We start from the raw sequence: 56,407 nt of genomic DNA, 5'->3' as shown, positions 1-56,407 counted from the left end.
ACACCCACCGCGGGTGCTGGCCCAGGGCCAGCCGTCGAAGGGGCGTCCGGAGCGATCCGGGCGCCCCTTCGCTTATGCCGGGCGCCCCTGGGCGTGCAGGCGTGGGGCACGCGCGCGTGGGGTCAGGCCTGGCCGGTCAGGCGGGCCGCTGAGGCGATGGTGGAGCGGGCCTCCCGGAGGGTGAGGCCGACGCGCAGGGCCGCTTCGGTGAGGGGGGCGGTGAGGGCTTCGCCGAGGCCGTTCTCGTAGGCGCGGCAAGCGGCCCAGAACAGGCGGGTGTTGCGCTGGCCCTCGTGCGCGGCGAGGACGAACTGGACCAGGCCCTGGCCCTGTTGGGCGTCCGCGCGCGGGGGTGCCGTCGCCGGGCGTCGGCGCAGCGGGGGCACGAGCAGCCGCAGGAGGGCCTCGGGGCACGCGGCCGGGGGCAGATGGGCGGTGCCGGGCACGGTGCTGTACACGCCCTGCTCGGTGCGCGAGCCGGGGCCGACCAGATAGCCGCCCGCGCCGCGGATGTCGATCCCTGGGGCCAGGCGGCCCGCCGAGTTGGGCACGACGACGTCCGGCGGCCCGGACAGCCAGACGTGGCGCCCCCCGCTGGGGGTGGTGACGACGACTGTCTCCGGGATGGTGAACAGGTGCCTCAGCGCCAGCTCGCGCAGCGCGGCCGGGGCGTCGGTGCCGGTCTTGGTGTCCAGGTCGATGCCGATCAGGTGGTACGGCGGCAGTCCGCAGGCGATGCCGTAGCCCGAGGCCCAGGGCGCGGCGGCGAACAGCTCGCGGATGCGCACCGGGTCGGTGGACGCGTCGTACACGCCGTGCCCCAGGCGCCCGCACTCGCCGTGGCACGGCGGCGGGTGCCGTTCGTCGTGGTGCGGCGAGCGCAGCGCGGGGAGCTTGCCGCGGGACAGGGGGATGACGGCGAGCCCCCGCTCGGCGGCGGACAGGGCGTGGGCCAGGGCCAAGGTGGCGGTGTGGCGCTCGGCGGCGTGGCGCCCGCGCGCGGGGGGTGTCTGGTCGTGGGCGGCCGGGTGCTCGGCGGCCGGTTCGTGGGGGCCGTCGTGCAGGGGGCGGTCTTCGGCATGGCGGTCGCTGGGGGCCATGACTTCATTTTCGTACTGACGTTCGATGAAGGGAAGAGGGGGAGGCGCAGATGGCGGTCGAATGGGAGCAGCGCCCCCTTTTGCCGGGGTTTTGCCGGAACGCTTCAGCCCGTGCGGCGTCTGGGATCGGCTGGGGCGGGAGTGCTGAGCTGGGGCTTTGATGGAGCGAAGCGGGTTTATCGACTTGTCCTCACGCTTGCGGGGGAATAGTGACTTCCGGGGTGGTTCGGCGGGGATTCGGTGGGCAATTCTTGATGCGCGACGTCGTGCAGATGTCCAAGGCGGTCGGCCAACTGCCTTGGAACAAGCCGTATTTGAGGTGGGCCCGGCCGGGCCGGCGCCCACCACCCCTTCTGGAGGAAATAGACATGGCAAGCATCCGTACCGCCCGTGCCCTCGCCGCCGTCGCCGCCCTGCCGCTGGCCGCCGCCCTCTTCTCGGGTGTCGCGATGGCCGACAACGGCTCGTTCGCGGACAACGGATCGAACGCGGGTGTTGCGGTCGTCGACGGCAGCGGTGTCGGCGATGACAACAACGGCAACTCCTCGACCACCCAGCAGCAGGCGGTCGGAAACGGCGCCTCCAACCAGAGCAACACCGCTCAGGTGAACGGCTCCGCGTTCACGGAGATCGACCAGTCGAACGCCAACGTCGCCGTCAACTTCAGCGAACTGTGGTGATCCGGGGCCTCGTTGGGGAGTGATCCTCGGGGCCTGCTCTGTGGGGTGATGTGACAGTTTGCGCGGCGGTGCCTGGGGCGCCGCCGCGCAGCTGTGTTCGCGGGCACCCCGGTGACCTGTCCCGGCTCCACGCCTCGGCTCCACGCCTCGGCTCCACGCCTCGGCTCCACGCCTCGGCTCCACGCCTCGGCTCCGCGTCCGCGCCGTCTCCGCGCCGTGTCTCCGACCCACGTCTCCGCGCCGCGTCTCCGCTCCGTGTCTTGACACCCGTACGAGAACTGACGGACAGTCAGAAATCAGTGCGTGGCGGCGGAGCATCGGTGGGAACCGATGCGGCGGCTGCGGTGTACCGAATATGTCAGGAGCTCGCGGGGGCGGTTGATCGGGGCGGCGGAGGGGACGACGGTGACGGGCAGCGCGCGGAGCAGGGCGGAGAGCAGGGCGGAGACAGGGCCGTACGGGCCCGATGAGGTGTATGGACGGCTGAAGGCGTACGAGGGCCGGTCCGCGGCCGAGTCCGGCCGCGGCAGGGATCCGGTCAACGCGCCGATGATCCGGCACTGGTGCGAGGCCCTGGGCGACACCAGTCCGGCGTACGAGGGACCCGACGCGATCGCCCCGCCGACCATGCTCCAGGCCTGGACGATGGGCGGCCTCTCGGGCCACGCGGCCCGCTCGGACGCGTACGACGAGCTGCTGGCCCTGCTCGACGACGCCGGGTGCACCTCGGTGGTCGCCACCGACTGCGAGCAGGAGTATCTGCGCCCGCTGCGGCCGGGTGCCGAGATCACGTTCGACGCGGTGATCGAGTCGGTGTCGGACCGTAAGACGACCAAGCTCGGCGCGGGGTATTTCGTGACGACCCGGATGGACGTCCGCGCGGACGGGGAGCTCGCGGGCACGCACCGCTTCCGGATCCTCAAGTACCGCCCCGCGAAGCGGAGACCGCCGGTCACGGCCACCACCCGGACCCGCGGAGCGGACGCGCCCATCCGCCCCCGCCCGGTGGTCAACAGGGACAACGCCGGTTTCTGGGAGGGCGTGGCCCTGCACCGGCTCCTCATCCAGCGCTGCGGGGGCTGCGGCACGCTCCGCTTCCCCTGGCTGCCGGGGTGCGGTGCCTGCGGCTCCCCCGAGTGGGACACGGTCGAGGCGAGCGGCGAGGGCACGGTCTATTCGTATGTGGTGATGCACCACCCTTCCTTCCCGGCCTTCACGGCGTCGGGCGGGCCAGGTCCGTACGCGGTGGTGCTCGTCGAGCTCGCGGAGGGCGTGCGGATCATCAGCAATGTGGTGGGCGTGCCGCCCCGGGCCGTACGGATCGGGATGCCGGTGCGGCTGGAGTTCCAGCGGGTGGACGAGGACCTGGAGCTGCCGGTGTTCCGGGCCCTGGAGGAGGCTGCCGTGGCCGCTCTGGAAGGGGGTGTGGACCGATGAGCCGCACGGAGACGGGCCGCTCGGCCAAGGACCATGCGGAGACGGGGCATGCGGAGATGGGCCATGCGGAGGCGGGCCGGCCTTCGAAGGGCGCGGCCGCCGTGAAAGCCGGTGACGCGCTGCCGCCGCTGGAGATCCCGGTCACGCGCACGCTGATCGTCGCGGGAGCGATCGCCTCCAGGGACTACCAGGACGTGCACCACGACGTGGAGCTCGCGAAGGAGAAGGGTTCCCCCGACATCTTCATGAACATCCTCACCACCAACGGCCTGGTGGGGCGGTACATCACCGACCACTTCGGGCCGAGCGCCGTCCTCCGCTCGGTGAAGATCAGGCTGGGCGCGCCCAACTATCCGGGGGACACGATGGTGTTGACGGGCTCTGTCGAGGAGATCGCCCGGACCCCGGAGGGCACCACGGCGACGGTCAGGGTCCTCGGGGCCAACGCCATAGGCAGACACGTCACCGGCACGGTGAAGGTGACCGTGCCCGACGCCGCGGCGGGAGGCGCGGCATGAGCGGGCGGGCGAGGGACGGCCTCGGCGGCAGGGCGGCGGTCGTCGGGATCGGTGCCACCGAGTTCTCCAAGGACTCCGGGCGCAGCGAGCTGACGCTGGCCGTGGAGGCGGTGCGGGCGGCGCTCGCCGACGCGGGCCTCGCTCCCGCCGACGTCGACGGCCTGGTCACCTTCACGATGGACACGAGCCCGGAGATCACGGTCGCCCAGGCGGCGGGCATGGGCGAGCTCTCCTTCTTCTCCCGCGTGCACTACGGCGGTGGCGCGGCCTGCGCCACCGTGCAGCAAGCGGCACTCGCGATAGCGGCGGGAGTGGCCGAAGTGGTCGTCTGCTACCGGGCGTTCAACGAGCGGTCGGGCCGCCGCTTCGGCGCCGGAGTCAGCCGTCGGGAGCCCTCGGCGGAGGGCGTGGCGCTCGGCTGGGCGCTGCCGTTCGGGCTGCTCACCCCCGCCTCCTGGGTCGCGATGGCCGCTCAGCGCTATCTCCACACCCATGGCCTGACCCCGGAGGTCTTCGGCCACGTCGCGGTCACCGACCGGAGGTACGCGGCGACCAACCCGGCCGCGTACTTCCACGGCAGACCCATCACGCTGGAGGAGCACGCCGCCTCCCGGTGGATCGTGGAGCCGCTGCGTCTTCTGGACTGCTGCCAGGAGACGGACGGCGGGCAGGCCATCGTCGTCACCAGCGTGGAGCGGGCCAGGGATCTGCCGAGGCCGCCCGCGGTGATCGCCGCGGCCGCGCAGGGTGCGGGCCGCGCCCAGGAGCAGATGACCAGCTACTACCGCGACGATCTCACCGGCCTGCCCGAAATGGGCGTCGTGGCGCGGCAGTTGTGGCGCACCTCGGGGCTCGCCCCCGGCGAGATCGACGTCGGGATCCTCTATGACCACTTCACGCCGTTCGTGCTGATGCAGCTGGAGGAGTTCGGGTTCTGCGCGCCGGGTGAGGCCGCGGAGTTCGTCGCCAAGGAGCGGCTGCCGCTGAACACCCATGGCGGACAGCTCGGCGAGGCCTATCTCCACGGGATGAACGGCATCGCGGAAGCCGTGCGCCAGCTGCGCGGCACGGCGGTGAACCAGATACCCGGCGCCGGGCGCGCCCTGGTCACGGCGGGCACCGGCGTCCCCACATCGGGGCTGATTCTGACGGCGGACGGCTGAACGCGCGCGTGTCCCGGGTCCGGCGACCGCCCCGGCCCGTTCACTCGCCGTATGCGCCACCGGAAGACGATCACTGGACTTGTCCTCGCCCTCTCCCTCGCGACGCTGGCCCTGGACACCTCGGCTCCCCCCGAGGGGTCGGGACCCGCGCGCCGGGCGGCCCTCGGGCAGCCGACGGGGCAGGGCGGCCCGGCCCGGCCCGGAGCGGCGGCGGAGCCCGGTGTGTTCAGCGGCCGGGCCTTCGACACCTGTCTGACACCCCCGGCCGACACCATGCGGCGCTGGCTCGACTCCCCGTACCGCGCGGTGGGGGTCTACTACGCCGGGCGCGGACGGGCCTGTCAGGACCAGCCGCAGCTGAGCCGGGCCTGGCTGACGGAGGTCGACGGGATGGGCTGGGGCGTGCTGCCGGTGTACGTCGGCTCGCAGTCCCCGTGCGTACGGGCCAGGAACAAGCAGCACGTCCGCATCGGAAGCGAGCCCGGGCCCCAGGGTGCCCGGGAGGGACACGACGCGGTCCTCAGGGCCGAGGCGCTCGGCATGGGGCCGGACAGTCCGCTCTACCTCGACATGGAGGCGTATACGTACCAGAACGAGAAATGCGCCACGGCCACGCTCAGTTTCGTACGGGCCTGGAGCCGCGAAGTGCGCAGCCATGGCTACGTACCGGGCTTCTACAGCAGTGCCGACTCCGGCGTAGCGCACCTGGAGGCGGCGCGGCGGGCGGGGGCCGACGACCTGCCCTCGATCCTGTGGTTCGCCCGGTGGAACAACCGGCCGGACCTGTACGGCGAGCAGGCGCTGCCCTGGTACGCCTGGCATCCGGAGCGGCGGATCCATCAGTACGCGGGCAACGTCACGGAGCGGTACGGCGGGCGCACTTTGCAGATCGACCGCAACCTGATGCACGCGCCGGTTGCGCGGCTCGGCTGAGCCGTGCCGAGAGCCGCGCGGGCAAGCGGTTTCCGGGACCTCAGGGTCAAACCCTCAGGAGTACGCTCCCCCTCCTCCACCTTCAGGAGGTGGGAGTACGTCCCCTCGTACAACCTGAGGCGGACACCGCTTCGGGACCTGCGGCCGATCCGCTGATGTAGGGGGCGCTTCTAGCGTGGAGCCATGACCGCATCCATGGTGTCCGTGTGCACCAGCGCATCGAAGGCCGCGACGCGGGGCGCGGGTCCTTCCGCTTACCCGTCGTTCGCCTCGTACGTCCGGGCCCGACAGCCCGTGCTGCTGCGCACCGCCCGCTCGCTGACGGCGAATCCGAGCGACGCCGAGGACCTGCTGCAGACGGCCCTGACCAAGACCTATGTGGCCTGGGACCGGATCGAGGACCACCGGGCGCTCGACGGGTATGTGCGCCGGGCCCTGTTGAACACGCGCACGTCGCAGTGGCGCAAGCGCAAGGTCGACGAGTTCGCCTGCGACGAGCTGCCCGAGCCGGAGGCCGTGCCGGCCGGTGACCCGGCCGAGCAGCAGGCGCTGCACGACGCGATGTGGCGCGCGATCATGAAGCTGCCCGCGCGGCAGCGGGCCATGGTCGTCCTGCGCTACTACGAGGACCTGAGCGAGGCCCAGACGGCCGAGGTGCTCGGGGTGTCCATCGGCACGGTCAAGAGCGCGGTGTCGCGTGCGCTCGGCAAGCTCCGCGAGGACCCGGAGCTCACGCCGGTCCGTTGAGCGGCGGTCGGCCGAGCGGTCGGCTCCGCCGCGCGGGCGCGACCAGCCACGACGAACCGCAGGCGCCCGCTGGCGTGGTGCGGCACAGCCAGCGGAGCGCTGAGCAGCCGACCGCCGCGCCCGGCGGCGGCGCACCGGCGGCAGCACGCCCGAGGGCGGCGTGCGGGGCCGGGCCGGGGCGTGCCGGGTGGATGGCCGTCGTAGCTGAATTTGCCTTCTTGTGCGCTCGCGGTAGTGACATACCGATCGGTATGCGGCGAGAATCTGGGGCTACCGCCAGGTAGAGCGCCGGGACCGCCCGGCCGCCTGCCGCCCGCCGACCGGGAGGACGCCGTGCTGAGCACCATGCAGGACGTACCGCTGACAGTGACCCGCATCCTCAACCACGGCGCGACCGTGCACGGGACCTCCCAGGTCACCACCTGGACCGGCGAGAGCGAGCCACAGCGCCGCAGTTTCCGGGAGATCGGTGCCCGCGCCGCCCAGCTCGCCCACGCCCTGCGCGAGGACCTCGGGGTCGGCGAGGACGAACGCGTGGCGACGTTCATGTGGAACAACGCCGAGCACGTCGAGGCCTACTTCGCCGTTCCCTGCATGGGCGCCGTTCTGCACACCCTCAATCTGCGGCTGCCCGCCGAGCAGCTCACCTGGATCGTGGGCCACGCGGCGGACCGCGTCATCATCGTCAACGGCTCCCTGCTCGGCCTGATCGCGCCGCTGCTCGACCGGATGCCGTCCGTCGAGCACCTCGTCGTCTCCGGCCCCGGCGACCGCTCCCTCCTCGACGGCGCCCGCGCCCGCGTCCACGAGTACGAGGACCTGATCGCGGCCAAGCCGACCGACTACGACTGGCCCGAGCTCGACGAACGCCGGGCCGCCGCCATGTGCTACACCTCCGGCACGACCGGCGACCCCAAGGGCGTCGTCTACTCCCACCGCTCCATCTACCTGCACTCCATGCAGGTCAACATGTCCCAGTCCATGGGCCTCACGGACGCCGACACCAGCCTCGTCGTCGTACCGCAGTTCCACGTCAACGCCTGGGGACTGCCGCACGCGACGTTCATGACGGGTGTCGGCATGCTGATGCCGGACCGCTTCCTGCAGCCCGCGCCGCTCGCCGAGATGATCGAGGCCGAGCGCCCCTCGCACGCCGCGGCCGTGCCCACCATCTGGCAGGGACTGCTCGCCGAACTCACCGCGAAGCCCCGCGACGTGAGCTGTATGCACCAGGTCACCATCGGCGGCGCGGCGTGTCCGCCCTCCCTGATGGAGGCCTTCGACCGGCTCGGGGTCCGGGTCTGCCACGCCTGGGGCATGACGGAGACCTCCCCGCTCGGCACGGTCTCGCGGCCGCCCGCGCACACCATCGGCACCGATGAGGAGTTCGCCTACCGCCTCACCCAGGGCCGCTTCCCGGCCGGGGTCGAGGGCCGTCTCATCGGCCCCGACGGCAGCCGGCTCCCCTGGGACGGCGAGTCCGCGGGCGAGCTGGAGGTCCGCGGCCCCTGGATCGCGGGCTCGTACTACGGAGGCGCGGGCGGCGAGGACATCAGGCCCGAGGACAAGTTCAGCGCGGACGGCTGGCTCAAGACCGGGGACGTCGGCGTCATCTCAGCGGACGGCTTCCTGACCCTCACCGACCGGGCGAAGGACGTCATCAAGTCCGGCGGCGAGTGGATCTCCTCCGTCGACCTGGAGAACGCCCTGATGTCCCACCCCGACGTCGCCGAGGCGGCCGTCGTGGCCGTCCCCGACGAGAAGTGGGGCGAGCGGCCCCTCGCGACCGTCGTCCTCAAGGAGGAGGCCACCGCCGACTACGCCGCCCTGCGCGACTTCCTCGCCACCCGCGTCGCCAAGTGGCAGCTCCCCGAGCGCTGGGCCTTCGTCGCCGCCGTCCCCAAGACGAGCGTGGGCAAGTTCGACAAGAAGGTGCTGCGCAGGCAGTACGCGCACGGAGAGCTGGACGTGACGCGGATCTGAGACCGCCGCCGCCCTCCGCCCCTGGAGCACCGCCCCTGGAACACCGCCCTCCGCCCCTGGCCCCACCGGTCAGGGGCGGACCGCACGGGTCAGTTCGTGCCGATCTTCGCCAGCAGGTCCACGATCCGGGTCTGCACCTCGCCGCTCGTGGACCGCTCGGCCAGGAACAGCACGGTCTCGCCCGCCGCGAGCTTCGGCAGGTCGGTCTCGTCGACGGCGGCGGTGTACACGACCAACGGCGTGCGGTTCAGCTGACCGTTGGCGCGCAGCCAGTCGATGATTCCGGCGCGGCGGCGGCGTACCTGATGGAGGTCCATCACCACCAGGTTCGGCCGGGTCTGGGCGGCGAGCGTCACCGCGTCGGCGTCGCTCTCGGCCCGCGCGACCTGCATGCCGCGCCGCTCGAGCGTCGCCGTCAGGGCGAGGGCGATCTCCTCGTGCTCCTCGATGAGCAGGACCCGCGGCGGGTGCTGCTCGCTGTCGCGCGGCGCGAGGGCCTTCAGGAGCACGGCGGGGTCGGCGCCGTACGCCGCCTCGCGCGAGGCCTGGCCGAGCCCGGCCGTGACGAGCACCGGCACCTCCGCGGCGACCGCGGCCTGGCGCAGCGACTGCAGCGCGGTACGGGTGATCGGGCCGGTCAGCGGGTCCACGAAGAGGGCCGCGGGGAACGCGGCGATCTGCGCGTCGACCTCCTCGCGCGAGTGCACGATGACGGGCCGGTAGCCGCGGTCGCTCAGCGCCTGCTGCGTGGTGACGTCGGGCGCGGGCCACACGAGCAGCCGGCGCGGGTTGTCCAGCGGCTCCGGCGGCAACTCGTCGTCCATGGGCTGCGGCTGGGGCCGGTTCGTCACCTCGACGGCGCCACCGGGGCCGTCCAGCGGCTCGGGGCCCTCGGCGGCGTTCTCGTCCGGGGCGCCGATCGCGTACGAGCGTCCGGTGCCCTCGGTGCCCGGCGAGAGCCGGGGCTGCTGCGGCTTGGCCTGCGGCGCCTGCGGGTGCGGCCGTGCCGCGCTCTCCGGGCGCTCGTCGGCGCCGGGCTCGGGCGGCGTCCCCAGCTTGCGGCGGCGCCCGGACCCGCCCTGCGCGGGCTGTGCGGCCTGTGCGGCCTGAGCGGGGGAGTGCGGCGGCTGGGCCTGCGGCTGCACGGGCGGCTGGGCCTTGCGCCCGAACGGCACGCCCTGGCCGAGGGTGCGCACGCTGATCGCGCGCCCCTGGGTCGAGTTCGGGTCGACGGGCGCGGCCTCGGCGGGCAGCGGCTGCGCGGCACGCGCGCGTGGATCACGTTCCGGCGGCAGGGCGGCCGAGGGCGTGCCGCCCGCGGGGGTGCCGTCGGCGGGCGTACCGGCCGTGGCGACGCCCCCTGCCGGGGTGCCCGCGACGGGCACGGCCCGGGGCGGAGTCGCTCCGACCGCGGGGTCGGCCGCGGGCGGAGCCTGCCGCGCACGTCGGCGTCCGGTCGGGGCCTGCGGCTGCGCCTGGGCGGGCAGCGCGGGGGACTGCGCCGGGTGCGGCTGCGGCGGGGTGTGGTCGTCGATGGGGTCCTGCGGCGCCGCGGCGTGCTGGCCGGGGTCGTCCTGCCCGGTGTCGTCCTGCCCCGCGGGGAGGCCGCCCGACGCGGGGGCGGGCCTGCCGCCCTGCGCCCCTGCGCCACGTCCCTGGGTGGGCACTCCGCCGCGCGCGGCGGCCTGCAACCCCGCCTGTACGCCCGCCGGAACGTTCACCGAGGCGCCGACCTGCGCGTGCCCCGCTTCCGTGGCGACCGCGCCGCGCGGGGCCTGCTCGGCACCGGCCGACCGCACGCCGGCGAGCTGCCGCGCACCACCCTGCGCGGCCTGTCCAGCGGCTTGCCCAGTGGTCTGTCCAGCGGCCTGCCCAGTCGTCTGTCCAGCGACGTGGCCCGCGTCCGGCCCGTCGGCCTGACCCGTGACCTGCTCGGCGCCGACCAGCGCCCCGCTGCCCGCCTCACGGTCCGCCTCGGCCGGAGGCAGCGCGAACACACGGCTGTTGGACGCCTCTTCCGCCGCCGCCCGCTCCTGGGCCGCGGCAAGGGCGCGCCGGGCACGACGGCCGCCGGGACGCGGTGCGTCAGGGCCCTCGCCCTGCCCGTCCCCGTACTCCGGAGCGGCCCCGGTCCCCGACGGCAGCGCCAACGCCTGCGGCTCGCCCGTCCGTCGGGCACGCCGCCCTGAAGGCATCGCGTCGCCCTGGGGCGGCACCGCCTGGGACGGCACTCCCTGAGGAGGCACGGTCTCGCCGAGCGCCGCCGAACCGGCGGCGTGCTCGGCCGCCGTCATCACGGCGCCCTCGGCGGGGCTCGGCCGTCCACGACGCCGCCCGGTGCCTCCCGACGTATCGCCGGAGGACGCACCGAAACCCGTACCCGTACCCGTACTCGCACCTGTACCCGTGCCCGTGTCGGCGGGAGCGACCTGGGCGGGCTCTGCCGGGCCGTGCGCGACGGCACGCCGCCTGCGCCGCCCGGTGCCGCCACCGGGACCGGCCTCGGCGGCGGGTCCGGCGGGACCCGGGCCGGAGTCGGCGGCCTCCACGCCTCTGGTGTCACCGGAACCCGCCGCACCGGGAACACCGCTGTCCAGGAAGGAGTCCACCGAGGAGCGCCGCGCCCGCCTGCGACCGCCCCCGGAGGGTGCGCCCACCTGTTCGGGCACCACGGCACCGGCGCCCGCGGCGCCGCCGTTCCGCACCGCCGGGGCCTCGGCGACGACCTCGGGAGCCATCCGTGAGGACACCTCGACGGACGTCCCGGGAACGGCCCCGGAGCCGTCCCCGACCGGTACTTCGAGCACGTACGCGCTGCCGCTCGTGCCCGGCACCTCGTGCGTCTGGAGCACGCCGCCGTGGGCCCGCACGATGCCCTGGACGACGGGCTCGTGGACGGGGTCGCCGCCGGTGTAGGGCCCGCGCACCTCGATGCGGACGACCTCGCCGCGCTGGGCCGCGGCGACGACGATCGTCGAGTCGACGTACCCGGCCGCGGCCTCGGGGCCGCCCGAAACCACGGCTCCCGCGCGCGTGTTGCCGGTAGCGTCGATTCCGGCCACGTCGGCGATCAGATGCGCGAGGGCCGTCGAGAGCCGGTGCGCGTCCACCTGGACCGCGACCGGCGGCGCGTGCACGGCGAACTGGGCGCGGCCGGGCCCGATCAGCTCGACGGCCCCGTCGACGCCCGCCGCGACGACGGCGTCCAGCGGTACGACCGTACGGGTCAGCTCCTCGTCGCCCGCCTCCAGGCGCTGGAAGCCCAGGACGTTGTCCACGAGGGTCGTCATGCGGGCGTACCCGGCCGACAGGTGGTGCAGGACCTGGTTGGCCTCGGGCCAGAGCTGGCCCGCGTCGTCGGCGGCGAGCGCGGCCAGTTCGCGGCGCATCTCGTCGAGCGGCCCGCGCAAGGACCGGTCGAGGACGGCGATGAGCTGGGTGTGCCGGGCGGCGAGGGCGTCGTAGCGCTCCTGCTCCTGCTCGGCGAAGGCCTCGTAGCGGTCCTTCTCGCGCTCGGCGAGCGCCGCGTACCGCTCCTGCTCGGCCGCGAGTTCCTCCTCGCGGCGCTCCGCCGCCTCGCGCAGCTCCTCGGCGTGCTGGGCGAGCGCGGTCTCGTGCTTCTCGGCGAGCGTGTCGTACGGCCGCCGGTCGGTGAAGGTCATGACCGCGCCGACGAGCTGGTCGCCGTCGCGCACGGGTGCCGTCGTCAGGTCGACCGAGACCTTCTCGCCGCTCTTGGCCCACAGGACCTGGCCGCGCACGCGGTGCTTGCGCCCGGAGCGCAGCGTGTCCGCGAGCGGCGACTCGTCGTACGGGAAGGGCTCGCCGTCGGCGCGCGAGTGCAGGACCAGCGGGTGCAGTTCCTGCCCGCCGAGGTCGCTCGCGCGAAAGCCGAGTATCTGGGCGGCGGCGGGGTTGACCAGGACGACCCGGCCGTCGGTGTCCGTGCCGACGACGCCTTCGGCGGCGGCCCGCAGGATCATCTCGGTCTGCCGCTGCGAACGCGCCAGTTCGGCTTCCGTGTTGAGCGCACCGGACAGGTCGCGGACGACGATCATCAGCATCTCGTCGCCGCTGTAGCCGCCATAGCCGCTGTGACCGCTGTGGCCGTAGCGCTCGTCGTAGGCGTTCCTGCTGTCCTCGAGGCTGGAGCTGGTGACCTCGACGGGGAACTCGTAGCCGTCCGTTCGGCGGGCGATCATCCGTTTCGGCTTGGTCCGTCCGCGTTCGTCCGTACTGTCCGGACGGCGCATGGAGCCGGGAATGAGCCGGGAGTCGAACTCCGGCAGCAGATCGAGCAGTCCGCGCCCCACGAGCGCGGTGCCGGGCGCCTCGAAGGCCTCGAGCGCGATGGCGTTCGCGTTCACGACGGTCCCGTTGGCGTTGACCAGCACCAGCGCGTCCGGGAGCGCGTCGAGTATGGCTGCGAGGCGAGCAGCGCCTCGGGATGGCCTGCTGCTCACGACGACGCTTCCTCCCTGGTTACCGCACCTTGCCGACCGCCCAGGCCATCTTGCCCCGCGGCCCGCGGCATGTCACGGGAGGGAAGTCTACGGGGAGCGGTTGCGGGCGCGACGCCGGATGAGAGGGAGGTCGCACGCAGAAGCTGTGAGGTTTCGGTCGTGCCTGGTCACGGGGCGGGCGCGAGGGCGTACTTCACCAGGGGCGGGTCGGGGACGGCATCCGCGCGCGGGGAAGCGAGCCTCCACGCGCGCGTGCAGTGCTCTACGCGCCGGCGGACGGAAGCACCGGAACCAGGGTGTTCCACCGCGAAATCTCGCATCCGTTGGTGCGCTTGAAGGATGCCTCCACGGGCTGCCCCTGCCAGGTGCCCGTCACATGGGCGGTCTGCTCGCCGCCGTACTGCTGGGTGCACATGACGCCGCGCTCCACCGGCTTGAAGGGGTCGCGACCTTCGCTCGCGAGCCCGTCCAGGTGCTCGCACGCTTCGGCGGGCGCGGGGTGGGTGCCGCCGTCCTCCAGACCGCACGTCAGCTCGTACGTGCGGGCCGTCGTCCCGCCGTTCTCGGAGTACGTGACCTCCAGCCGGTCCTGGGTGACCAGGTCCAGGTGGTCCCGCGCGATCAGGTCGGCGGGGGCGGCGGCGGCCGGGGCGGCCAGCGCGCCGAGGGCGGCGGCGACGGAGGTGACGGTGGACGCGACGGCGGTGAGGAAGAGGCGGCGTTCGCTGACGGGCTTCACGGGGGCTCTCCTGGGGTGTGCGGTTTCCAGCTCGCGCCGGCCCCGGGGGCAGGCGCCTACCGTCCCCTCTAACGCCCCCGGCCGTGCCGCGTTGCGGTGCCCTTTAGCGCTTTGCCCTCCAGGCCGGGTGACTAGTACCGTGGAGGCCGCGATTGGTGGCGTAGCCCCTGGCTGTGTCATCATCTGCACGCACACCCGCGCTCGCGGGGGTGTGAGGTTGGAGGCGTCGCCTAGTCCGGTCTATGGCGCCGCACTGCTAATGCGGTTTCGGGGTAACCCCCTGATCGAGGGTTCAAATCCCTCCGCCTCCGCACTGAGTACTGAAGCCCCGGTCCACTGGACCGGGGCTTCAGTGCTTCCCGTCGGCTCCGGCCGCGCCCCCGCATCGCCCGCTGGAACGTTTTCGCAGGTCACAAGGGGTGAGGCCAATGGATTTCACATGGCGGCGGCAGTCATGTAATGTTCTTCCTGTCGCCGCGAGCGGGCCGAAAGGACCGGGAAGCGAAGACGAAAACAGAACAAGCACTCGTAGCTTAACGGATAGAGCATCTGACTACGGATCAGAAGGTTGCAGGTTCGAATCCTGCCGAGTGCACATTGAAGCGAGAGGCCCCGGGCGATGAGTCCGGGGCCTCTCGCGTTGTGTGGGTCAGACGGTCTTCACGGTGCCGCCGTCGATCACGTAGTCCGCGCCGGTGATGTTGCCCGCCACGTCCGAGAGCAGGAACGTGATCAGGGCCGCGACCTCGGTGGGCTCGGTGATGCGGTCCGAGGCCATGCCGAACGCCTGGGGGAGCTGGGCCAGGTACTGGGCGTGGTCGGCGCCGGCCGCCGCGGCCACCGCGCCTCCGAAGCCGTCGGGGTCCTCCCAGATCGCGGTGCGTACGACGCCGGGCGAGACAGTGTTGACGCGGACGCCCTGGGGGCCGAACTGCTCCGAGAGGGCCTTGCCGAAGGCGGTGAGGGCGGCCTTGGCGGTGCTGTAGGCGATCGGGCCCGCGCCGGGCAGCCGGGAGGTGATCGAGGAGACGTTCACGATGGCGCCCCGGCGTTCGACGAGGCCGGGCAGTGCGGCGCGGGCGGCGCGGACGGCGCTGAGGAGGTTGATGTCCAGGGCGGCCTGCCAGCGGGCGTCGTCCACGTCGAGGAAGCCGTCGACGCCTATGTCGTCGCCCGCGCCGACGTTGTTGACGAGGAGGTCGAGGCCGCCCAGTTCGCGCACGGCGTGCTCGACGAGTTCGGCCGGGCCCCGCGCGGTGCCGAGGTCCACGGCGTACGGCAGGGCGCCGGACTCCTTCAGCTCCGGGGTGATCGTGCGGGCGGCGCCGACCACGCGGACGCCCTCGGCGACGAGGGCGCGCACGGTGGCGAGGCCGATGCCGCGGCTGGCTCCGGTGACGACGGCGGTCTTTCCGGTGAGGTGCAGGTCCATGGGGTGTCTTCCTTAAGGGTTTGGAATTTTTTTGACCTTTAGGTACAGAATTTGGGTGTGCGAGGGCCCGTCCGGGGCTGGGCTCGGTGCCGCCGGGGGATGGGGCGGCGCGGGTCAGAGGAGGTCGAGGACCGCTCGGATCGTGCGGCGCATGCCGTCGGGGCCGTCCGCGACCCGTGCCGTCAGGCGCAGTCCGACGACCGTGTTCATGAGCAGGCTGCCGACGCACGCTGCGTCGCGGTCCGGGGCGATCTCGCCCGCGCGCTTGCCCTCCTCGACCAGGGCCTGGAGCGTGGACTCGGTGCGGGCGAACATGTCCCGGACCAGTTCGGTCGTGGTCCGGTCGGAGCCCGCGAGTTCGGCCGCCGCGTTCACGGCCATGCAGCCGCGCCGGTCCGGGTCCGCGAGGTCCAGGGTCACCAGGAGTTCGAGGGCGGCGCGGAGCCGCTCCTTGACCGGGCCCTCGCTCTCGAAGAGTTCGATGAGGCGGCTGGCCTGGGTGTCGCGGTAGCGGCGCAGGGCCCGCTCGAAGACGGCGTGCTTGCTGCCGAAGGCGTTGTACAGGCTGCCCTTTCCGATGCCGAGCGCGTCGACGAGGTCCTGCGGTGTCGTGCCCGCGTACCCCTTGCGCCAGAAGACCTCCATCGCCTGCTCCACGGCGGTCTCCGGATCGAACTGCCTCGGCCTTCCCATGCGGAGCAGCGTAGCAGTGTTTTGTACTTTGAGGTCAAGAATTGAGTGCGGCGGTGTTGTCAGTGGCGTGCGTCATGCTCGTTCGTATGACGTGGTGGTGCACGGGGGTGCGGTGGCACCCGGAGGGCGGGCCCGCCCTCGGCTGGTACGCGGCGGGGCGGGAGCCGCGCGAGAGCGCGCTGGCGTACGGCGCCGCGCTGGCGTTCCGTGCCCGGGGCGGGCGCGTGTGCCTCGGGGTGTGGCGCGGCGGGCGCCGGACGCCGTGCCCGGCGGGGGCGGGCGTGGCGGGGCGGGGCACGCGCGGGCAGTGCGAGGAGTGCGCGCGCGTCGACCGGGCGCACTCGGTCGCGGCGGACACCTTCGCCGACGACCCGCGGCCGTACCACGTGTACGTGGCGTGGTTCGGCCCCGGCGTGGTGAAGGTCGGCATCACGGGGGTCGCGCGGGGCGGCACGCGACTCCTCGAGCAGGGAGCGCTGGCGTACAGCTGGCTGGGGCGCGGCCCGCTGATGGCCGCGCGCCGCACCGAGGAGCTGCTGCGCACCGCGCTCGGCGTGCCGGACCGGATTCCGTACGCGCGCAAGCGGGCCCTGCGGGCGCGGCTGCCGTCCCCGGCCGAGCGCGCCCGGGAGCTCGCGGAGCTGCACCGGACGGCGAGCGGGCTCGGCGGCTGGCCCGACTCCCTCGACCGGCTGCCGTACGCGTGCGTCGACCACGCGGGGGCGTTCGGGCTCGCCGGGGAGCCCGCGGAGGTGACGGGCGTGGTGAGCGAGCTCGTGGACGGCGGAGTGGTCGCGGGCACGCTGGTCGGGGCCGCGGGGCCGGACCTCCATCTGGAGGTCCGGCGGGGGCAGGGGAGCGGGGGAGTGGTGGTCGTCGACGGGCGGGTGCTGAGCGGGTGGCGGCTCGAAGCGGTGGAGGGGGCCGCGGAGGTGACGGTTCCGGTCCGGGGGATACCTGCGGTGCAGGGCGGGTTGTTCTGAACCCGGGCCCGGGCTCGGAACAACCCACCTCACGCCCCCTTCGCTGACCGGAAGGTCAAGACTGGCTGCCCGTTCGGCAAGGTGGGGCCGTGGAGGTGGACAGGAGGTTCGGCCGCCGGTGACGGTGGGTGCCATGACTGATCACCAGCTGGCCGACTGTGGAACACGCGATGTGACCGAGCCCGTCGGACCTTTCGAACCGCCCTACTACTCCGTCGTGTTCACCGCCCGGCGCGCCGAGGAGGACCACGGGTACGCGGAGACGTCGCAGCGCATGGACGAGCTGGTGGAGACGCTCCCCGGCTTCCTCGGGGCCGACTCGGCGGGGACGCCCGGCGGGCTCGCGATCACCGTCGCGTACTTCCGGGACCTGGACGCGATCAAGGCGTGGCGGGACGACCCGGAGCACCGGGTGGCACGCAAGCGGGGCCGCGAGGAGTGGTTCGAGCGGTACGTGGTGCACGTGGGCAAGGTGGAGCGGAGTTACGGCGGGCAGCGGCGAGCGGGGGTGGCAGGCGGTGGTGAGTGAGGCCGCGGAGCGGCGGCACGGTCGGGAGGAACGCGGTCAGGAGGAGCGCGGTCAGAAGGCAGACGGCGGGGCGGGGCCGGGTGAGGCCGAGGCCGTGGTGGCGTTCTGGCGGCGGCTCGGCCTGCCCGGACTCGTCGACGTGCACACGCACTTCATGCCGGAGCGCGTCCTGGCGAAGGTGTGGGCGTACTTCGACGGGGCCGGCCCGCTGACGAACCGGACGTGGCCCATCAGGTACCGGCACGACGAGGAGCGACGGCTCGCCGTGCTGCGGGAGTTCGGGGTGCGGGCCTTCACAGCGATGCTCTATCCGCACAAGCCGGGCATGGCGCCCTGGCTCAACGGCTGGGCGGCGGACTTCGCGGCCCGCACGCCGGACTGTCTGCACACGGCGACGCTGTTCCCGGAGCCCGGCGTCGACGGCTATGTGCGGGAGGCGGTCGAGGCCGGGGCCCGGGTGTTCAAGGCGCACGTACAGGTGGGGGCGTACGACCCGAACGACGCGCTGCTCGACCCCGTGTGGGGGCTGCTCGCCGAGGCCGGGACGCCGGTGGTGATGCACTGCGGCTCCGGGCCCGTGCCCGGCAAGCACACCGGACCCGAGCCGGTGGGGCGGCTGCTCGCGCGCCACCCCCGGCTTCGGCTCGTCGTGGCGCACATGGGGATGCCGGAGTACGCGGACTTCCTGGACCTGGCGGAGCGGTACGAGGAGGTGCGGCTCGACACGACGATGGCGTTCACGGACTTCAGCGAGCGGGACGCGCCGTTCCCGCGCGCGGAGCGGGGGCGGCTCGCGGCGCTCGGCGACCGGGTGCTCCTCGGCACGGACTTCCCCAACATCCCGTACGGGTACGGGCATCAGCTGGAGGCCCTGGAGCGGCTCGGCCTCGGCGACGAGTGGCTCAGGGGGGTGTGTCACGGGAACGGGGCGCGGTTGTTCGGGCTGACGTGAGGCCCTCTCGCGAGCCCGAGCAACCGCGCCCCCGCCCAGGGCGTTCTCAGGGAATTCACAGGTTGCCGCAAGCCCCCTCTCACGCCCCGTGCCGAAGCTGAGCGCATGACCACGACCTCGCCCCAGGGGCGTACCGAACTGCGCAGGCCGGACGGGAGCCCCGTCCGCGTGCTCGTCGTGGACGACGAGGCGTCGCTCACCGAGCTGCTGTCCATGGCCCTGCGCTACGAGGGCTGGGAGATCCGCAGTGCCACTGACGGCCTCGGGGCCGTGCGGGCCGCGCGGGCGTTCAGGCCGGACGTCGTCGTGCTCGACATGATGCTGGCGGACATGGACGGCCTGTCCGTGCTCGGGCGCGTGCGACGGGAACTGCCGGACGTGCCGGTCCTCTTCCTGACCGCCAAGGACGCCGTCGAGGACCGGATCGCCGGGCTCACGGCGGGCGGTGACGACTACGTCACCAAGCCGTTCGGCCTGGAGGAGGTCGTCGCCCGGCTGCGCGGACTGATCCGGCGGGCGGGCGCGGGGGCGGGGCGGCGCGGCGAGTCCGTGCTCGCCGTCGGCGACCTCACCCTCGACGAGGACAGCCACGAGGTGACGCGCGGCGGGCAGTCCATCCACCTCACCGCCACCGAGTTCGAGCTGCTGCGGTATCTGATGCGCAACCCGCGGCGCGTGCTCAGCAAGGCGCAGATCCTCGACCGGGTGTGGAGCTACGACTTCGGCGGCCAGGCCAACGTGGTCGAGCTGTACATCTCGTATCTGCGCCGGAAGATCGACGCCGGGCGCGAGCCGATGATCCACACCCGGCGGGGCGCCGGCTATCTGATCAAGCCCGCGCCGATAGCGGCGTGACCGCCTCGGGCGCCGGGGGCAGCGGGGCGCGGCCTCCCCCCCCCCGCACTCCGGCGCCCGGGCCCGGCTCCCGGCCGGGGCAGGGGCGCGCCGCGCGCTCGTCCTCAAACGCCGGACGGGCTTGAACGTGCGCCGGGCACGCCCGAATCGGCGGCGGATGCGCGGTGACGCGCGGCCGCCCGGCGCGCAGAGCGCGGCGAGCCGCCAACTCGCCGTCGGCCAGCCCGTGCTGACCGTCGGCGGCTCCGGTGGCAGCGACCCGTACCCGAGGCTCGCGCGGTTCGAGAGCCTACCGGCGGCACCGACCCCGCCTCGTCCCTCACGTCCTGGTCCACCGCCGCCTTCCCGAAGGCCAGGGCCCCGAGCTCCCCGTTCTACGACCCGACTCGGCCGAATGAGTGAGCGCCTCAGGAAACTTCTTGTACACCGTAAGGCGACTCCTCTACGGTGTATGACGCATTCGGCCTCATACACCGTAGAAGAGGAGCCGCCATGACGGCGACCACCGCCGAGCCCCCCGAGGCGGCCGCCGCGCCCCGGGACCGGCACCCGCAGCGCTGGCTGATCCTGGGCGTCATCTGCCTCGCCCAGCTCACGGTGCTGCTCGACAACACCGTCCTGAGCGTTGCCATCCCGTCGCTCACCCGCGAGCTCGACGCCACGTCGTCCGACATCCAGTGGATGATCAACGCGTACTCGCTGGTCCAGTCGGGGCTGCTGCTCACGGCGGGCAGCGCGGCGGACCGCTACGGCCGCAAGAAGATGCTGACCACGGGCCTGGTCCTGTTCGGCGTCGGCTCGCTCGCGGCGGGCCTCGCGCAGTCCTCGACGCAGCTCATCGCGGCCCGTGCCGGGATGGGCATCGGCGGCGCGCTCCTGATGACCACCACCCTCGCCGTCGTCGTGCAGATCTTCGACGAGGACGAGCGGGTGCGGGCCATCGGCCTGTGGGCGACCGTGAACTCCCTGGGCTTCGCGGCCGGACCGCTGCTCGGCGGCTTCATGCTGAACCACTTCTGGTGGGGCTCGATCTTCCTGATCAACCTCCCGGTGGCGCTGCTCGGCGTCATCGCGGTGGTCCGCCTGGTCCCCGAGTCCAAGAACCCGCAGGGCGACCGGCCCGACCTGGTCGGCGCGGCGCTCTCGACCGTCGGCATGGCCTCGGTCGTGTACGCGATCATCTCCGGACCCGAGCACGGCTGGACGTCGGCGCACGTCCTGGTCGCGGCGGGCGTCGGCCTGAGCGTCCTCGCCGCGTTCACGGTCTACGAGCTGCGGATCCCGTACCCGATGCTGGACATGCACTTCTTCCGGAACAAGCAGTTCGTGGGCGCGGTGACCGGCGCGATCCTGGTCGCCTTCGGCATGGGCGGCTCGCTCTACCTGCTCACCCAGCACCTCCAGTTCGTCCTCGGCTACGAGCCGCTCGAGGCCGGTCTGCGCACCGCGCCGCTCGCGGTCGCCGTGGTCGTCCTGAACACGGTGGGCCTCGGCGCGCGCCTGCACGCCAAGCTGGGCACGCCCGGCACGATCCTGGCGGGCATGAGCATGATGGCGGGCGGGCTCGCGGTGATCGCGGTGTTCGGCGGCCACGCCTACTCGGGCATGTTCACCGGGCTCGTCCTGATGGGCGCGGGCATCTCGTTCTCCATGCCCGCGATGGCCAACGCGATCATGAGCGCGATCCCGCCGGAGAAGGCGGGCGTGGGCGCGGGCATCAACGGCACGCTCGCGGAGTTCGGCAACGGCCTCGGCGTGGCGGTCCTCGGCGCCGTCCTCAACGCCCGCTTCGCGGCGCTCGTCGCGGTCTCCGCCACCTCCTTCCCCGCGGCCATGGCGGCGGCGGGCTCGGCGGGCGAGCGGCAGCGCATCTCCGACGCGTTCGCCTCGGGCCTGGAGACCAGCCAGCTGGTGGGCGCGGCCGCGGTGCTCCTCGGCGGCGCCATCGCGGCGGCGCTGCTGTGGCGGGCCGAGCGGGCGGACTCGGGAAAGCCCGCACCGGCGGCCGCGGACCCGACCGCCACGGACCCGGCCTCCGCATAGCTCCGTGGCCGAGGCGTCCGCATAGCATCGAAGGCGGGCGGACCGAAGCGTTTCGGCCCGCCCGCCCGGACCCGCCGGGAACAGGACCCGTACCAGGGAAGGTGCGCCATGGTGAAGGCAGCCGACCGCACGCAGCGACCGGCGCGCACGAGTGTCTGGCTGGCGGACAAGGCGCCCCGCGGCTCGGGCCGCAAGGGCGTCCAGCCGTCCGGCCTCGACCGGGACCGCATCACCGAGGCCACGGTCCGGCTCCTGGACGCGGAGGGGCTCGCCAAGTTCTCCATGCGCCGCCTCGCCGCGGAGCTCGAGGTGACCGCGATGTCCGTGTACTGGTACGTGGACACCAAGGACGACCTGCTCGAACTCGCCCTGGACTCGGTCTGCTCCGAGGTGCGCCTGCCCGACACCGAGACCGACCCGAGCGCGTGGCGCACGCAGCTGTGCGAACTGGCGCGCTCCTACCGGGCGTTGCTGATCCGCCACCCGTGGGTGTCGCCGCTGGTCGGCCAGTTCCTGAACATCGGCCCGAACTGGCTGCGGTACTCCCTCGCCGTGCAGCGCGCGGTCGGGAACACCGGCCTCGCGCCCCAGCAGCGCAACGGCGCGATCGCCGCGGTCTTCCAGTTCGTGTACGGCTACGGCACGATGGAGGGCCACTTCATCGCCCGCTGCAACGAGGCCGGGATGACGCTGGAGGAGTACTTCCGCGACGCGGTCGGCACGGTGAACGAGGAGATGCCGGGCAACGAGACGATCCGCAGCGCCCGGGAGCTGATGAACTCCCGCACCGAGGCCACGGTCGTCGAGATGTGGGAGCGGGACTTCGAGACCGCCCTCGACCTCCTGATCGCGGGCATCGAGGGCCTCCTGTCCCGCTCCTGAGGGCCTAGGCCCCCGGCAGCTCCTCGCCGCGCACCGCCTGGATGTCGAGCTCCACCCGCAGCGTCGTGCCGATCGCGGCGATTCCGGCCCGTACGACCTGGTTGTAGTTCATGGCGAAGTCCTCGCGCCGCAGCTCGGCGGTGGCGCGGAAGGCTGCGCGGGTGCCGCCCCACGGGTCGGCGCCGGTGCCGAGGTAGATCAGATCGAGGTCCACGGGCCGGACCACGCCGCGCATCGCGAGCTCGCCGCGCACGGTCCACCGGTCGGCACCGGCGGGCTCCAGGTCCATGGACCGGTAGGTGATCTCCGGGTACGCCGCCACGTCGAGGAAGTCGGCGCCCTTCAGGTGCTCGTCGCGCAGGCCGTTGCCGGTGTCGATGGAGTCGGCCCTGATCACGGCCTCCACACGGGACTTCGCCAGGTCGTCGGCGACCTCCACGCGCCCGGAGAACTCGGTGAACCGCCCGTGCACGCTGGAGATCCCCAGGTGCTGGGCGACCGCGCCGACGGAGGAGTGGGCGGGGTCGACCGTCCACGGCCCCGCCGGAGGCAGCTCGGCGCCGCCCGCGCGGGCGAGCACCACCTCGCCCACGTCGGCGCGGCCGCTGGCGGTGACCAGGGCGGTCGCCGCGGCGGGCGCGTACCCGACGGCCGTCACGATGACCGTGTACGGTCCGGCGGCGAGCGCGGTGGCGTCCCGCACCGCGCCCTCCGCGTCCGCGTCCACGCGCAGTACCTGCGCCCCCGTCATGTCCGTGACCGTCACGACGGCGTGCGGTACGGCCCATCCGTCCCGTGTCCGGACGCGCGCGCTGATCCCCATCCCACAACTCCCGTTTGCTCTGTCGCTGTTCGCGTCGGGGGCAGGGCCCCCGTGAAGCCGGTCCGGTCCGGGGCGGTGCCGGCCGGCCGTCCCCTGCCGTGGAAATCGCCGGCACCGCCCCGGACCGGGGTCGGTCACTCGCCCGGGTGGGCGAGTTCGATCTCGTGCCCGTCGACGCCGTCCCCGGCGACGACGAGGGCGGTGGCCACCGGTGGGTACCCGGCGGCGATCACGGTGTACTCGCCGACGTCCAGGTCGCTGAAGGCGTACGCCCCGTCCGCTCCCGTGGTCGCTCCGGCGACGACGTTGCCCGCCGCGTCGACGAGGGTGACGCGCGCGTCGGCGAGCGGTCCGCCGGCGGCCCGCACGGTGCCGAGCACCCGCGCGCCGGGCCGCAGTTCGGCCTCGACCCGGGTGACGCCCACCGCGGCGACCTCGACGGGCAGTGCCACCGGCCGGTGCCCCGTCGCGTTCACGGCGACGGTGACGGCACCCGGCACGAGCTCGCCGAAGGCGAACGCGCCCTGCTCGTCACAGGCCCCGGTGGCGAGCACGTCACCGCGCACGTCGGTCACGACGACCATCGCGCCGGGCAGCGGCTGCTTGCCCCCGGCGGTCCGCACGACCCCGGCGAGCCCGCTGGTCCCGCTCAGGAGCACGTCGTACGCGAGCGGCTCGTCGCCGACCACGACGGTCGAGGCCTGCGGCTGGAACCCGTCGGCGGCCGCGATGAGCACGTACGACCCGGCGCCGGGCGCGTCCACGGCGTACGAGCCGTCGGCCCGCGCCACCGAGCGCCCGAGCTGCTGCCCGCCGAGCGAGATCAGCGTGACCGCGGAACCGGGCACGGGCGCGCTCTCGACGCCGCGCACGAAGCCGCGTACCGGAATCCCTCCGGTCGCCGGGACGGCGAGCACGGGCTCCTCGACGGCGGCCTGAGTGACGGCAGGTGCAGCGGCGACCGGAGCGGACTCCGCGGCCTGCACCGCCGCCCCGGCGGACCGCAGCGGCACCTCCTTGATGAACAGGGTGATCACGAAGGCGACGAAGGCGATGGGCGCCGCGATCAGGAAGACGTCGGCGATGCCGTGCCCGTACGCGCTCTCCATGACGACGCGGAACGGCTCGGGCAGCTTGTCCAGGTCGGGGATGCCGCCACCGGCGGTCCCGCCGTGGCCGAACGCGGCGCCCTGCGGACCGAGATCGGCGATCCCGTCCTTCACGTAGTCAGTGATCCGAGTGGACATCACAGCACCCAGAGCGGACACGCCCATGGCTCCACCCAGTGACCGGAAGAAGGTCACCACGGAACTCGCGGCACCGATGTCCTGCGGATCCACCTGGTTCTGCGTGCACAGCACCAGGTTCTGCATCATCATGCCGATGCCGAGACCCATCAGGGCCATGTAGACGGCGATGTGCCAGTACGGGGTGTCGTACCGCATGGTGCCGAGGAGCCCGAGCCCGGCGGTGAGCAGCACGCCACCACTCACCAGCCAGGCCTTCCACTTCCCGGTCTTGGTGATGAGCTGCCCGGAAACGGTCGACGAGACGAACAGCCCACCGATCATGGGAATGGTCAGCACACCCGACATGGTCGGCGACTCGCCCCGCGCCAGCTGGAAGTACTGACTGAAGAACACGGTGCCGGTGAACATCGCGACACCCACGAACAGCGAGGCCGCCGAGGCGAGCGTGATGGTCCGGTTCCGGAAGAGCCGCAGCGGGATGATCGGCTCGCTGGCCCTGGACTCCACGAGCAGGAACAGCAGCCCGAGCAGGATCGCGCCGCCGACCATCGTGTACGTCTGCCACGACAGCCACTCGTACTTCTTGCCGGAGCCGCTGCCCGCGAAGGTGATCCAGACGAGCAGCAGCGACACGGCGGCCGAGATGAGCAGGGCACCGCCCCAGTCGACCTTCACGTCCCGCTTGACCACGGGCAGCTTCAGGGTCTTCTGCAGCACCACCAGGGCGATGACCGCGAACGGCACGCCCACGTAGAAGCACCAGCGCCAGCCGAGCCAGGAGGTGTCGGTGATGACGCCGCCGAGCAGCGGCCCGCCGACGGTGGCGACGGCGAAGGTGGCACCCAGGTAGCCGGAGTAGCGCCCCCGCTCACGCGGGGCGATCATCGCGGCCATGACGATCTGCGCGAGCGCGGACAGACCGCCGACGCCGATGCCCTGCACGACACGGCAGGCGATGAGCATGCCCGCGTTCTGCGAAAGCCCGGCGACGACGGACCCCAGCACATAGATGACAAGCGCGATCTGGACGAGCGCCTTCTTACTGAAGAGATCGGACAGCTTGCCCCACAGGGGAGTACTGGCCGTCATCGACAGCAGAGCGGCGGTGACGACCCACGTGTACGCGGACTGGCCGCCGCCGAGGTCGCCGATGATCTCGGGCAGGGCGTTGGAGACGATCGTCGACGACAGGATCGCGACGAACATGCCGAGCAGAAGGCCGGAGAGCGCCTCCATGATCTGGCGGTGAGTCATCGGCGCGCTGTCGTGCGGATGCCCTCCGTGCTTGGCATGGCTGCCCCGCACACCGGACGGTGTGGATGTTGCCATGGGGTTCCTTTTCCTGGTTCTTACGCGGGTGTACGGGTGGGTGCCGGGACGCGCGGCGCGGCGGACCTGCAGTCCCCGAAGCTGTCGCGGAGCCGGGCCATCAACGCGGTGAGCAGGCCGACTTCGTCGTCGGACCAGTCGCTGAGCCGCTCGGCGAGCAGCCGGGTCGTGCACGCGGACAGCACTTCCATCTGCCGCTCACCGGCGGGGGTGAGGCGCAGGATGCGCGAGCGCTTGTCGGCGGGGTCGGGGGACCGGTCGATCCAGCCGCGCTCCGCGACGTGCGCCACGTGCCGGCTGGTCACCGACATGTCGACGGCGAGCAGCTCCGCGAGCCGCCCCATCCGCATCTCGCCGTAGCGGCTGAGCAGGGTCAGGACGGCCGCGGAGCCCGCCGGGCAGTCGTGCGGCAGGATCCGGGCGAGGTCGCGTTTGACGGCGCCGATGGCGCTGAGCTGGCGGGCCAGCTCCTCGTACTGACGCTGAGCGGCCACGACACCCTCGCTTTCGTTGCTTAGGGCAACGATAAAAGCAGTTGGTTGCCACAGGCAAACTAAATCGGCCCGACCCCTCTAAAACCCTGGCAAAGCTCAGTACCCCCCTCTGTAAAGTCCCCGGTCAGAGGGGGGTTGGGCGGAACACCCCGGATTCGCTAGGGTCCTGCCCCATGGCACACAACCCCCATGCCCCGCAGGGCCCCGAGGGCCAGCACGACCCCGCAGGCTCCACGCAGATGTTCCGCGCGTTCGTCGACGAGACCCCACAGGGCCGCTCCCGGCCCCAGCAGGCGCCCGCGGGCCCGCGCATCGGCCTGATCGTGGGCGTGGTGGCGGCGATCGCCCTCGTCGCGGCCGTGGCCTGGCTGGCCCTGAAGTAGCTACCGCCAGTCCACGTCCACGTCGCGCGTCTCCACGTGCATCCCCCAGGGAACACGCCACGCGTCGACACAAACCGGCCAAGTCTTCCTGACGCTCTGCCCGCCCCGAATGGGCGCGGGCAGCTTCACCGTCGACTCCACGCTCCCCCAGTCGACCCCGAGCGCCCCGATGATGTGCGTCCCGAACTCCACGGTCCCCGACCGCACGGCCGCCCCACCCCGGTTCCGCAGCACCAGCGTCACGTCCTCACACCACCGCCGCGCCCCTGCCTCCCGCAAGGGCGCCCCCACCTCCAACACGGCGGGCCCTGCCGGGCCCGGCGAACCGTGAGAGGCCTCGGGCCCTCCAGAGCGGGAGGGCCGACGCGCGGACGACGTAGAAGCGGGAGCAGGAGCAGCCGACTCATCCCCACGCGGCGAACGGCTAGCGGATGGGGATGGGGATGAGGATGAGGACTCAGAGGCGCTGGGCCGGCCCCCCAAAGGCTCACGGGACGGCTTCTCGGGGGAAGAGGGAAGCGGAGTGAAGGAAACGCCCCCACGGGGCGCGACGGCCCTGACGGGTGCCCCGTCCTCGGAGGCGACGTACGCGTCCCGCTCACCCCCGCCGCACGAGGCGATGAAGCCGACGCTCAGCACCACAACAACCGGGAGGCTCGCGAGTCTCCGACGCATCGCGCAAGTGTGCCTGATGCACCGTCAATAAGGAACCACCGAGCCGCAGTCGCCGACGAGACGAGAGGGGACGTGCCGGTATGTCCGCCCGCAGCCACTGCAACGGCACTGCCCCGCACGGGAGTCCGACCCGCGCACATGACGGGCGAGGACGGACATACCGGCGCGGCCCCGCCGCACACCGACGCGAGGCGTCAGTCAACGGCGGGAACGCGGAACGAACACCTCAGTCGGAGATGAGCCCTTCCCGAAGCTGCGCAAGGGTCCGGGTGAGCAGCCGGGACACATGCATCTGCGAGATCCCGACCTCCTCGCCGATCTGCGACTGCGTCATGTTCGCGAAGAACCGGAGCATGATGATCCGCCGCTCCCGCGGCGGCAGCTTCGCAAGGAGCGGCTTCAGCGACTCCCGGTACTCCACGCCCTCAAGAGCGGTGTCCTCGTAACCGAGCCGGTCCGCGAGCGACCCCTCGCCGCCGTCGTCCTCGGGCGCGGGGGAGTCGAGCGAGGAGGCGGTGTACGCGTTCCCCACCGCGAGGCCGTCGACGACGTCCTCCTCCGAGACGCCGAGCACGGCCGCGAGCTCGGGCACGGTCGGCGACCGGTCGAGCCGCTGCGCGAGGTCGTCGCTCGCCTTGGTGAGCGCGAGCCGCAGCTCCTGCAGCCGCCGAGGCACCCGCACCGACCAACTCGTGTCCCGGAAGAACCGCTTGATCTCCCCCACCACGGTCGGCATCGCGAACGTCGGGAACTCGACCCCGCGCTCGCAGTCGAACCGGTCGATGGCCTTGATAAGGCCGATGGTCCCGACCTGGACGATGTCTTCCATCGGCTCGTTCCGGCTGCGGAAGCGCGCGGCCGCGTACCGCACGAGCGGCAGATTGAGCTCGATGAGGGTGTCTCTGACGTACGCGCGCTCGGGGCTGTCCTGATCGAGCGCGGCGAGCCGCAGAAAGAGGGAGCGGGACAGGGTGCGGGTATCAATGGCCTCCGGCGCCGCCGCCACGGCGGCGGGCTCGGGAGCCGAGTCGACGGCGGCCTCCGGACCCGGCGGAGTGGCCTCGGAACCCTGAAGCGCGTCGGGCGCGGACGCGCTCTCGCGGCCTTCGAGCGTGAGCGTGAGCACCTTCGAGCTGCCCTGGTCTGCGGACATGCCACCCCCTTGAGGTCGCGGACGGTCGCGGCCTGCGCCCCACCGAAGGAACGCAGCCTCCACCTGAATACCGGAGCCGGAGCTGCGGCAAACGCGGTTCCAGCAGAATGTCACATGTCGGCAACACGCTGTAGTGACTTGTCGACAAGTGAGGGTGACGTACCCGCAGGAAGGAAAGGGTCTCGGCCGACGTCCCCCAACTCCCCGTCGGCAACGGCCAGAAGACCGCTCCACCCGATACGGTTACGCCTCGATCCGATTTGCGGATCGAAGCCGCGCGAAGCTTCTGGCCAACAGTCTTGACACATGCATCTGGGACACGCCCAATTCCGCACTGATCTGGGACTGGGTCAAATTACTGTAGTACCGCAGCAGCAGAATGCGCTGCTCCCGCTCGGGCAACTGCACGAGCAGGTGCCGCACCAGATCCCGGTGCTCGACCCCGTCGAGGGCGGGGTCCTCGTACCCGAGCCGGTCGAGCAGGCCCGGCAGCCCGTCGCCCTCCTGCGCGGCCTCCAGGGACGTCGCGTGGTACGAGCGTCCGGCCTCGATGCAGGCGAGGACCTCGTCCTCGCCGATGCGAAGGCGCTCGGCGATCTCGGCGGTGGTGGGGGACCGCCCGAAGGACGTGGTGAGGTCCTCCGTGGCCCCGGTGACCTGCACCCACAGCTCGTGCAGCCGGCGCGGCACGTGCACCGTGCGCACGTTGTCGCGGAAGTACCGCTTGATCTCGCCCACCACGGTCGGCATGGCGAAGGTGGGGAACTGCACCCCCCGGTCCGGGTCGAACCGGTCGATGGCGTTGATGAGGCCGATGGTCCCGACCTGGACGACGTCCTCCATCGGCTCGCTGCGGCTGCGGAAGCGCGCGGCGGCGTACCGCACGAGCGGGAGGTTGGCCTCGATGAGCGCGGCGCGCACGCGGGCGTGTTCGGGGGTGCCCGGTTCGAGCCCCTTCAGCTGGGCGAACAGGACCTGGGTGAGGGCCCGCGTGTCGGCGCCCCGGGTGCTCGCGGGCCCCTTCGCGGGCGGCGCTTCGGGCGCAGAACTGGCCGGCAACGTCAACGCCACCCCTTCGAATCGGTCGACTCGATCAGCTCGGTCAACTCATCCGTCAAAAGCGGTCATAGCATCACAAGACATGTGCACTGTGTGCAAGCACCCCGTAACTCCGTGTTGAGGGCGGTGGGACGGCGCCCGGCGCCGGGAAACACACAGCGGCCCCGCACCGTTGAGGTACGGGGCCGCTAGGGGTCGGCCGGGAAGGAGGCGCGCGCTCAGAACTCGTAGTCGGCGATGACCCACGTGGCGAATTCGCGCCAGAGCGCGACGCCCGCCTGGTGGGCCGGGTGCTCCAGGTAGCGCTTGAGCGCGTCGGTGTCGGCGACGGCGGAGTTGATGGCGTAGTCGTACGCGATGGGCCGCTCCGAGATGTTCCAGGCGCACTCCCAGAACGTCAGTTCCGGGATGAGGCCGCCCAGCTCCTCGAAGGCCTTGACGCCCGCGACGACGCGCGGGTCGTCGCGCTCGACGCCGTCGTTCAGCTTGAACAGGACCAGATGGCGGATCATCAGGTGCTCCTAGTCGTCCTTGCCCCCGTTGGCGACCCACGTCATGAAGTCGCCGATGGCCTTGGCGGCGTCCGAGATGCCCTCGAAGCCGACCTGTACGTAGTCGGCGGCCTTGGCCGGATCGGTGATGATCACGTACAGGACGAACACCACAAGGACGAAGAGAATGAGCTTCTTTGGGTCCTTCACGCGGTGCCCTCCCCGTGCTCGCTCATCCCACGCCCCCGTCGCCCTCTGTCCTAGCCGCTGCCGCCTGTTGCCGGGCGAGTCTAACGTGGCGCTAACTCACCTGGTTTTTAAGGACCAATGACCCCCGCTCAGGGGCCATTGGCCTGCGGTGTTCCGGTGGTGTCCGGCGGAGTATGGACGTGGGCCCGCGGGATCTGGCAGGAATCCACGGGCCCGAACCGGCCTCCACTGCGGGGTCCGTGCCGTCCTCTCCCCCGGTGGCGGCACGGACTTGAGAGCGCCGGTCCTCATCGGGGGGAGCGGCTGTCCCCCCGATGCCGCTCCCCCCGGCCTAAACGGCGAAACGACGAAGGGCCCCGTCCTGAGGACGGGGCCCTTCGTGCTGAAGAGCGGTAGCGGAGGGATTTGAACCCTCGGTGACTTGCGCCACACTCGCTTTCGAGGCGAGCTCCTTCGGCCGCTCGGACACGCTACCGAGAGAGATCCTAGCCCAAGGTGGGCCCTGCGCTGAAATCCGTTCCCGGCCAGACCGCCGCCGGGCCCGGAAAGGGCGTGGAGAGGACCCGGAAAAGGCCCGTCACCGCCCCCGGAAGAAGGCGGTGAGCAGCGTCGCGCAGTCGTCGGCGAGGACGCCCTCGACGACCTCGGGGCGGTGGTTGAGCCGTCGGTCGCGCACGAGGTCCCACAGGGAGCCCGCGGCGCCCGCCTTCTCGTCGCGGGCGCCGTACACGACCCGGTCCACGCGGGACTGCACGAGCGCGCCCGCGCACATCACGCACGGCTCCAGGGTGACGACGAGGGTGCAGCCGGGCAGCCGCCAGGAGCCGAGCGCGGCGGCGGCCCGGCGCAGCGCGAGGACCTCGGCGTGCGCGGTGGGGTCGCCGGCCGCCTCGCGCTCGTTGTGGGCGCGCGCGAGCACCGTCTCGCCGTCCGGGGCGAGGACGACGGCGCCGACGGGCACGTCGCCGCCCCGGACGGCCAGTGCGGCCTCGTCCAGGGCGAGCCGCATCGGCACCTGCCAGCGGTCCCGTACGGGATCGGGGAGAGGGTTCACACGAGGGGCCACACGACGAACCTTACGGATCACGCGGGCCGAGTCGCGCGGACGTGGTCAGCGGACCGCTTCGAGCACCTCCGCGGCGCCCAGGACGTCGGCGATCTCGTTGAGGGCGTCGCCGCTCTCCAGGGCGAGCAGCTCCTTCTCCGGGACGCCGAGGTCGCTCAGGATCTCCCGGTCCCCGAGCGGTCCCGAGGGCACGGCCTCGATCCCGCCCTCCGCCTCGTCGTCGCCGGACGTGTCCTCGCCGTCCTCCGTGCCGTCGAGGTCGAGCGCGTCCAGGTCGTCCGCGCCGTCGTCCGGATCGCGCCCCAGCATCTCGTCGGTGAGCAGGATCTCGCCGTAGGCGCTGCGGGCGGCGGCGGCCGCGTCCGAGACGTAGATGCGCGGGTCGTCCTCGCCGTCCACGCGGACGACGCCGAACCACGCGTCTTCCTGCTCGATGAAGACGAGCACTGTTTCGTCGTCGGCCCCGCCCGCCTCGGCGGCGGCCTCACGGGCCAGGTCGGTCAGATCCGACAGGGTCTCCACATCGTCGAGCTCCGTGTCGCTCGCTTCCCACCCGTCTTCGGTGCGCGCGAGCAGTGCGGCGAAGTACACCGTGACTCTCCCACTGTTCATAGGCGCCGGTTGGGGATCCCCCCGGCGGATGTCGGGGGCGGGAATGCGGTGCCGAGCCCCGCCCACTCGGAATCGTGGCAGAAACAACGGCTACAGGAGAGGTCTTCCGGCCGCTGTGTCCGCGTCGCGTTGCGAATCACACGCCGTTTCGGTGCCGCGGCCCCCGGCGGCTACCAGCGGAACGTGCGCATGCGCATCGCCTGTCGCAGTCGGGCCGCCCGTGCGCGGCGCGGCGTCACCCGCTCCCGCAGCTCGCGGGCCTCGGCCAGCTCGTGCAGGAACTGGGCGCGGCGCCGTCGGCGCTCGGCGTCGGTCTCGCGCTGTTCCCGGTCGGGCATCGACACCACCACCCCAGTTCGTACGACCACCTTCCCCCGACGGGCGCGGTTGATGCCAACGGAGGGACGGACAGGGCCCGAGAAGGCAGGTGGGGCCCGCGGGGGACGGAGGGGGCGCTTCGCCCGGTTACTGTTGAACAATGCGGATCCATGTCGTCGACCACCCGCTGGTGGCGCACAAACTCACCACGCTGCGCGACAAGCGCACCGACTCCCCGACCTTCCGGCGCCTGGCCGACGAGCTGGTCACCCTGCTCGCGTACGAGGCCACCCGGGACGTGCGCACCGAGCAGGTCGACATCGAGACCCCGGTCGTCTCGACGACCGGCGTGAAGCTGTCGCACCCGCGTCCCCTGGTGGTGCCGATCCTGCGCGCCGGGCTCGGCATGCTCGACGGCATGGTGCGCCTGCTGCCCACCGCCGAGGTCGGCTTCCTCGGCATGATCCGCAACGAGGAGACGCTCCAGGCGTCCACGTACGCGACCCGCATGCCGGAGGACCTGTCAGGGCGCCAGGTGTACGTCCTCGACCCGATGCTCGCCACCGGCGGCACGCTGGTCGCGGCGATCCAGGAGCTGATCAAGCGCGGCGCGGACGACGTGACGGCCGTGGTGCTGCTCGCCGCCCCGGAGGGCGTCGAGGTCATGGAGCGGGAGCTGGCCGGGACGCCGGTGACCGTGGTCACGGCCGCGGTGGACGAGCACCTGAACGACAGCGGGTACATCGTGCCGGGCCTCGGCGACGCCGGGGACCGGATGTACGGGACGGCCGAGTAACAGGTCGCCGTACCGCCGCGCGGCGGTGTGCGCTCAGCAGTTCCTGCCGTCGTCCGACGACGGCCCGGAGGGCGCCGGTGAGGGCTTGGCGAGTGCCGCCAGGGCCTTGGCGGCGTCCTTCTCCTGTGTCAGGCCCTTGAACCCGGCGCCGAGGATCAGGTCGACCGTGTCGCCCTTGCGGCCGTCGGTGCGCTTCTCGGCACCCGTGAGCTGGGTGGCGAGCACCGGCAGTGCGGTGTCCAGGGCGGAGCGGGGGCCGAGCACTATCCCGGGGCCCTTGACCTTCTTGTCGTACGTCTTCGTCGCGTTGTCGAACTTGGCGACGGCGAAGCCGCGCTTCTTCAGGGCGTCGGCGGTCTTCTTGGCGAGGCCCTCGCGGGGCGTGGCGTTGAAGACGTTCACGGTGATCCGGCGGGGCTCGGGCAGCGGCGCGGCCTTCTTCGCCGCGCTCTTGCGCTCCGGCCGCTTCGCGCAGTCCTTGCCGCCGGCCGCGGACGCCTCGTCGCCGCCCGTGAAGACGTCGATGAGCTGCAGGGTGCCCCAGCCGATCAGGCCGAACGCGGCGAGGGCCGCGACGGCCGCGAGCACGATCCTGCGGCGGCCGCTCGGGCGGCGCATTCGCGGATATTTGTCCCCCGTGATGCGGTACTTGCCGCCCATGCCGGGGGGAGTGAGCATGCTCATGGGCGCAGCGTAGTGCCGACGGGGCGCGATGCCTACTAAATGATCATTACCCGGCGCGCAGTCCAACCCGAAAGGGCCAATGCGGAATTGGGCCCCGTCGCGGGGGTCGCCCGGGGTGGCGTCAGCCCAGTTCGAGGACGCGGGCGTGCAGGACCTGGCGCTGCTGGAGCGCGGCGCGGACCGCGCGGTGCAGACCGTCCTCCAGATACAGGTCGCCCTGCCACTTGACCACGTGGGCGAAGAGGTCGCCGTAGAACGTGGAGTCCTCGGCGAGCAGGGTCTCCAGGTCGAGCTGGCCCTTGGTCGTCACGAGCTGATCGAGGCGGACCGGGCGCGGCGCGACGTCCGCCCACTGCCGGGTGCTTTCCCGGCCGTGGTCGGGGTACGGCCGGCCGTTTCCGATGCGCTTGAAGATCACACGGAAAGCCTACCGGTCAAGGCTCTCCGGGCGCAGCCATGGCGGCCGAGTGCGACCCTGGGAAATGCCGCCAGAAAGCAGGGCAAAGCGGGAACTCTCCAGTCGGGAGCAGGGTGCGAAGTGAGCGACAGCCAGCCGACGCCGTCCACACCCGATGGCGGAAACCGCCCGAACGAGTCCGCGGCCGGTGCGTCGCCGGGCGCCGCGGCCGACACCGGGGCGCCCGCCGAGGTCACGGAGATCGCCGCCGGGTACGCGTTCCAAGGGCCCGCGCTCGACCTCGGTGCCGTCCTGTGGGAGGGCGGGTGCCACGCGGACGCGCAGGTGCGCATTCCGCTGGCGATGCTCAACCGGCACGGGCTCGTCGCCGGGGCGACCGGCACCGGCAAGACCAAGACGCTGCAGCTCGTCGCCGAGCAGCTGGCCGCGCAGGGCGTGCCGGTCTTCCTCGCCGACGTCAAGGGCGACGTCTCGGGCGTCTCCGCGCCCGGCGAGCCGGGCGACAAGGTCGCCTCGCGGGCCCGCGAGGTCGGCCAGGACTGGGCGCCGCGCGGCTTCACCAGTGAGTTCTACGCACTCGGCGGCATCGGCACGGGCATCCCCGTGCGGGCCACCGTGACCAGCTTCGGCCCGCTCCTGATGGCCAAGGTCCTCCAGCTGAACCAGACCCAGGAGCAGTCACTCGGCCTGATCTTCCACTACGCCGACCAGAAGGGCCTCGAACTCCTCGACCTCAAGGACCTGCGGGCGGTCGTCACCTTCCTCACGTCGGCCGAGGGCAAGCCGGAGCTGAAGACCATCGGCGGCCTGTCGACGGCCACCGCCGGGGTCATCCTGCGGGCGCTCACCACGTTCGAGGCGCAGGGGATGGGGGACTTCTTCGGGGAGCCGGAGTTCGACACGAGCGAGTTCCTGCGCGTCGCCGGGGACGGGCAGGGCCTGGTGTCGGTCCTGGAGCTGCCCTCCGTCCAGGACAAGCCCGCGCTCTTCTCGACGTTCCTGATGTGGCTGCTCGCGGATCTGTACCACGACCTCCCGGAGGTCGGTGACCTGGACAGACCCAAGCTCGTCTTCTTCTTCGACGAGGCGCACCTGCTGTTCAACGGGGCGTCCAAGGCGTTCCTGGACTCGATCACCCAGACCGTGCGGCTCATCCGCTCCAAGGGGGTCGGCGTCTTCTTCGTCACCCAGACGCCCAAGGACGTGCCCGCCGACGTGCTCGCCCAGCTCGGCAACCGCGTCCAGCACGCGCTGCGCGCCTTCACGCCCGAGGACCAGAAGGCCCTCAAGGCGACCGTGCGGACCTTCCCCACGTCCGCGTACGACCTGGAGGAGACCCTCACCGGCCTCGGCACCGGCGAGGCCGTGGTCACCGTGCTCAGCGAGAAGGGCGCGCCGACGCCGGTCGCGGCGACGCGGCTGCGGGCGCCGCAGTCCCTGATGGGCCCGGTGCCCGCCGCGGACCTGGAGCGGGCGGTGCGGGACTCCCGGCTCTACTCCCGGTACGCGGAGGCGGTGGACCGCCACTCGGCGTACGAACGCCTGCGGGAGGCCGCGGCCGCCGCTGCCGAGGCTCCGGCCGCCGAGCCGCCCAAGGCCGCCAAGGGCAAGGGCGACGGCGGCGGAGGCGGTGGTTCCGTGGTGGAGCAGGTGGTCGGCAGCGGCATGTTCAAGTCGCTCCTGCGGTCCGTGGGGACGCAGCTGGGCCGGGAGATCTCCCGCTCGGTCTTCGGGACGGCCCGGCGGCGGCGCTGACCGGCCGGGCGGCTACGCCGAGGCGGCCCGCTTGGCCGCCGCCTTCTGCTCCTGCTTGTAGGCGCGGACCTTGTGCAGCGTCTCCGGGCCCGTGATGTCCGCCGCCGAGCGGTACACCTTCGCCTCGCCGTAGGACCCCGCGGCCTCCCGCCAGCCCGTGGGACGGACGCCGAGCTGCTTGCCGAGGAGGGCGAGGAAGATCTGGGCCTTCTGCTTGCCGAAGCCGGGCAGCTCTGTGAGGCGGCCGAGCAGCTCCTTGCCGCTGCCCGCGTCCCGCCAGATCCCGGCCGCGTCCCCGTCGTAGTGCTCGACCAGGTACTGGCACAGCTTCTGCACGCGCCCGGCCATCGAGCCGGGGTACCGGTGCACGGCCGGTTTCGTGGCCAGGAGCGCGGCGAACGCCTCGGGGTCGTACGCGGCGATGTCGTGCGCGTCGAGGTCGTCCGCGCCCATCCGCCGCGCGATGGTGTACGGGCCCGCGAACGCCCACTCCATGGGGACCTGCTGGTCCAGGAGCATCCCGACGAGCGCGGCCAGCGGGCTGCGGCTCAGCAGCGCGTCGGCCTCGGCCTCCTGGGCGAGGTGCAGGGTGACGTCCTTGTCCATGGGCCGATCATCCCCCGGCCGCCCCCGGCGCGCAGGGCGGCAGCCGCCGCGTCCTGGCCTGAGCGCCCTCGCTGGTCCGGCTCACAGCACCGCGCTACCGCGCTTGTCCTCAAACGCCGGACGGGCTGGATGATCTCGGCCGAGCCCCGGACGACGGCGTGCGGGGGCCGGGAAAAATCGTGTGCGGCCCCGCCGGCCGTCGCCGTACCCTCGGACCCATGTCGACGCCCCGCATCTCCTAGCCAGGACACACGCCTTCACGTCACCCGTGTGTCCTTTCGCTACTGCGGAGCGTATTCCCTTGATCTCTGTACGTGACATCGATCTGTGCGTCGGTGCCCGGACCCTGCTGTCCGGGGTGTCCTTCCACGTCGGTCCCGGTGACCGCGTCGGGCTCGTCGGGCGCAACGGCGCCGGCAAGACCACCCTTCTCAAGGCCCTCGCGGGGCAGGTGCCGTGTGCCGCGGGCGCGGTGACGCGCACCGGTTCCCTCGGCGTGCTCGCCCAGGACCCGGCCGCCGCCGATCCCGCGGCCACCGTCACCGACCGGATTCTGTCCGCGCGCGGCCTCGACCGGGCGGTACGCGCGCTGCGGGCCGCCGGGGCGGCCCTCGCGACGGCGTCCGGCGCCGGGCCCGAGCGCGCGGCCCTCGCCGCTTACACCCGCGCGGACGACGCGTTCCAGGCCCGCGGCGGCTACGCGGCCGAGGCCGAGGCCGCCCGCGTCGCGGCGGGCCTCGGGCTGCCCGAGCGCGTGCTCGCGCGACCCGTCGGCGAGCTGTCCGGCGGGCAGCGGCGCCGCGTCGAGCTGGCCCGCGTGCTCTTCGCGCGCCACGACGTGCTGCTGCTCGACGAGCCGACGAACCACCTGGACCGCGACTCCGTGGAGTGGCTGCGGGGCTATCTGGGCGGGTACCCGGGAGGCTTCGTGCTGATCAGCCACGACACCTCGCTGCTCGCCGCCGTCGTCAACCGCGTGTTCCACCTCGACCCGGCCCGTGCCGCCCTCGACGTGCACAACACCACCTGGCACGCCTACCTCGACCAGCGCGCCGCCGCCGACCGGCGCCGTGCCCGCGAGCGCGCCAACGCCGAGCGCAAGGCCACCGCGCTGCGCACCCAGGCCGACAAGATGCGGGCGCGCGTCGCCACCGCGACCGCGGCCAAGAACATGGCCCGGCGCGCCGACCGCATGCTCGCCGGGACGGAGCCCGTGCGCCGGGGCGAGAAGGTCGCCCGCATCCGGCTGCCCGAGCCCGCACCGTGCGGGCGCATGCCGCTGGGCGCCGTGAGCCTGGAGAAGTCGTACGGGGACCTGGCCGTGCTCAAGGGCGTCGACCTCGCCGTCGACCGGGGCAGCAGACTCGTCGTGCTCGGCTACAACGGGGCGGGGAAGACCACCCTGCTGCGGCTGCTCGCGGGCCGCGAGCGCCCCGACGGCGGGCGCGTGGTGCACGGGCACGGCCTGCGGCTCGGCTACTTCGCGCAGGAGCACGACACCCTGGACACCGGGGCGAGCGTCCGGGAGAACCTGGCGGCGGCCGCGCCGGGCCTGACCGACGGGGAGGTGCGGCGCGTGCTCGGCTCCTTCCTGTTCGGCGGCGACGACGCGGACAAGCCCGCGGGCGTGCTCTCCGGCGGTGAGAAGACCCGCCTCGCCCTCGCCGGGCTCGTGCACTCGGGCGCCAACGTGCTGCTCCTGGACGAGCCGACCAACAACCTCGACCCGGCCTCGCGCGACGAGGTGCTCGCCGCCGTGGGCACGTACCCCGGGGCGATCGTGATGGTCACCCACGACGAGGGCGCGCTCGACGCGCTGCGGCCCGACCGGGTGCTGCTGCTCCCCGACGGCACCGAGGACCTGTGGAACGCGGAGTACCGGGAGCTGGTCGCCCTGACCTGACGGGGCCGGGGCGCGGCGGCTAGGCGAGAGCCCCGGCAGCGGCCGCCGCCGTGCTCAGGGCCTCGACGAAGGCCCTGAGCACGGGGCTCTCGGGTGCCGTCGCGCGGACCGCCGCCCAGATCGAGCGCACCGGCTCGGGCCGCGCGACACGGCGTACGACCACGTCCGCGCCCTCGTCCGGGACCCCGGCGAGGCCGAGGCCCGGCACCAGGGTCACGCCCACGCCCGCCGCCGCGAAGCCCCGCGCCGTCGCGTAGTCGCCGCTGTCGACGACGGAGTCCGGGGTGAAGCCCGCCGCCGCGCACGCGTCGAGCACGGCGTCCAGGCAGGGCCCCGGCAGCTCGCTGCCCACCCAGGGCTCGCCCGCGAGGTCGGCCAGGTCGAGCACGTCCCGTCCGGCCAGGCGGTGGCCCGCAGGCAGGACCGCGCGGTAGCGGTCGTCGAGGAGGTGGACGAAGCGGACGCCGTCCACCGGCGGGGCGTCGTGGCGGCGCACCACGAGCGCCAGGTCCACGCGGCCCGCCTTCACCTCCGGCAGCGGGTCCTCGTCGAGCCGCAACTCCGTGTGCACGCCCGGGTGTTCCCGCCGCAGCCGGGCGAGGGCGGGCGCGACGAGCCGGGCGCCCGCCGTGGCGAAGTACCGCACCGAGATCCGCCCGGTGCGCCCGGTCCGCAGATCGGCGAGCGCGGTCTCCGCCTCGGCGACGTGCCGCCCGAGGGCCGCCGCGCAGTCCGCGAGCAGGCGCCCGGCGTCCGTGGGCCGCACCCCGCGCCCGGTGCGCTCCAGGAGGGCGACGCCCGCCTCCTTCTCCAGGGCCGCCATCTGCTGGCTGACCGCCGAGGGCGTGTAGCCCAGGTTCCGGGCCGCCGCGGTGACCGAGCCGCTGCTGACGACCGACCTCAGGATCTGCATGCGCCGCATGTCGAGCATGCGGTCAGCGTACGCCACGAATGTAGAGCTGCTTAAGGCTTGATCCACATCTTTTCGCTTGTCTTATAGGTCGGGTCGGGGCACCGTCGACGTACACCCGCTGCCCGCCTAGCCGCCTCTGGAGCCGTCGTGCGCGTCGCCGTCCTCGCCCTGCTGTGGGGTTCGAGCTTCCTGTGGATCAAACTCGCCCTCGACGGCGGGCTCGCGCCGCTGCACCTGACCGTGGTCCGCTGCGCGCTCGGCGCCGCCGTGCTGCTCGGGCTCGCCCGCGCCGCACGGCAGCGCCTGCCGCGCGACCGCCGCACCTGGGGGCACCTGGTCGTGGCCGCGCTGTTCTGCAACGCGCTGCCGTTCCTGTTCTTCGGCATCGGCGAGCAGACCGTCGACTCGGGCGTCGCGGGCGTCATGAACGCCACGACCCCGCTGTGGTCCCTCGGCCTCGGGCTGCTCCTGCGCACGGACCGGGGACTCGGCCGGTACCGGCTCGGCGGGCTCGTCCTCGGCTTCGCCGGTACGTCGCTGATCTTCGCGCCCTGGCACGAGGCGGGACTCGCCAGCGGTGGCGCCCTGGTGCTGCTCGCCGCCGCCGTCAGCTACGCGGTCGCCTTCGCGTACATGGCCCGCCACCTCATCGGCCGCGGCACCGAACCGCTCGCCCTGTCCGCCGCCCAGCTCCTCGTGGCCACCGGCCTGACCGCGCTCGGCCTGCCCTTCACCACGGGGTCCGGCACCGCGCCGAGCCTCACCGGCGTCGTCGCCGTCGTGCTCCTGGGCGTCTTCGGCACCGGCCTCACCTTCCACCTCAACTCCCGCCTCATCGCCGACGAGGGCCCCACGGCCGCCGCGACCGTCGGCTATCTGCTGCCGGTGGTCTCGGTCGCCCTCGGGGCCCTCGTCCTGGGGGAGGCGCTGAGCGTGCGCGTGGTGGCGGGGATGGCGGTGGTGCTCGCAGGCGTCGGGCTCACCCGCTACCGGCCGAGCAGCGAGCGCACCGCCGCCCGGTCCACGCCGTTCAGGGCGCGGACGACCGGCGGAGTGAGCAGCACCAGCAGGATGCCGAGGCCGGAGACCGCGGCGACCTGCCACGGCGACTCGATGTAGTACGCGTGGTGCTCACCGCCCGAGGTGAAGTCGTAGACGCGGTAGCCCGGCCAGTCCAGGTAGCGCTCGAAGACCCAGGAGTACGCGGGGAAGAGGGCCACGACCCAGCCCGTCACCCACAGCGTCACCGCCACGCAGAAGCTCGCCACGCGCCACGGGAACATCACGACCTGGAACAGCAGGGCCTTCCAGCCCGCCGCGTCCCCGAGCCGCGCCCACGCCCGGGCCCAGGCGCCGCCCTCGCCCGGCGTCCGCGCGGGGGCCGGGTCACCCACCGCGAGCCCGAGCCGGGTCCGCGCCCGGCGCCGCTCCACCGCGCCGAGGCCGCGGGCCCCGGCCAGCATCGCCGCGTACACGGGGATGCCGAGCAGGGTGACGGCGAGGCCCGCCCCCAGCGAGAACAGCGTGACGGCGAAGACGAAACCGGCGATCGCGACGGGCAGGTTCGTGAGCGTGTACCCGAACTCCCGGAAGGTGCCCGCCGAGACGGGCGCCCGCCAGAAGCCCGGGCGCCGCGCGGGCTCCGCCGCGGTGGCGGGGACGGCGTAGGGGAGAGTCGTGGTCATGGCGGGCCTCGCGTTCGTCTGCGTGGTGGGGACGTGCCGTGCTGACGTCCTCGACTCTCCCCGCACGGGGGCCGCGCCGACATGGGGCGAAGTGGCGTCCCGGGGTGTACCTAGGCCCCCTCTTCGCTTGTGGATCCGCTTCTGGATCCGCTTGTGGACACGAGCCGCGATCCGCGAGCCGGGAGGCTAGCCGCGCGCCGCGGAGACCTCGACGTTCTCCAGGACGCCGAGCGCGTCCGGGACGAGCACGGCGGCCGAGTAGTACGTGCTCACGAGGTAGGAGATGACGGCCTGGTCGTTGATCCCCATGAACCGCACGTTGAGCCCCGGCTCGTACTCGTCCGGTATCCCGGTCTGGCGCAGCCCGACGACGCCCTCGTCCTCCTCTCCGGTGCGTACGGCGATGATGGACGAGGTCTGCCCGGCCGAGACGGGGATCTTGCCGCACGGGAGCAGCGGGACGCCGCGCCAGGCCGGCACGCGGTGTCCGCCCATGTCCGTGTGCCCGAAGTACAGGCCCCGCTTGTTGCACTCGCGCCCGAAGGCGGCGATCGCGCGCGGGTGCGCGAACAGGAACCGCGTCTGCCGCCGCATGCTCAGCAGTTCGTCGAGGTCGTCCGGGGTCGGCGGCCCCGAGTGCGTCTGGATGCGCTGCCCGTACTCGGCGTTGTGCAGCAGGCCGAACTCCCGGTTGTTGACCAGCTCGTACTCCTGCCGCTCGCGCAGCGCCTCGATGGTCAGCCGGAGCTGCTGCTCGACCTGGTCCATCGGGTCGTTGTAGAGGTCGGCGACGCGCGAGTGCACCTTCAGGACGGTCTGCGCGACGCTCAGTTCGTACTCGCGCGGCCGGAGTTCGTAGTCGACGAACGTGCCCGGCAGGAGGGGCTCACCGGAGTGCCCGGAGGCCAGGTCGACGGCCGCCTCGCCGTGCTTGGTCTGCGGCAGGTCGCGCTCGGCGAGCCGCCGCCGCGCGTGCTCCACCAGGGCCTCGTGCCGCCCGGCGACGGCCTCGTACTCCTGCCGCGAAAGCACGAGCGCGGTGGTGGCGGTCGCGGCGCGCGCGGTGAACTCCCACTCGCCCGCGTCCGCGGCCCGCGGCGCGAGCGTCCGCCCGCCGAAGAACCCGCCGTCGGCGACGACGCCGAGCGCGGTCTCCTCGCCGTACGGGCCGCGCCCGATCCGCTCCACCCGCCCGTGCGCGACGAGCACGACCCGGTCGACGGGGTGCCCGGCCTCGACGATGACCTGCCCGGGCTCGTACTCGCGCCGCGTGAACCGCGCGGCGAGCGCCTCCAGGGCGTCGGCCTCGTCGAACCCGCGCAGCAGGCCGAGCTCGGCCAGCTCCTGCGGGACGACGCGGACGTCGGCCCCCTCCTGCACGAAGGCCACCCGGCCGTCGCCCACGGCGTACGTGAGGCGTCGGTTGACCCGGTACGTGCCGCCCCTCACCTCCGCCCACGGCAGCGACCGCAGCACCCAGCGGGAGCTGATGCCCTGCATCTGCGGCACGGTCTTGGTGGTCGTCGCCAGGTTCCGCGCGGCGGCGACCCCCAGGCTCAACTGGGCGCGCCCGCCCTCCTGTCCGGTGTCCGGCTGCTGCTCCGCTGCTGTCGACATCGCACGTCCCTTCGGGCTTCGGCACGACCTGCTGAGGCGCGACGAGCCAAACAACCGGCGCGAACCCGGTCAACGAGCGCCCTGTCCGCCGCGCGCGCCCGATGGCCGGTAAGCGGCGGTGCCCAAGACGGCCAGGCACGTCGTGGCACGTCGAACGCCCGCGCCCCCCCTCCTGTGGGCCAAGGCCCCTTGAGGGAATGGCCGTTTGGCATATCACTCGAACGTGTAAATCCAGCGAGGTGTGAGCCCAGGGTGGTGGTGGCAGACCCAGGCTCGGCTGACTCTCCCCGCCGCGGCCGCCGCGCCCCGACGATCGATCCATGCAGCGATTCACGAACAAGACGGCACTGATCACCGGCGGCACCAGCGGCATGGGCCTCGCGACGGCACGGCGCCTCCTCGACGAGGGCGCGCACGTGGTCGTCACCGGCCGGGACGAGGCCCGCCTGGCGAAGGCCGCGGCGGAGCTCGGCGCCCCCGACCGCGTGCTGGCCGTCCGGGCGGACGCGAGCAGCCTGGCGGACCTGGACGCGCTGATGAGCGAGGTCGAGGCGTGGCGCGGCGGCCTGGACACGGTCTTCGCGAACGCGGGCGTGGGCGTCTTCAAGCCCAGCGCGGAGATCACCGAGGAGGACTTCGACCTCGCGGTGAACGTGAACTTCAAGGGCGTCTACTTCACCGCCCAGAAGGCCGTCCCCCTCCTGCGGGAGGGCGGCTCCCTCGTCCTCAACGCCTCCTGGACCCTCCACCGGGGCCTCGCCGTGGCGTCGGTCTACTCCGCCACCAAGGCGGCGGTCCACAACCTGGCCCGCACCCTGGGCGCCGACCTCGCCCCCCGGGGCATCCGCGTCAACTCCGTCAGCCCCGGCTACATCGACACCCCCATGTACCGCGAGGCCAACCCGGACCCCGCCGCCGAGTCCGCCGTCACCGCCCAGGTCCCCCTCGCAGCGCTCGGCCGCGCCGAGGAGGTCGCCGCCGCGGTCGCCTTCCTGGCCTCGCCCGACGCGTCGTACGTCACGGGGCAGGACCTGGTGGTCGACGGCGGCCTGGTGGGCTCCGTCCCCGCGGCCTAGGGGACAACGTCGAAGGGCCCCGCTGCAAGCAGCGGGGCCCTTCGACGTTAGTGCCCGGTGAGGCACTGGCGGAGGATACGAGATTCGAACTCGTGAGGGGTTGCCCCCAACACGCTTTCCAAGCGTGCGCCCTAGGCCTCTAGGCGAATCCTCCGCGGCAAACAATACAAGACGTTGAGGAGTGCTCGCGAACTCGTTCCCGGGGGCCGGGATCGGCTACTGTGGGGGCCAGCCCCTCACGTGGCGCTATCTGACTGAACTCCCCCAGGGCCGGAAGGCAGCAAGGGTAGGTCGGCTCTGGCGGGTGCGTGGGGGGCGCTTTGCGTTCTGTGGCCGGTGCTGCCGCCGGGCGGTCCGTGTTGTCAGTGGGCGCCATTAACCTCGTATGTGTGTCGTCTCTCGCGCTGTACCGCCGCTATCGCCCGGAGTCGTTCGCCGAGGTCATCGGGCAGGAGCATGTAACCGACCCGCTGCAGCAGGCGCTGCGGAACAACCGGGTCAATCACGCGTACCTGTTCAGCGGCCCGCGCGGCTGCGGCAAGACGACGAGCGCGCGCATCCTCGCCCGGTGTCTGAACTGTGAGCAAGGTCCCACTCCGACCCCCTGCGGGGAGTGCCAGTCCTGCCGCGACCTCGCGCGGAACGGACCGGGGTCGATCGACGTCATCGAGATCGACGCCGCCTCGCACGGTGGCGTGGACGACGCGCGCGACCTGCGCGAGAAGGCCTTCTTCGGCCCTGCGAGCAGCCGGTACAAGATCTACATCATCGACGAGGCCCACATGGTCACGTCGGCGGGGTTCAACGCCCTCCTGAAGGTCGTCGAGGAGCCCCCGGAGCATCTGAAGTTCATCTTCGCCACGACCGAGCCCGAGAAGGTCATCGGCACCATCCGGTCGCGCACGCACCACTATCCGTTCCGTCTCGTGCCCCCCGGCACCCTGCGGGACTACCTCTCCGAGGTGTGCGGGCGCGAGGAGATCCCCGTGGCGGACGGGGTGCTGCCCCTGGTCGTGCGCGCGGGCGCCGGTTCCGTGCGCGACTCCATGTCCGTGATGGACCAGCTCCTCGCGGGCGCCCGCGAGGACGGTGTGACGTACGCCATGGCGACCGGCCTCCTCGGGTACACGGACGGGTCGCTCCTCGACTCGGTCGTCGAGGCCTTCGCCTCGGGCGACGGCGCGGCCGCCTTCGAGGTCGTCGACCACGTCATCGAGGGCGGGAACGACCCGCGGCGGTTCGTCGCCGACCTCCTGGAGCGGCTGCGGGACCTCGTGATCCTCGCCGCCGTCCCCGACGCCGCCGAGAAGGGCCTCATCGACGCCCCCGCCGACGTCGTCGAGCGCATGCAGGCGCAGGCCGGGGTGTTCGGCGCCGCCGAGCTCAGCCGCGCCGCCGACCTCGTCAACCAGGGACTCACGGAGATGCGCGGTGCCACCTCGCCGCGGCTCCAGCTGGAGCTGATCTGCGCCCGCGTGCTGCTGCCCGCCGCGTACGACGACGAGCGGGCCGTCATGGCCCGCCTCGACCGCCTGGAGCGCGGCGGACACTTCATGGCGCAGGGCCCCGCCTCAGCACCCCCCATGGGGTACGTCCCCGGGCCCGAGGCCCACGCGGGCGTGCAGCAGCCGGGCGTCGCCGTGCCGCCGCCCGCGCCCGTCGGCCCGCCCATCCCGCCCGGAGGGGGTCCGGCCGCCGCGCGTGCCGCGGTGCGGGGGGCCCCCGCCGGGGACGCGTCCGCGTCCGCCGATGCCGCGCCGGGGGCCACGCCGCCTCCGCCGCCGTCACCGCCCGCGCCGCAGGCCGCGCCGGTGCAGGCCGCGCCGCCCGTCGCCCCGAGCCCGCCCGCGCCCCCGGCCCCGGAGCCCGCGCCCGCCGCGAACCGCCCCGGCGGCTGGCCCACCGCCTCCGCGCCGGGTGGCGGGGCCCCCGCCGCGCCCCGGCCCGGCGGCTGGCCCACGGCCGCCTCCGCGGGCGGCGGTGCCCCTGCGCCCGCTCCCGCGCCGAGCGCGCCGTCCGCCCCGCCCGCGGCCCCCCAGACCCCGGCCCCGCAGGCCGCCGCGCCCGCCCCCACCGGCGGCCTCGACCCCCGCGCCCTCTGGCCGAACATCCTCGAGGCGGTCAAGAACCGCCGCCGCTTCACCTGGATCCTGCTCAGCCAGAACGCGCAGGTGGCGGGCTTCGACGGCACGACCCTCCAGCTCGGCTTCGTCAACGCCGGCGCCCGGGACAACTTCGCGAGCAGCGGCAGCGAGGAAGTCCTGCGCCAGGCGCTGTCCGAGCAGTTCGGCGTGCAGTGGAAGGTCGAGGCGATCATCGACCCGTCCGGGGGCAGCGCGCCGCCGCCCGCCGCGGGCGGCTTCGGCGGCGGCCAGAGCGGCGGCCCGAGCGGTGGCTATGCCGCTCCGGCCGCTCCCCGGCCCGCCCCGCAGGCGCCCGCGGCCCCGGCCCCGCAGCCCGCCACCCGCCCCGCCCCGCCCCAGGCACCCCCGGCCGCGCCCGCCCCCGCCCCCCGGCCCCGGAGCACATCGCCCCGGAGGACGACACCCCCGAGGACGACGACCCGGACCTCGTCGACTCGGCCCTCTCCGGCCACGAACTGATCGTCCGCGAGCTGGGGGCGACGGTGGTCGAGGAGTACACGAACGAGTAGGCGAAGCCCCCCTGGGGCGCCCCGCGAGGGCCCACCCGCGCCGCACTCGTACGAACCCACAAACCTCCCCCACCCCCCACCTAGGACACCCGACCAAACCCACCCGCCCCGCCGGGCTAGGCTGACCCCGTGAAGGTCCTCGTCATCGGCAGCGGTGCCCGCGAACACGCCCTGTGCCGCTCCCTGTCCCTCGACCCCGCGGTCACCGCCCTGCACTGCGCTCCCGGCAACGCCGGCATCGCGGACGCGGCCGAGCTCCACCCGGTGGACGCCCTGGACGGCGCCGCCGTGGCCGGGCTCGCCCGTGACCTCGGGGCGGATCTCGTCGTCGTGGGGCCGGAGGCGCCCCTCGTCGCCGGAGTCGCCGACGCGGTGCGGGACGCGGGCATCCCGTGCTTCGGACCGTCCAAGGAGGCCGCGCGCCTGGAGGGCTCCAAGGCCTTCGCCAAGGACGTGATGGCGGGCGCCGGGGTACCCACGGCACGCTCGTACGTCTGCACCACCGCCGCGGAGGTCGACGAGGCCCTCGACGCCTTCGGCGCGCCGTACGTGGTCAAGGACGACGGCCTCGCCGCGGGCAAGGGCGTCGTGGTCACCGACGACGTCGAGCAGGCGAGGGAGCACGCCCGTGCCTGCGGCCGCGTCGTCATCGAGGAGTTCCTCGACGGCCCCGAGGTGTCGCTGTTCGCCGTCACCGACGGCGAGACCGTCGTCCCGCTGCGCCCCGCCCAGGACTTCAAGCGCGCGCTTGACGGCGACGAGGGTCCCAACACCGGCGGCATGGGCGCCTACTCGCCGCTGCCGTGGGCCGACCCGAAGCTCGTCGACGAGGTCCAGGAGACGGTGCTCCAGCCGACGGTCGACGAACTGCGCCGCCGCGGCACCCCCTTCTCCGGACTGCTGTACGCCGGGCTCGCGATCACCGCCCGCGGCGTCCGCGTCATCGAGTTCAACGCCCGCTTCGGCGACCCCGAGACGCAGGTCGTCCTCGCCCGGCTCCAGACCCCGCTCGCGGGCGTCCTGCTCGCCGCCGCGAACGGCACGCTCGCCGACCTGCCGCCACTGCGCTGGAGCGACGACGCGGCCGTCACCGTCGTCATCGCCTCGCACAACTACCCGGACACCCCGCGCACCGGCGACCCCATCGTGGGCCTCGACGCGGTCGCGGCGCACGACGCCCCGACCGCGTACGTCCTGCACGCGGGCACCAAGCGCGACGGCGACGCGGTCGTCAGCGCGGGCGGCCGCGTGCTGTCCGTGACGGCGACCGGAGCCGATCTGACGCAGGCGCGCGAGCGCGCGTACACGGCGGTGGCCCGCATCAGCCTGGACGGCTCCCAGCACCGCACGGACATCGCGGAGAAGGCCGCCCGCGAGCAGTAGGAGCGGCCCGTGGGCAGCCGGGGGCGACCAGGTCGTGACGTAACGTAAGGCCATGGCCTCGACCTGCCCCCGTGCCCGCCTCCTGTACGTCACCGACCTCGCCTACGAGGCACGCGGACGGCGCTACTGCGACGAGGACATCCACCTGTCCGCCCGGCTGCGCGAGGACTTCGACGTCGCGCTGTGCCACCCGCTGGACGCGGCCGCCCTGATGGACGGCTTCGACCTCGTCCTCGTACGCAACAGCGGACCCGTCATCCACTACCAGAAGGCGTACGACGCCTTCCGGGAGCGCGCGCTGCGCGGCGGCGTACGCGTGTACAACCCGCTGACGGGCCGCGCCGACATGGCGGGCAAGCAGTACCTCGTCGACCTGACCGCCGAGGGGCTGCCGGTCATCCCGACCGCCGACCGCGCCGAGGACCTCCACCGGCTCCCCGAGGCCGAGGCGTACGTCGTCAAGCCCAAGCTCGGCGCCGACTCCATCGGCCTGCGGACGGTCGGCCGCGAGGAGCTGGCGGGCCTGGACTTCACCGAGGGCGGCGGGCTCCTCGCTCAGCCCCGGATCGACTTCGGCTACGAGGTGTCCTTCTACTTCATCGACGACGCCTTCCAGTACGCGCTGTACGCCCCCCGCCCCGACCGGCGCTGGCAGCTCGAACCGTACGCGCCGACGGCCGAGGACCTGGACTTCGCGCGGAGGTTCGTCGGCTGGAACACGCTCCCGTACGGCATCCAGCGCGTCGACGCCTGCCGGGCGCCCGACGGACGCCTGCTCCTGGTCGAGCTGGAGGACCTCAATCCGTATCTGTCCCTCGACCTCATCGGCGCCGAAGGGCAGCGGGCGTTCGCCGGGAACCTGGCCGCGTCGCTCCGTCGTTACCTGACGGCCAGCTTTGCCCAAAGCCATTCCATCGAGTGACCGCTGGCCCATCCGGCTGACGGTGACCAGTGTCCCAACTAGTGTGCGGCGCAGGCGTTCCGGCACTCATAGCCAAACAGCCCACCGGCATTGCGATGTCGGTGGCGGGTGCCACAGTGGGGGAGTGAGCAACGCCATCGACGTGCGCCGCCGGCTCCGGCCGACGGCCGAGCTGTGAGGCAGTAGGGGGTGTCTTCGGTCGTGTCAGGTATGGGTGAGGAGGCGGGCGCGCAGGCCGCGCGCTCCCGGGCTCTCGCCGTGCTGCGCATCCGCGGCAGGGCGCTGGCCGTCGCCCTGCTGCCCGCGGCCGTCGCCGTCGTTCTGCTGGCCGCGGCGGCCACCGGCCGCGTCGAGGGCACCGTCTGGGCGGCGGCCCGCTGGGCCGTCACGGTGCTCGCCGTGCTCGCCCTCGCCGCCGCCGCGGTCGTCGCCCTGGTCGTCGCCCGCGCCAGACCGGCCCTGAGCCCCACGGTCCCGATCAGCGAAGCCGCGGCGCCGGACCTGTACCGCCTGGTGCGCGACCTCGCCGACCGCCTGGACGTCCCCGCGCCCTCCGCGATAGCGCTCACCCCGGACTGCGACAGCTGGCTGGAGGACCGCACCCACCCGGCCCACGGCGCGTGCGCACGCCGCCGCGAGGCCGGGGCGCCCCAGGGCGAAGGACCGCCCGCGGGCGGTGCGGACGACGCCGACGACGCCGACGACACGGACTCCGGTACGCGGATAGGCGGCGGCCGCCCGGTCAGGAGCCGCGCCCCCGCCGCCCCGGTGCTCGTCATCGGCTCGCCCTTCCTGTGGTGGATGCGGGTAGGCGAGCTGCGCGCCGTCCTCGCCCCCGTCGTCGCGGGCACGGGCCCCTCGGCCCACCCGGACATAGCGGCCGCCCGCCGCTTCGTGCGCGGCCTGGACGCGGCCGTCGCCGTCGCCTCCGCGCCCGGCCGCGGACCGCTCGCCCGCACCGTCCTCGGCGGTGTCGGCTGGGTGGCGCGGCTGCTGCTCCGCGGCTGCCGGATGCACGCGGCGGAGATGGAGCGCGGCGTCGCGGCCGCCGCCGCCGAGCGCGCCCAGACCGTGGACTACGGCGCGCGGATCGTCGCCCAGGAGCAGGTGGGCCTCGCGTACGCGGGCTGGGACCGGCTCCTGACCCGGGTCGCGCTGCCCGCCTGGCGCATGGGCCGGTGGCCCTCACGCCTCGACGCGGGGGTGGTCTCGGCCCTCACCGAGCTGTCCCGCAGGGACCGCCTCGCCGAAGGCTTCGCCTCGCGGCTCGGCGAGCGCCCCGCCTGCGACCTCCTGGAGGAGCCCGGCACGGTGGACGAGGCCGCCTCGCTGCTCGCCGCCCGGCTCTTCCACGGCGGCCCCGCCGAGTCGGGCCCCGGCTGGGCCCCGGTGGCCTGGCAGGAGTACCCGGACGAGATCGTCGACCGCAAGTGGCGCATGGACGCGGCCCGCCTGCACCGCGTGCTCGACGCGCTCGGCGTCAGCCGCTCCTGCGACCCCGAGGCCCCCGACCCCGAGGGCCCGACGCTCGGCCGGGTCATCGACCATCTGACGGACCCGGAGCGGGCGGCCCGCCGCGGCCCCGGCACCCGCGAGGCCGACGACCACTACGCCGACGCGGCCCCGGCCGACGAAGACCGCGAAGACTCCGACGAGGGCCGCAGCGGCCAGCTCGCCGCCGGGCTCAGCGCCGAGCTGGCCCGCGAGGAGGCCGCGGCCCCCGCCCGGCCCGCCCCCACGGGCCAGTCCCCGGACGACGCGCTCTGGGACGACGGCGCGCTGCCCCTGTTCCCGCTCCAGCCGCCCCGGTCGGGCCGTGAGCTGCTCGCCGACCACGTCTCCGCGATGGTGTGCTGCGCGGCCATGGACACGGCGGGCGCCACCCCCGGCCTCGACTGGCTGGATGGCCCCTCCCTGCTGCTCGGCGGCGAGCGCGCCGCCGACCTCACCCCGCGCGTCCTCACGCTCGTGGAGGACGGCGACCCGGAGCCGCTGCGCGCCTGGCTCACCACCCAGGGCGTCCGCCCGGAGAAGCCCCTGCGTCTCGTCTGACGCCCCGCCCCCACGGCGCCCGGCCGTCCGCCCCTCCCATCCCGGAGCGAAACGTTCCGGTCATCGCCGGTCTCGTTAATTCACGACGAACGGTGACGGACCGCGTGCGTAATGTGATGTGCTGGTGCAGGGAAAGGGAAAGACCGCCGCGGCCCGCGGCGGCTCCGCCTCCGCACCGGCACGGAGCCATCGACCACGCAGCGGCGGAGAACAGGCTCGGGGGAGCGAGGGAGGGGACACGCATGGGACCGGAGCCGATCCGCCGCTGGGAGTCGGGCGCCCTCGCCCACGCCGTGACCGACCCCTTCGGCCAGGGCCCGCTGCCCTGGCTCCGGGGCGCCGAGCACTACTTCGACGACACCGGCCAGGTCGTGCCCTGGTACGTCGACCACGCCCCGGCACCCGGCGCCACCCGGCCCGCCCGCGCCCCCGCCCCGCGCCCCGGCGGCGGCCCCCGCACCGCCGACGACGTGCACCGGCAGATCAAGGGCTTCACGAGCACCGGCGCCGCCGCCCCCGGCGAGGCCCTCGACTTCCACATCACGGTCGACCCGCCGCAGCAGTTCAGCGTGGACATCTACCGCATCGGCCACTACGGCGGCGACGGCGCCGCGCAGATCACCACGAGCCCCCGCCTCGCCGGCATCGTGCAGCCCCCGCCGCTCACCGCCGACCGCACCGTCTCCTGCCACCACTGGTGGCTGTCCTGGCGCCTGCAGATCCCCGCGTACTGGAACATCGGCGCGTACGTCGCCGTCCTCACCACCGTCGACGGCTACCGCTCCCACGTGCCCTTCACCGTCCGCGACAGCCTCGTCCAGGGCGAGCTGGGCCACGCCCCCTCCGCCGATCTGCTCGTGGTGCTGCCCGACATCACCTGGCAGGCGTACAACCTCTACCCGGAGGACGGCCGCACCGGCGCCAGCCTGTACCACGCCTGGGACGACCACGGCCGGCTGCTCGGCGAGAGCGAGGCCGCCGTCACCGTCTCCTTCGACCGGCCGTACGCGGGCGCGGGCCTGCCCCTGCACGTGGGCCACGCCTACGATTTCATCCGCTGGGCCGAGCGGTACGGCTACGACCTCGCCTACGCCGACGCCCGCGACCTGCACGCGGGCCGCATCGACCCGTCCCGCTACCGCGGCCTGGTCTTCCCCGGCCACGACGAGTACTGGTCCGCCGCGATGCGCCGCACCGCCGAACTGGCCCGGGAGAACGGCACCTCGCTCGTCTTCCTCTCCGCCAACACCCTGTACTGGCAGGTGGAGCTGGGCCCGTCCCCGTCCGGCGTCCCCGACCGCCTGCTGACCTGCCGCAAGCGCCGCGGCCCCGGGAAGGCCGCGCTGTGGCGCGAGGTCGACGCCCCCGAGCAGCAGCTCATGGGCATCCAGTACGCGGGCCGGGTCCCCGAGCCGCACCCGCTGATCGTCCGCAACGCCGACCACTGGCTCTGGGAGGCCACCGGCGCGCACGAGGGCGACGGGATCGAGGGCCTGGTCGCGGGCGAGGCCGACCGCTACTTCCCGCGCACGGCGCTGCCCGAGCACCAGGACCGCATCCTGCTCGCCCACTCCCCGTACGAGGACAGCGAGGGCACCGTCCGCCACCAGGAGACCTCGCTGTACCGCGCCCCCTCCGGCGCGCTCGTCTTCGCCTCCGGGACCTTCGCCTGGTCCCCCGCGCTCGACCGCCCCGGCCACATCGACGCCCGGGTCCAGCGCGCCACCGCCAACCTCCTCGACCGGATCTGCAAGCGCGACTGACCCCGGCGCGGACGCCGCCGCGGCCCCGTCCCGTCGAGAGTCGGCCAACCCTTGGCCAAGACCACTCCCCGCATACGGGAGAATCGGAGCACTTGGACAGAACCACGGGGAGGAACCGTGTCCGGATTCGTCGAAAAGCCCGAGCCGATCCAGGTTCCGGGCCTGGTGCATCTGCACACCGGCAAGGTGCGCGAGCTGTACCAGAACGAGGCGGGCGACCTCGTGATGGTCGCCAGCGACCGCATGTCCGCCTACGACTGGGTGCTCCCGACCGAGATCCCCGACAAGGGGCGCGTACTGACCCGGCTTTCGCTGTGGTGGTTCGACCAGCTCGCCGACATCGCCCCGAACCACGTGCTCTCCACGGACCTGCCGGCCGGGGCTCCCGCCGACTGGGAGGGGCGCACGCTGGTCTGCAAGCGCCTGGAGATGGTGCCCGTCGAGTGCGTGGCCCGCGGCTATCTGACGGGCTCGGGCCTCGTCGAGTACAACGAGACGCGCACCGTCTGCGGCCTCGCCCTTCCCGAGGGCCTGACCGACGGCTCCGAGCTGCCCGCGCCGATCTTCACGCCCGCCACCAAGGCGGAGGTCGGCGAGCACGACGAGAACGTCAGTTACGAGGAGGTGGCGCGCCAGGTCGGTGCCGAGACGGCGGCCCAGCTGCGCCAGACCACCCTCGCCGTGTACGGCAGGGCCCGGGACATCGCGCGCGACCGGGGCGTGATCCTCGCCGACACGAAGTTCGAGTTCGGCTACGAGGGGGAGAGCCTGGTCCTGGCCGACGAGGTCCTGACGCCGGACTCGTCCCGCTTCTGGCCCGCCGACTCCTGGGAGCCGGGCCACGCCCAGCCCTCCTTCGACAAGCAGTTCGTCCGCAACTGGCTGACGTCGCCGGCGTCCGGCTGGGACCGCCACGGCGAGCAGCCGCCCCCGCCGCTGCCGGGGGACGTGGTCGAGGCCACCCGCGCCAAGTACGTCGAGGCGTACGAGCGGCTCACCGGCACCGCCTGGTAGCCGGGCGCACGAGAAAGCCCCCCGGTTCGGAGAACCGGGGGGCTTCAGTTGAGCGGACGACCAGGTTCGAACTGGCGACCTCAACCTTGGCAAGGTTGCGCTCTACCAACTGAGCTACGTCCGCGCTGCGCCGAAGCGCGATAGCTACTATACCCAACCTCGCTCGCGCGCGAGACGCACTGCCGCGTGCCGGTTCTCGGCACCGGTCTTGGTGACCGCCGACGAGAGGTAGTTCCGGACCGTCCCCTGGGACAGTGAGGCGCGCTCGGCGATCTCCGCGACGGACGCGCCGTCGGCGGCGAGTTCGAGCACTTCGGCCTCGCGGGCGGTCAGCGGGGAGTCCCCCGCGGAGATCGCGTCGGCCGCCAACTCCTGGTCCACGTACCGCCGTCCGTCGTGCACGGTGCGGATGATCTCGGCGAGCCGCTGTGCGCTCACCGTCTTCGGTACGAATCCGCGCACACCGACCGCGAGCGCCCGCTTGAGGTGTCCCGGGCGGCCGTGGCTGGTCACGATCATGACGCGGCAGTCCGGGAGTTCGTCCCGCAGGGATGTGGCCACGCTCACACCGTCGGCGCCCGGCATCTGGAGGTCGAGCACGGCCACGTCGGGCCGGTGGGCCCGCGCCATGGCGAGGGCCTCGGGCCCGGAGGCGGCCTCGGCGACGACGGCGAGGTCGTCCTCCAGGCTGAGCAGGGCGGCGAGCGCGCCGCGGATCAGATGCTCGTCGTCGGCGAGCAGCACGCGCACGGTCACGAGACCTTCGCCTCCGGGGCTCCGGCCGGGACGGCGTGCTCGGCGTGCTCGGCGTCCTCGGCCCGGCGGGTTCCGTCGGGCATCGGCACCCGCGCGGTGAGCCGGAAGAGGCCGCTGTCGGCGGCGTGCTCAAGGGTGCCGTCCACGGCGGCGAGGCGCTCGCGGAGCCCGGCGAGGCCGGTGCCGCCCGCGGCCGCGCGGGCCTCGGGCACCCCGTCGTTCTCGATGGTCAACGTCGTCCGTCCTTCCATGACCGACACGGTGATGGAGCAGTGCTGCGCGTCGCCGTGGCGCAGCACGTTCGTGGTGCCTTCGCGCACCACCCAGCCGAGGGCCGACTGCACCGCGGCGGGCAGGCCCGCGGGCTCCCCGGTCACCCGGCAGGTGATCCCGGCGGCCTCAAGGACGCCCTGGGCCCCCGCGAGTTCCACGCCGAGGTCGGCCTCGCGGTAGCCGCGTACGACGTCCCTGATCTCCCGCTGCGACTGCTGGGCGATGCGCTGCACCTCGACCATCTGGTCCACCGCCTCGGGCCGCCCGCGCCGGGCCAGCTGCGCGGCGAGCTCGCTCTTGAGCGCGATGACGGCGAGGTTGCGCCCCATCACGTCGTGCAGATCGCGGCCGAAGCGCAGCCGCTCCTCGGCGACGGCGAGCCGGGACTCGACCTCGCGGGCCCGGTCGGCCTCCCACATCACCGCGAGCGTCCAGGCCCCGCAGCGCGTGCTGAGCAGGGCCACACCGGCGCCGAACGCGACCAGCACGGCGATCCCGAGCAGCCGCCCGTCGCGTACGCCGACCGCGGTGAAACCGGCCACGACCACCGCCTCGACGAGCGCGAAGCGCACGAAGAAGCTCCGCAGCGGCAGGGCGAAGGCGAGCGCCTCGAAGTGCGGTACGACGAGGAAGGCCACGGGGAAGCCGATCAGGCCCTCCTCGACGCCGTCGACGGCCTGGAGCGCGAGGGCGAGGCCGAGCATGGCCACCATCAGGGAGCGCGACACGGCGAGGTCGCGCGCGGGGTACGGCGCGCGCCCCAGGTAGTGGTTGAGCGCTCGCCGCACGCTGCGGTTCACCTGGACGCACTGCCCGGCGGCCGTCACGATGATCGCCCAGCCGAGCACCTGGGCCGGGAGGTCCGGCGCCAGGCTCAGGCCGAGCGGCAGCGAGCCCCAGCTGAGGTAGAGCAGCCAGGGCATGGCGTGCCAGATCGCCACGGACTGGAGTTCCACCCGCTCGATCTTGCTGCGCTCGTGCCAGCCGCGCTGCCAGGCCCGCATCCGGCCGACCACGTCGATCTCCTCCTCAGCGCCGGGGCTCCCAGCGGAACCACCGTCGTACAGCAAACACGCCGATCAGGATCCAGGCCACCGCGGTCGCGAGGGTGCCGAGCGCGTCGGTGAAGGAGAGCTGCCCGGTCCAGCCGCCGCGGATCAGTTCGATCACCGGGGAGAGCGGCAGGAGTTCGCAGATCCGGGCCAGCGGGTCGGGAAGGACTTCGAGCGGCACCATCGCGCCGGAGCCGAAGAACGAGAGGAACAGCAGCGGCATGGCCGCGACCTGCGCGCTCTCCACGCTCCGGCTGAAGCTCGCCGTCACGGCCGCGAGCAGGGGCCACAGTGCGAGGCCGAGGACGAGACCCAGGACGGCGTAGTGCGGCGCCTCGGGCGCCCCCACGTCGAGGAGTGCCAGGCAGCCCGCGGTCAGGAGCACGGACTGGACGAGGCCGATGGCCACGGAGGGGAGCGCGGCGCCCGCGAGGATCTCCGCGTCCCGCACCTCGCCGGTGCGCAGCCGCTTGAGGACGAGCTCCTCGCGCCGGGCCGCGTACACGTTCACAAGCGCCGAGTAGACGGCGAAGAGCAGGGAGAAGCCGATCGCGCCGGGCAGGACGACCGAGCCGACCGAAAGCCCGGTGCCCTTCAGGTCCATCCCCTCGGCGGCCTGGCGCACGCTGAACGGCATGACGAGCGGCAGGAAGAGCGCTCCGAACAGCGTGCCCTTGCTGCGGCCGAGCAGCGTCAGTTCGGCGCGCGCGAGGGCCCGCATGCGCCCGGCCGGAGTGGTGCGTGCGGAGCGCTCCGCCACGGGACGTGTCGTGGTCATCGTGCTCATGCCGCATCCTCCTCGGCCGCTCCGGCGGCGCGGGCCGCGTGCGGTTCGTTCGTCATGGGGGTGGTGCCGTCCGCGGCCGTCGCGTCCCGCGCGATCCGCAGGAAGGCCTCTTCGAGCGAGGCGGCGCGGATGTCGAGCCCGCGCAGTTCGACGCCCGCCCGTTGGGCCCAGACGAGCAGTTCGGTCGCGGAGCGCTGGAGCGTTCCGGTGCGCAGCCGGACCGTGCGGCCCACCAGTTCGTGGCCGGTCACGCCGAGGTCGGCGAGCGGCGGCAGATCGCCGGGGAAGTAGCCGTCGGGCAGGT

At 73.2% G+C, this 56,407-nt stretch carries 48 protein-coding genes, 6 tRNA genes, 1 other RNA gene and 2 pseudogenes (2 of these 57 running past the window's edge); 29 read left to right on the top strand and 28 right to left on the bottom strand.

Annotated elements, in window-relative coordinates; translation table 11 throughout:
* A tRNA-Ser gene (locus CP982_RS21095) sits at positions 1–10 on the top strand (it extends 75 nt beyond the left edge of the window).
* 112 nt (positions 11–122) lie between these two features.
* Here the strand turns inward: CP982_RS21095 and CP982_RS21090 are convergent.
* Complete coding sequence (locus CP982_RS21090) at positions 123–1,100, bottom strand: bifunctional DNA primase/polymerase (RefSeq protein ID WP_150511958.1); 978 nt, start codon at positions 1,098–1,100, stop codon at positions 123–125.
* Between the two features lie 368 nt (positions 1,101–1,468).
* On the opposite strand from CP982_RS21090, the gene CP982_RS21085 reads away from it, so the two are divergent.
* The 7 genes from CP982_RS21085 to CP982_RS21055 all read left to right on the top strand — a co-directional run bounded on the left by CP982_RS21085 (position 1,469) and on the right by CP982_RS21055 (position 8,561).
* The gene (locus tag CP982_RS21085; RefSeq protein ID WP_030677121.1) at positions 1,469–1,780 is read left to right on the top strand and encodes a hypothetical protein; all 312 of its coding nucleotides are present in this window, start codon (positions 1,469–1,471) and stop codon (positions 1,778–1,780) included.
* Positions 1,781–2,110: 330 nt separating this feature from the next.
* Positions 2,111–3,217 carry a bifunctional MaoC family dehydratase N-terminal/OB-fold nucleic acid binding domain-containing protein gene (locus CP982_RS21080; RefSeq protein WP_150515613.1) on the top strand — a complete coding sequence of 369 codons (1,107 nt, stop codon included), beginning with the start codon at positions 2,111–2,113 and terminating at the stop codon, positions 3,215–3,217.
* A gap of 101 nt (positions 3,218–3,318) precedes the next feature.
* Positions 3,319–3,735 carry a MaoC family dehydratase gene (locus tag CP982_RS21075; protein WP_150515614.1) on the top strand — a complete coding sequence of 139 codons (417 nt, stop codon included), beginning with the start codon at positions 3,319–3,321 and terminating at the stop codon, positions 3,733–3,735.
* Entirely contained in the window at positions 3,732–4,898 is a 1,167-nt protein-coding gene (locus tag CP982_RS21070; RefSeq protein ID WP_150511957.1) for a lipid-transfer protein, read from the top strand. Before CP982_RS21075 ends, CP982_RS21070 begins: the two co-directional genes overlap by 4 nt.
* A gap of 51 nt (positions 4,899–4,949) precedes the next feature.
* Complete coding sequence (locus tag CP982_RS21065; protein ID WP_150511956.1) at positions 4,950–5,831, top strand: DUF1906 domain-containing protein; 882 nt, start codon at positions 4,950–4,952, stop codon at positions 5,829–5,831.
* 183 nt (positions 5,832–6,014) lie between these two features.
* Positions 6,015–6,578, top strand: a complete 564-nt coding sequence (locus CP982_RS21060; protein WP_030677132.1) for a SigE family RNA polymerase sigma factor — start codon at positions 6,015–6,017, stop codon at positions 6,576–6,578.
* A 333-nt stretch (positions 6,579–6,911) separates the two neighbouring features.
* A complete protein-coding gene (locus CP982_RS21055) occupies positions 6,912–8,561 on the top strand; it encodes a long-chain fatty acid--CoA ligase (protein WP_184925143.1) in 1,650 nt (549 codons plus the stop codon).
* 89 nt (positions 8,562–8,650) lie between these two features.
* On the opposite strand, the gene CP982_RS21050 is transcribed toward CP982_RS21055, so the two are convergent.
* Both CP982_RS21050 and CP982_RS21045 read right to left on the bottom strand, forming a co-directional pair.
* Positions 8,651–13,024, bottom strand: coding sequence for a PAS domain-containing protein (locus CP982_RS21050; RefSeq protein WP_150511955.1), 4,374 nt, complete (start codon positions 13,022–13,024; stop codon positions 8,651–8,653).
* Between the two features lie 262 nt (positions 13,025–13,286).
* Complete coding sequence (locus CP982_RS21045; protein ID WP_229879298.1) at positions 13,287–13,763, bottom strand: SSI family serine proteinase inhibitor; 477 nt, start codon at positions 13,761–13,763, stop codon at positions 13,287–13,289.
* 219 nt (positions 13,764–13,982) lie between these two features.
* Between CP982_RS21045 and CP982_RS21040 the strand changes: the two genes are divergently transcribed.
* Positions 13,983–14,074, top strand: a tRNA-Ser gene (locus CP982_RS21040).
* 211 nt (positions 14,075–14,285) lie between these two features.
* Positions 14,286–14,358, top strand: a tRNA-Arg gene (locus CP982_RS21035).
* A gap of 54 nt (positions 14,359–14,412) precedes the next feature.
* Here CP982_RS21035 and CP982_RS21030 read toward each other — a convergent pair.
* Entirely contained in the window at positions 14,413–15,195 is a 783-nt protein-coding gene (locus CP982_RS21030) for an SDR family oxidoreductase (RefSeq protein ID WP_150511954.1), read from the bottom strand.
* A gap of 114 nt (positions 15,196–15,309) precedes the next feature.
* Positions 15,310–15,888, bottom strand: coding sequence for a TetR/AcrR family transcriptional regulator (locus CP982_RS21025; protein WP_150511953.1), 579 nt, complete (start codon positions 15,886–15,888; stop codon positions 15,310–15,312).
* A 74-nt stretch (positions 15,889–15,962) separates the two neighbouring features.
* Here CP982_RS21025 and CP982_RS21020 point away from each other — a divergent pair, with 74 nt between their 5' ends.
* From CP982_RS21020 to CP982_RS20995, 6 genes are all read left to right on the top strand, one after another.
* Complete coding sequence (locus CP982_RS21020; RefSeq protein WP_242785919.1) at positions 15,963–16,871, top strand: DUF2797 domain-containing protein; 909 nt, start codon at positions 15,963–15,965, stop codon at positions 16,869–16,871.
* A gap of 133 nt (positions 16,872–17,004) precedes the next feature.
* Complete coding sequence (locus CP982_RS21015; protein WP_150511952.1) at positions 17,005–17,400, top strand: antibiotic biosynthesis monooxygenase family protein; 396 nt, start codon at positions 17,005–17,007, stop codon at positions 17,398–17,400.
* Between the two features lie 94 nt (positions 17,401–17,494).
* Positions 17,495–18,352, top strand: a complete 858-nt coding sequence (locus CP982_RS21010) for an amidohydrolase family protein (RefSeq protein WP_229879315.1) — start codon at positions 17,495–17,497, stop codon at positions 18,350–18,352.
* A 105-nt stretch (positions 18,353–18,457) separates the two neighbouring features.
* Positions 18,458–19,207, top strand: a complete 750-nt coding sequence (locus CP982_RS21005; protein WP_150511950.1) for a response regulator transcription factor — start codon at positions 18,458–18,460, stop codon at positions 19,205–19,207.
* Positions 19,208–19,699: 492 nt separating this feature from the next.
* Complete coding sequence (locus tag CP982_RS21000) at positions 19,700–21,250, top strand: MFS transporter (protein WP_150511949.1); 1,551 nt, start codon at positions 19,700–19,702, stop codon at positions 21,248–21,250.
* 108 nt (positions 21,251–21,358) lie between these two features.
* A complete protein-coding gene (locus CP982_RS20995; RefSeq protein WP_150511948.1) occupies positions 21,359–22,132 on the top strand; it encodes a TetR/AcrR family transcriptional regulator in 774 nt (257 codons plus the stop codon).
* A gap of 4 nt (positions 22,133–22,136) precedes the next feature.
* Here CP982_RS20995 and CP982_RS20990 read toward each other — a convergent pair whose 3' ends face one another.
* From CP982_RS20990 to CP982_RS20980, 3 genes are all read right to left on the bottom strand, one after another.
* Positions 22,137–22,955, bottom strand: a complete 819-nt coding sequence (locus CP982_RS20990; protein WP_150511947.1) for a YceI family protein — start codon at positions 22,953–22,955, stop codon at positions 22,137–22,139.
* A gap of 134 nt (positions 22,956–23,089) precedes the next feature.
* The gene (locus CP982_RS20985) at positions 23,090–25,459 is read right to left on the bottom strand and encodes an MFS transporter (protein ID WP_483409932.1); all 2,370 of its coding nucleotides are present in this window, start codon (positions 25,457–25,459) and stop codon (positions 23,090–23,092) included.
* A gap of 95 nt (positions 25,460–25,554) precedes the next feature.
* Complete coding sequence (locus CP982_RS20980; protein ID WP_150511945.1) at positions 25,555–26,028, bottom strand: MarR family winged helix-turn-helix transcriptional regulator; 474 nt, start codon at positions 26,026–26,028, stop codon at positions 25,555–25,557.
* Between the two features lie 173 nt (positions 26,029–26,201).
* Here CP982_RS20980 and CP982_RS20975 point away from each other — a divergent pair, with 173 nt between their 5' ends.
* A complete protein-coding gene (locus CP982_RS20975) occupies positions 26,202–26,411 on the top strand; it encodes a hypothetical protein (protein ID WP_150511944.1) in 210 nt (69 codons plus the stop codon).
* Between the two features lie 901 nt (positions 26,412–27,312).
* Here the strand turns inward: CP982_RS20975 and CP982_RS20965 are convergent.
* The 8 genes from CP982_RS20965 to CP982_RS41815 form a co-directional block, all read right to left on the bottom strand.
* The gene (locus CP982_RS20965) at positions 27,313–28,239 is read right to left on the bottom strand and encodes an RNA polymerase sigma factor SigF (protein WP_150511942.1); all 927 of its coding nucleotides are present in this window, start codon (positions 28,237–28,239) and stop codon (positions 27,313–27,315) included.
* A 243-nt stretch (positions 28,240–28,482) separates the two neighbouring features.
* Complete coding sequence (locus CP982_RS20960; RefSeq protein ID WP_150511941.1) at positions 28,483–29,310, bottom strand: RNA polymerase sigma factor SigF; 828 nt, start codon at positions 29,308–29,310, stop codon at positions 28,483–28,485.
* A gap of 206 nt (positions 29,311–29,516) precedes the next feature.
* The gene (locus CP982_RS20955; protein ID WP_144004266.1) at positions 29,517–29,810 is read right to left on the bottom strand and encodes a Dabb family protein; all 294 of its coding nucleotides are present in this window, start codon (positions 29,808–29,810) and stop codon (positions 29,517–29,519) included.
* Between the two features lie 9 nt (positions 29,811–29,819).
* Positions 29,820–29,999: a hypothetical protein gene (locus CP982_RS20950; RefSeq protein ID WP_030677182.1), complete on the bottom strand. Its 180-nt coding sequence runs from the start codon at positions 29,997–29,999 to the stop codon at positions 29,820–29,822.
* 390 nt (positions 30,000–30,389) lie between these two features.
* Positions 30,390–30,474: transfer RNA gene (locus tag CP982_RS20945), tRNA-Ser, on the bottom strand.
* A gap of 102 nt (positions 30,475–30,576) precedes the next feature.
* Positions 30,577–31,008, bottom strand: a complete 432-nt coding sequence (gene tadA, locus CP982_RS20940; RefSeq protein ID WP_150515609.1) for a tRNA adenosine(34) deaminase TadA — start codon at positions 31,006–31,008, stop codon at positions 30,577–30,579.
* Positions 31,009–31,110: 102 nt separating this feature from the next.
* Positions 31,111–31,656 (bottom strand): tRNA adenosine deaminase-associated protein, encoded by a 546-nt coding sequence (locus CP982_RS20935; RefSeq protein ID WP_150515608.1) that lies wholly within the window; start codon positions 31,654–31,656, stop codon positions 31,111–31,113.
* A 191-nt stretch (positions 31,657–31,847) separates the two neighbouring features.
* Complete coding sequence (locus tag CP982_RS41815; RefSeq protein ID WP_170316465.1) at positions 31,848–32,015, bottom strand: hypothetical protein; 168 nt, start codon at positions 32,013–32,015, stop codon at positions 31,848–31,850.
* A gap of 140 nt (positions 32,016–32,155) precedes the next feature.
* On the opposite strand from CP982_RS41815, the gene upp reads away from it, so the two are divergent.
* Entirely contained in the window at positions 32,156–32,791 is a 636-nt protein-coding gene (gene upp / locus CP982_RS20930) for a uracil phosphoribosyltransferase (RefSeq protein WP_144004265.1), read from the top strand.
* 33 nt (positions 32,792–32,824) lie between these two features.
* Here upp and CP982_RS20925 read toward each other — a convergent pair whose 3' ends face one another.
* Complete coding sequence (locus tag CP982_RS20925) at positions 32,825–33,475, bottom strand: LytR C-terminal domain-containing protein (protein WP_150511940.1); 651 nt, start codon at positions 33,473–33,475, stop codon at positions 32,825–32,827.
* Positions 33,476–33,596: 121 nt separating this feature from the next.
* On the bottom strand, positions 33,597–33,893 hold the full coding sequence (locus CP982_RS20920) for a type II toxin-antitoxin system VapB family antitoxin (protein ID WP_003955420.1): 297 nt from the start codon (positions 33,891–33,893) through the stop codon (positions 33,597–33,599).
* Positions 33,894–34,133: 240 nt separating this feature from the next.
* On the opposite strand from CP982_RS20920, the gene CP982_RS20915 reads away from it, so the two are divergent.
* The gene (locus CP982_RS20915; protein WP_229879313.1) at positions 34,134–35,648 is read left to right on the top strand and encodes a helicase HerA-like domain-containing protein; all 1,515 of its coding nucleotides are present in this window, start codon (positions 34,134–34,136) and stop codon (positions 35,646–35,648) included.
* Between the two features lie 12 nt (positions 35,649–35,660).
* On the opposite strand, the gene CP982_RS20910 is transcribed toward CP982_RS20915, so the two are convergent.
* On the bottom strand, positions 35,661–36,254 hold the full coding sequence (locus CP982_RS20910; RefSeq protein WP_150511938.1) for an HhH-GPD-type base excision DNA repair protein: 594 nt from the start codon (positions 36,252–36,254) through the stop codon (positions 35,661–35,663).
* A gap of 301 nt (positions 36,255–36,555) precedes the next feature.
* On the opposite strand from CP982_RS20910, the gene CP982_RS20905 reads away from it, so the two are divergent.
* A complete protein-coding gene (locus CP982_RS20905) occupies positions 36,556–38,157 on the top strand; it encodes an ABC-F family ATP-binding cassette domain-containing protein (protein WP_170316464.1) in 1,602 nt (533 codons plus the stop codon).
* A gap of 19 nt (positions 38,158–38,176) precedes the next feature.
* Here CP982_RS20905 and CP982_RS20900 read toward each other — a convergent pair whose 3' ends face one another.
* Complete coding sequence (locus tag CP982_RS20900) at positions 38,177–39,088, bottom strand: LysR family transcriptional regulator (protein WP_150511937.1); 912 nt, start codon at positions 39,086–39,088, stop codon at positions 38,177–38,179.
* Between the two features lie 129 nt (positions 39,089–39,217).
* Here CP982_RS20900 and CP982_RS20895 point away from each other — a divergent pair, with 129 nt between their 5' ends.
* Positions 39,218–40,189, top strand: coding sequence for a DMT family transporter (locus tag CP982_RS20895; protein WP_150511936.1), 972 nt, complete (start codon positions 39,218–39,220; stop codon positions 40,187–40,189).
* On the opposite strand, the pseudogene CP982_RS42565 reads toward CP982_RS20895, so the two are convergent.
* Both CP982_RS42565 and CP982_RS20885 read right to left on the bottom strand, forming a co-directional pair.
* A pseudogene (locus CP982_RS42565) lies at positions 40,126–40,755 on the bottom strand (sensor domain-containing protein); the annotation flags it as partial. The gene CP982_RS20895 and the pseudogene CP982_RS42565 overlap by 64 nt on opposite strands.
* Positions 40,756–40,941: 186 nt before the next feature.
* The gene (locus CP982_RS20885; RefSeq protein WP_150511934.1) at positions 40,942–42,372 is read right to left on the bottom strand and encodes a family 2B encapsulin nanocompartment shell protein; all 1,431 of its coding nucleotides are present in this window, start codon (positions 42,370–42,372) and stop codon (positions 40,942–40,944) included.
* A 320-nt stretch (positions 42,373–42,692) separates the two neighbouring features.
* On the opposite strand from CP982_RS20885, the gene CP982_RS20880 reads away from it, so the two are divergent.
* Positions 42,693–43,448 carry an SDR family oxidoreductase gene (locus CP982_RS20880; RefSeq protein ID WP_150511933.1) on the top strand — a complete coding sequence of 252 codons (756 nt, stop codon included), beginning with the start codon at positions 42,693–42,695 and terminating at the stop codon, positions 43,446–43,448.
* Positions 43,449–43,514: 66 nt separating this feature from the next.
* Here the strand turns inward: CP982_RS20880 and CP982_RS20875 are convergent.
* A tRNA-Ser gene (locus CP982_RS20875) sits at positions 43,515–43,602 on the bottom strand.
* 73 nt (positions 43,603–43,675) lie between these two features.
* Between CP982_RS20875 and ffs the strand changes: the two genes are divergently transcribed.
* From ffs to CP982_RS20840, 7 genes and pseudogenes are all read left to right on the top strand, one after another.
* Positions 43,676–43,774, top strand: an RNA gene (gene ffs / locus CP982_RS20870) — signal recognition particle sRNA small type.
* 63 nt (positions 43,775–43,837) lie between these two features.
* Positions 43,838–46,101: pseudogene (locus CP982_RS20865) on the top strand (DNA polymerase III subunit gamma and tau).
* 129 nt (positions 46,102–46,230) lie between these two features.
* Entirely contained in the window at positions 46,231–47,484 is a 1,254-nt protein-coding gene (purD, locus tag CP982_RS20860) for a phosphoribosylamine--glycine ligase (protein ID WP_150511932.1), read from the top strand.
* A 52-nt stretch (positions 47,485–47,536) separates the two neighbouring features.
* The gene (locus tag CP982_RS20855; protein ID WP_150511931.1) at positions 47,537–48,406 is read left to right on the top strand and encodes an ATP-grasp domain-containing protein; all 870 of its coding nucleotides are present in this window, start codon (positions 47,537–47,539) and stop codon (positions 48,404–48,406) included.
* 210 nt (positions 48,407–48,616) lie between these two features.
* Positions 48,617–50,458: a hypothetical protein gene (locus CP982_RS20850; RefSeq protein ID WP_150515606.1), complete on the top strand. Its 1,842-nt coding sequence runs from the start codon at positions 48,617–48,619 to the stop codon at positions 50,456–50,458.
* Between the two features lie 242 nt (positions 50,459–50,700).
* On the top strand, positions 50,701–52,221 hold the full coding sequence (locus tag CP982_RS20845) for a N,N-dimethylformamidase beta subunit family domain-containing protein (RefSeq protein WP_150511930.1): 1,521 nt from the start codon (positions 50,701–50,703) through the stop codon (positions 52,219–52,221).
* A 117-nt stretch (positions 52,222–52,338) separates the two neighbouring features.
* Positions 52,339–53,235 (top strand): phosphoribosylaminoimidazolesuccinocarboxamide synthase, encoded by an 897-nt coding sequence (locus tag CP982_RS20840; RefSeq protein ID WP_150511929.1) that lies wholly within the window; start codon positions 52,339–52,341, stop codon positions 53,233–53,235.
* 51 nt (positions 53,236–53,286) lie between these two features.
* Here the strand turns inward: CP982_RS20840 and CP982_RS20835 are convergent.
* The 5 genes from CP982_RS20835 to CP982_RS20815 all read right to left on the bottom strand — a co-directional run.
* Positions 53,287–53,359, bottom strand: a tRNA-Gly gene (locus tag CP982_RS20835).
* Between the two features lie 23 nt (positions 53,360–53,382).
* The gene (locus CP982_RS20830) at positions 53,383–53,991 is read right to left on the bottom strand and encodes a response regulator transcription factor (RefSeq protein ID WP_150511928.1); all 609 of its coding nucleotides are present in this window, start codon (positions 53,989–53,991) and stop codon (positions 53,383–53,385) included.
* Positions 53,988–55,280: a sensor histidine kinase gene (locus CP982_RS20825; protein ID WP_229879296.1), complete on the bottom strand. Its 1,293-nt coding sequence runs from the start codon at positions 55,278–55,280 to the stop codon at positions 53,988–53,990. The genes CP982_RS20830 and CP982_RS20825 overlap by 4 nt, the downstream gene beginning before the upstream one ends.
* Positions 55,281–55,293: 13 nt before the next feature.
* Positions 55,294–56,103: an ABC transporter permease gene (locus CP982_RS20820; protein ID WP_150511927.1), complete on the bottom strand. Its 810-nt coding sequence runs from the start codon at positions 56,101–56,103 to the stop codon at positions 55,294–55,296.
* Positions 56,100–56,407 carry the end of an ABC transporter ATP-binding protein gene (locus CP982_RS20815; protein ID WP_150511926.1) on the bottom strand. 688 nt of this gene lie beyond the right edge of the window, so 308 of the gene's 996 nt are visible here — the last part of the coding sequence; its start codon lies beyond the right edge, outside the window; the stop codon is at positions 56,100–56,102. Before CP982_RS20815 ends, CP982_RS20820 begins: the two co-directional genes overlap by 4 nt.

The sequence above is a fragment of the Streptomyces spectabilis genome, from assembly GCF_008704795.1.
Taxonomy (GTDB): domain Bacteria; phylum Actinomycetota; class Actinomycetes; order Streptomycetales; family Streptomycetaceae; genus Streptomyces; species Streptomyces spectabilis.
The sequence above is the reverse complement of the archived record's forward strand: the minus strand, read 5'-3'. Positions and strand labels throughout refer to the sequence as shown.

Excerpts from the sequence above, each read along its gene's own strand:
- tadA (WP_150515609.1), bottom strand. The coding sequence starts at position 31,008 with ATGCGGCTCGCCCTGGACGAGGCCGCACTGGCCGTCCGGGGCGGCGAC.
- CP982_RS21030 (WP_150511954.1), bottom strand. The coding sequence starts at position 15,195 with ATGGACCTGCACCTCACCGGAAAGACCGCCGTCGTCACCGGAGCCAGC.
- CP982_RS21065 (WP_150511956.1), top strand. The coding sequence starts at position 4,950 with ATGCGCCACCGGAAGACGATCACTGGACTTGTCCTCGCCCTCTCCCTC.
- CP982_RS20900 (WP_150511937.1), bottom strand. The coding sequence starts at position 39,088 with ATGCTCGACATGCGGCGCATGCAGATCCTGAGGTCGGTCGTCAGCAGC.
- CP982_RS20955 (WP_144004266.1), bottom strand. The coding sequence starts at position 29,810 with ATGATCCGCCATCTGGTCCTGTTCAAGCTGAACGACGGCGTCGAGCGC.
- upp (WP_144004265.1), top strand. The coding sequence starts at position 32,156 with ATGCGGATCCATGTCGTCGACCACCCGCTGGTGGCGCACAAACTCACC.
- CP982_RS20995 (WP_150511948.1), top strand. The coding sequence starts at position 21,359 with ATGGTGAAGGCAGCCGACCGCACGCAGCGACCGGCGCGCACGAGTGTC.
- CP982_RS41815 (WP_170316465.1), bottom strand. The coding sequence starts at position 32,015 with ATGCCCGACCGGGAACAGCGCGAGACCGACGCCGAGCGCCGACGGCGC.
- CP982_RS21020 (WP_242785919.1), top strand. The coding sequence starts at position 15,963 with ATGCTCGTTCGTATGACGTGGTGGTGCACGGGGGTGCGGTGGCACCCG.
- CP982_RS20885 (WP_150511934.1), bottom strand. The coding sequence starts at position 42,372 with ATGTCGACAGCAGCGGAGCAGCAGCCGGACACCGGACAGGAGGGCGGG.
- CP982_RS20985 (WP_483409932.1), bottom strand. The coding sequence starts at position 25,459 with ATGACTCACCGCCAGATCATGGAGGCGCTCTCCGGCCTTCTGCTCGGC.
- CP982_RS20925 (WP_150511940.1), bottom strand. The coding sequence starts at position 33,475 with ATGAGCATGCTCACTCCCCCCGGCATGGGCGGCAAGTACCGCATCACG.
- CP982_RS21015 (WP_150511952.1), top strand. The coding sequence starts at position 17,005 with ATGACTGATCACCAGCTGGCCGACTGTGGAACACGCGATGTGACCGAG.
- CP982_RS21000 (WP_150511949.1), top strand. The coding sequence starts at position 19,700 with ATGACGGCGACCACCGCCGAGCCCCCCGAGGCGGCCGCCGCGCCCCGG.
- CP982_RS20880 (WP_150511933.1), top strand. The coding sequence starts at position 42,693 with ATGCAGCGATTCACGAACAAGACGGCACTGATCACCGGCGGCACCAGC.
- CP982_RS21005 (WP_150511950.1), top strand. The coding sequence starts at position 18,458 with ATGACCACGACCTCGCCCCAGGGGCGTACCGAACTGCGCAGGCCGGAC.
- CP982_RS20820 (WP_150511927.1), bottom strand. The coding sequence starts at position 56,103 with ATGAGCACGATGACCACGACACGTCCCGTGGCGGAGCGCTCCGCACGC.
- CP982_RS20845 (WP_150511930.1), top strand. The coding sequence starts at position 50,701 with ATGGGACCGGAGCCGATCCGCCGCTGGGAGTCGGGCGCCCTCGCCCAC.
- CP982_RS20855 (WP_150511931.1), top strand. The coding sequence starts at position 47,537 with ATGGCCTCGACCTGCCCCCGTGCCCGCCTCCTGTACGTCACCGACCTC.
- CP982_RS20990 (WP_150511947.1), bottom strand. The coding sequence starts at position 22,955 with ATGGGGATCAGCGCGCGCGTCCGGACACGGGACGGATGGGCCGTACCG.
- CP982_RS21070 (WP_150511957.1), top strand. The coding sequence starts at position 3,732 with ATGAGCGGGCGGGCGAGGGACGGCCTCGGCGGCAGGGCGGCGGTCGTC.
- CP982_RS21025 (WP_150511953.1), bottom strand. The coding sequence starts at position 15,888 with ATGGGAAGGCCGAGGCAGTTCGATCCGGAGACCGCCGTGGAGCAGGCG.
- CP982_RS21080 (WP_150515613.1), top strand. The coding sequence starts at position 2,111 with ATGCGGCGGCTGCGGTGTACCGAATATGTCAGGAGCTCGCGGGGGCGG.
- CP982_RS21085 (WP_030677121.1), top strand. The coding sequence starts at position 1,469 with ATGGCAAGCATCCGTACCGCCCGTGCCCTCGCCGCCGTCGCCGCCCTG.
- CP982_RS21090 (WP_150511958.1), bottom strand. The coding sequence starts at position 1,100 with ATGGCCCCCAGCGACCGCCATGCCGAAGACCGCCCCCTGCACGACGGC.
- CP982_RS20850 (WP_150515606.1), top strand. The coding sequence starts at position 48,617 with ATGGGTGAGGAGGCGGGCGCGCAGGCCGCGCGCTCCCGGGCTCTCGCC.
- CP982_RS20965 (WP_150511942.1), bottom strand. The coding sequence starts at position 28,239 with ATGTCCGCAGACCAGGGCAGCTCGAAGGTGCTCACGCTCACGCTCGAA.
- CP982_RS21060 (WP_030677132.1), top strand. The coding sequence starts at position 6,015 with ATGACCGCATCCATGGTGTCCGTGTGCACCAGCGCATCGAAGGCCGCG.
- CP982_RS20910 (WP_150511938.1), bottom strand. The coding sequence starts at position 36,254 with ATGGACAAGGACGTCACCCTGCACCTCGCCCAGGAGGCCGAGGCCGAC.
- CP982_RS20975 (WP_150511944.1), top strand. The coding sequence starts at position 26,202 with ATGGCACACAACCCCCATGCCCCGCAGGGCCCCGAGGGCCAGCACGAC.